At 43.7% G+C, this 57671-nt stretch carries 45 protein-coding genes (1 of these 45 running past the window's edge); 39 read left to right on the plus strand and 6 right to left on the minus strand.

Features of this window, described 5'->3' with window-relative positions; genetic code table 11:
* Positions 1–256: 256 nt before the first annotated feature.
* The 5 genes from B5G33_RS14385 (at position 257) to B5G33_RS14405 (ending at position 6836) form a co-directional block, all read left to right on the plus strand.
* Positions 257–1471: an IS256 family transposase gene (locus B5G33_RS14385; RefSeq protein WP_087418154.1), complete on the plus strand. Its 1215-nt coding sequence runs from the start codon at positions 257–259 to the stop codon at positions 1469–1471.
* A gap of 623 nt (positions 1472–2094) precedes the next feature.
* On the plus strand, positions 2095–2676 hold the full coding sequence (locus B5G33_RS14390; protein ID WP_087418155.1) for a hypothetical protein: 582 nt from the start codon (positions 2095–2097) through the stop codon (positions 2674–2676).
* A gap of 25 nt (positions 2677–2701) precedes the next feature.
* The gene (locus B5G33_RS14395) at positions 2702–3961 is read left to right on the plus strand and encodes an ISAs1 family transposase (protein ID WP_275532823.1); all 1260 of its coding nucleotides are present in this window, start codon (positions 2702–2704) and stop codon (positions 3959–3961) included.
* Positions 3962–4227: 266 nt separating this feature from the next.
* Positions 4228–5046 (plus strand): Rpn family recombination-promoting nuclease/putative transposase, encoded by an 819-nt coding sequence (locus B5G33_RS14400; RefSeq protein WP_087418157.1) that lies wholly within the window; start codon positions 4228–4230, stop codon positions 5044–5046.
* Between the two features lie 182 nt (positions 5047–5228).
* A complete protein-coding gene (locus tag B5G33_RS14405) occupies positions 5229–6836 on the plus strand; it encodes an MBL fold metallo-hydrolase RNA specificity domain-containing protein (RefSeq protein WP_087418158.1) in 1608 nt (535 codons plus the stop codon).
* A 34-nt stretch (positions 6837–6870) separates the two neighbouring features.
* Here the strand turns inward: B5G33_RS14405 and B5G33_RS14410 are convergent, their stop codons facing one another.
* Positions 6871–7758 carry an AraC family transcriptional regulator gene (locus tag B5G33_RS14410; protein WP_087418159.1) on the minus strand — a complete coding sequence of 296 codons (888 nt, stop codon included), beginning with the start codon at positions 7756–7758 and terminating at the stop codon, positions 6871–6873.
* A 237-nt stretch (positions 7759–7995) separates the two neighbouring features.
* On the opposite strand from B5G33_RS14410, the gene B5G33_RS14415 reads away from it, so the two are divergent.
* From B5G33_RS14415 to B5G33_RS14460, 10 genes are all read left to right on the plus strand, one after another.
* Entirely contained in the window at positions 7996–9342 is a 1347-nt protein-coding gene (locus B5G33_RS14415; protein WP_087418160.1) for an extracellular solute-binding protein, read from the plus strand.
* Positions 9343–9547: 205 nt separating this feature from the next.
* A complete protein-coding gene (locus B5G33_RS14420) occupies positions 9548–10450 on the plus strand; it encodes a carbohydrate ABC transporter permease (protein WP_087269541.1) in 903 nt (300 codons plus the stop codon).
* A gap of 6 nt (positions 10451–10456) precedes the next feature.
* On the plus strand, positions 10457–11305 hold the full coding sequence (locus B5G33_RS14425) for a carbohydrate ABC transporter permease (protein WP_087269544.1): 849 nt from the start codon (positions 10457–10459) through the stop codon (positions 11303–11305).
* Between the two features lie 133 nt (positions 11306–11438).
* Positions 11439–13232 (plus strand): sensor histidine kinase, encoded by a 1794-nt coding sequence (locus tag B5G33_RS14430; RefSeq protein ID WP_087418161.1) that lies wholly within the window; start codon positions 11439–11441, stop codon positions 13230–13232.
* The gene (locus tag B5G33_RS14435; protein ID WP_087418162.1) at positions 13225–14778 is read left to right on the plus strand and encodes a response regulator transcription factor; all 1554 of its coding nucleotides are present in this window, start codon (positions 13225–13227) and stop codon (positions 14776–14778) included. Before B5G33_RS14430 ends, B5G33_RS14435 begins: the two co-directional genes overlap by 8 nt.
* Positions 14779–14891: 113 nt before the next feature.
* Positions 14892–17015, plus strand: a complete 2124-nt coding sequence (locus B5G33_RS14440) for a glycoside hydrolase family 3 C-terminal domain-containing protein (protein WP_087418163.1) — start codon at positions 14892–14894, stop codon at positions 17013–17015.
* 169 nt (positions 17016–17184) lie between these two features.
* Positions 17185–18240, plus strand: coding sequence for a hypothetical protein (locus tag B5G33_RS14445; protein ID WP_087418164.1), 1056 nt, complete (start codon positions 17185–17187; stop codon positions 18238–18240).
* A gap of 270 nt (positions 18241–18510) precedes the next feature.
* Positions 18511–19788, plus strand: coding sequence for a helix-turn-helix domain-containing protein (locus B5G33_RS14450; protein ID WP_242974713.1), 1278 nt, complete (start codon positions 18511–18513; stop codon positions 19786–19788).
* A gap of 392 nt (positions 19789–20180) precedes the next feature.
* Positions 20181–20741 carry a manganese efflux pump MntP gene (locus B5G33_RS14455; RefSeq protein ID WP_087269559.1) on the plus strand — a complete coding sequence of 187 codons (561 nt, stop codon included), beginning with the start codon at positions 20181–20183 and terminating at the stop codon, positions 20739–20741.
* A gap of 110 nt (positions 20742–20851) precedes the next feature.
* The gene (locus B5G33_RS14460; RefSeq protein WP_087418166.1) at positions 20852–22021 is read left to right on the plus strand and encodes a polysaccharide deacetylase family protein; all 1170 of its coding nucleotides are present in this window, start codon (positions 20852–20854) and stop codon (positions 22019–22021) included.
* Between the two features lie 63 nt (positions 22022–22084).
* On the opposite strand, the gene B5G33_RS14465 is transcribed toward B5G33_RS14460, so the two are convergent.
* Positions 22085–23257, minus strand: a complete 1173-nt coding sequence (locus B5G33_RS14465) for an MFS transporter (protein ID WP_087418167.1) — start codon at positions 23255–23257, stop codon at positions 22085–22087.
* Positions 23258–23637: 380 nt separating this feature from the next.
* Here B5G33_RS14465 and B5G33_RS21395 point away from each other — a divergent pair, with 380 nt between their 5' ends.
* A complete protein-coding gene (locus tag B5G33_RS21395) occupies positions 23638–23775 on the plus strand; it encodes a hypothetical protein (RefSeq protein ID WP_158229626.1) in 138 nt (45 codons plus the stop codon).
* A 100-nt stretch (positions 23776–23875) separates the two neighbouring features.
* Here the strand turns inward: B5G33_RS21395 and adhE are convergent, their stop codons facing one another.
* Entirely contained in the window at positions 23876–26494 is a 2619-nt protein-coding gene (gene adhE / locus B5G33_RS14470) for a bifunctional acetaldehyde-CoA/alcohol dehydrogenase (RefSeq protein WP_087418168.1), read from the minus strand.
* A gap of 434 nt (positions 26495–26928) precedes the next feature.
* Positions 26929–28758 (minus strand): translational GTPase TypA, encoded by a 1830-nt coding sequence (gene typA, locus B5G33_RS14475; RefSeq protein ID WP_087269571.1) that lies wholly within the window; start codon positions 28756–28758, stop codon positions 26929–26931.
* A gap of 223 nt (positions 28759–28981) precedes the next feature.
* On the opposite strand from typA, the gene B5G33_RS14480 reads away from it, so the two are divergent.
* The 13 genes from B5G33_RS14480 (at position 28982) to B5G33_RS14540 (ending at position 42847) form a co-directional block, all read left to right on the plus strand.
* The gene (locus B5G33_RS14480) at positions 28982–29608 is read left to right on the plus strand and encodes a single-stranded DNA-binding protein (protein WP_087269574.1); all 627 of its coding nucleotides are present in this window, start codon (positions 28982–28984) and stop codon (positions 29606–29608) included.
* Between the two features lie 127 nt (positions 29609–29735).
* Positions 29736–30224 (plus strand): cob(I)yrinic acid a,c-diamide adenosyltransferase, encoded by a 489-nt coding sequence (locus B5G33_RS14485; RefSeq protein ID WP_191385887.1) that lies wholly within the window; start codon positions 29736–29738, stop codon positions 30222–30224.
* Between the two features lie 49 nt (positions 30225–30273).
* Positions 30274–31164: a 4-hydroxy-tetrahydrodipicolinate synthase gene (dapA, locus tag B5G33_RS14490; protein ID WP_087269577.1), complete on the plus strand. Its 891-nt coding sequence runs from the start codon at positions 30274–30276 to the stop codon at positions 31162–31164.
* A 38-nt stretch (positions 31165–31202) separates the two neighbouring features.
* Entirely contained in the window at positions 31203–31967 is a 765-nt protein-coding gene (gene dapB / locus B5G33_RS14495) for a 4-hydroxy-tetrahydrodipicolinate reductase (RefSeq protein WP_087269580.1), read from the plus strand.
* Between the two features lie 117 nt (positions 31968–32084).
* Positions 32085–32354, plus strand: a complete 270-nt coding sequence (locus tag B5G33_RS14500) for a hypothetical protein (protein WP_087269583.1) — start codon at positions 32085–32087, stop codon at positions 32352–32354.
* Between the two features lie 238 nt (positions 32355–32592).
* Positions 32593–33126, plus strand: a complete 534-nt coding sequence (gene hpf / locus B5G33_RS14505; protein WP_087418169.1) for a ribosome hibernation-promoting factor, HPF/YfiA family — start codon at positions 32593–32595, stop codon at positions 33124–33126.
* 190 nt (positions 33127–33316) lie between these two features.
* Positions 33317–35584 (plus strand): glycoside hydrolase family 2 protein, encoded by a 2268-nt coding sequence (locus tag B5G33_RS14510; protein WP_087418170.1) that lies wholly within the window; start codon positions 33317–33319, stop codon positions 35582–35584.
* A 205-nt stretch (positions 35585–35789) separates the two neighbouring features.
* Entirely contained in the window at positions 35790–38363 is a 2574-nt protein-coding gene (secA, locus tag B5G33_RS14515) for a preprotein translocase subunit SecA (protein ID WP_087269592.1), read from the plus strand.
* A gap of 128 nt (positions 38364–38491) precedes the next feature.
* Positions 38492–38731 carry a hypothetical protein gene (locus B5G33_RS14520; protein ID WP_087269595.1) on the plus strand — a complete coding sequence of 80 codons (240 nt, stop codon included), beginning with the start codon at positions 38492–38494 and terminating at the stop codon, positions 38729–38731.
* Positions 38732–38754: 23 nt separating this feature from the next.
* Positions 38755–39873: a peptide chain release factor 2 gene (prfB, locus tag B5G33_RS14525; protein WP_087269598.1), complete on the plus strand. Its 1119-nt coding sequence runs from the start codon at positions 38755–38757 to the stop codon at positions 39871–39873.
* Positions 39874–39951: 78 nt separating this feature from the next.
* Complete coding sequence (locus tag B5G33_RS14530; RefSeq protein ID WP_087269689.1) at positions 39952–40395, plus strand: ACT domain-containing protein; 444 nt, start codon at positions 39952–39954, stop codon at positions 40393–40395.
* 15 nt (positions 40396–40410) lie between these two features.
* A complete protein-coding gene (locus tag B5G33_RS14535; RefSeq protein WP_087269601.1) occupies positions 40411–41628 on the plus strand; it encodes a homoserine dehydrogenase in 1218 nt (405 codons plus the stop codon).
* Positions 41629–41641: 13 nt separating this feature from the next.
* A complete protein-coding gene (locus B5G33_RS14540; protein ID WP_087269604.1) occupies positions 41642–42847 on the plus strand; it encodes a cofactor-independent phosphoglycerate mutase in 1206 nt (401 codons plus the stop codon).
* A 70-nt stretch (positions 42848–42917) separates the two neighbouring features.
* Here B5G33_RS14540 and B5G33_RS14545 read toward each other — a convergent pair whose 3' ends face one another.
* On the minus strand, positions 42918–43673 hold the full coding sequence (locus B5G33_RS14545) for a DUF975 family protein (protein WP_158229627.1): 756 nt from the start codon (positions 43671–43673) through the stop codon (positions 42918–42920).
* Between the two features lie 93 nt (positions 43674–43766).
* Here B5G33_RS14545 and B5G33_RS14550 point away from each other — a divergent pair, with 93 nt between their 5' ends.
* Positions 43767–44192, plus strand: a complete 426-nt coding sequence (locus B5G33_RS14550) for a DUF2752 domain-containing protein (RefSeq protein WP_087418182.1) — start codon at positions 43767–43769, stop codon at positions 44190–44192.
* Here B5G33_RS14550 and B5G33_RS14555 read toward each other — a convergent pair.
* A complete protein-coding gene (locus B5G33_RS14555; protein ID WP_087269609.1) occupies positions 44189–44815 on the minus strand; it encodes a hypothetical protein in 627 nt (208 codons plus the stop codon). The genes B5G33_RS14550 and B5G33_RS14555 overlap by 4 nt on opposite strands.
* A 139-nt stretch (positions 44816–44954) precedes the next feature.
* Here B5G33_RS14555 and B5G33_RS14560 point away from each other — a divergent pair, with 139 nt between their 5' ends.
* From B5G33_RS14560 to B5G33_RS14600, 9 genes are all read left to right on the plus strand, one after another.
* On the plus strand, positions 44955–47099 hold the full coding sequence (locus B5G33_RS14560; protein WP_087269612.1) for a Tex family protein: 2145 nt from the start codon (positions 44955–44957) through the stop codon (positions 47097–47099).
* Between the two features lie 18 nt (positions 47100–47117).
* On the plus strand, positions 47118–48920 hold the full coding sequence (locus B5G33_RS14565; protein ID WP_087269615.1) for an aminopeptidase P family protein: 1803 nt from the start codon (positions 47118–47120) through the stop codon (positions 48918–48920).
* A gap of 224 nt (positions 48921–49144) precedes the next feature.
* Positions 49145–49648 (plus strand): MarR family winged helix-turn-helix transcriptional regulator, encoded by a 504-nt coding sequence (locus B5G33_RS14570; RefSeq protein ID WP_087269618.1) that lies wholly within the window; start codon positions 49145–49147, stop codon positions 49646–49648.
* A complete protein-coding gene (locus B5G33_RS14575) occupies positions 49641–51374 on the plus strand; it encodes an ABC transporter ATP-binding protein (RefSeq protein ID WP_087269621.1) in 1734 nt (577 codons plus the stop codon). The genes B5G33_RS14570 and B5G33_RS14575 overlap by 8 nt, the downstream gene beginning before the upstream one ends.
* On the plus strand, positions 51367–53259 hold the full coding sequence (locus B5G33_RS14580; protein WP_087269624.1) for an ABC transporter ATP-binding protein: 1893 nt from the start codon (positions 51367–51369) through the stop codon (positions 53257–53259). Before B5G33_RS14575 ends, B5G33_RS14580 begins: the two co-directional genes overlap by 8 nt.
* 215 nt (positions 53260–53474) lie before the next feature.
* A complete protein-coding gene (locus B5G33_RS22770; protein WP_087269627.1) occupies positions 53475–53741 on the plus strand; it encodes an AAA family ATPase in 267 nt (88 codons plus the stop codon).
* A 29-nt stretch (positions 53742–53770) separates the two neighbouring features.
* Positions 53771–55585: a sensor histidine kinase gene (locus tag B5G33_RS14590; protein ID WP_087269630.1), complete on the plus strand. Its 1815-nt coding sequence runs from the start codon at positions 53771–53773 to the stop codon at positions 55583–55585.
* Positions 55560–57149, plus strand: a complete 1590-nt coding sequence (locus B5G33_RS14595; RefSeq protein ID WP_087269633.1) for a response regulator transcription factor — start codon at positions 55560–55562, stop codon at positions 57147–57149. The genes B5G33_RS14590 and B5G33_RS14595 overlap by 26 nt, the downstream gene beginning before the upstream one ends.
* 139 nt (positions 57150–57288) lie before the next feature.
* Positions 57289–57671, plus strand: partial view of a sugar ABC transporter substrate-binding protein gene (locus tag B5G33_RS14600; RefSeq protein ID WP_087269636.1) — the start only. The gene runs 1288 nt beyond the window's last position; 383 of the gene's 1671 nt are visible here — the first part of the coding sequence; its start codon is at positions 57289–57291; its stop codon lies off the right edge, out of view.

Here is a 57671-nt window from a genome sequence, read left to right on the forward strand (position 1 = left end):
CACTACCTATGGACTTTCAATCTTTTGTTCTTACCCATGATTATACAGGATTTTCTGTGCAAAAACTATAGGAAACCAAGTAGCTCCAGATAAATGGGCATGACAACAAAACCTCAGGCCTTGAGGCTTCAAAAAACTATTGGTAAATGAAGCATTTAGCATGGTAGTGTAAAAAACTTTGTGGCTTTGGTAAAAAATGGCTCCTTTTTGGTAAGAATTACAGATATGACAATTCTTATCGAAAAGGAGTTTATTTATGGCAGTAGCAAAAGACCAAATCCGACAGATTATTACAGAAAACAACATTACCAGTGTGGCTGATGTTTACACCCTTCTTAAAGACAGCTTCAAATATATCCTGCAGGAGCTTCTGGAAGCCGAGATGGATGCAACTCTGGGCTATGAAAAAAATTGTAAAGGTGATCTGAAGAGCGATAATAAAAGGAATGGACATTCTTCCAAAACACTCAAAAGCCAGTATGGGGAATTCCAGATCGATGTTCCCCGTGACCGCAATGGTGAGTTTGAACCAAAGCTGATTCCTAAATATCAGCGGGATATTTCCGGGATTGAGGAAAAAGTGATCTCTCTTTATGCCCGTGGAATGAGTACAAGGGATATTCATGATCAGCTTCAGGAACTTTATGGCATTGAACTTTCCGCTGAAATGGTCAGCAAAATCACGGACAAGATCCTGCCGGAAGTGAAGGAATGGCAGTCACGTCCATTAAACCCTGTATATCCGTTCGTTTTCATGGACTGCATCCATTATAAAGTCCGTGAAGATGGCAGAATCCTCAGCCGTGCTGCTTATATTGTACTGGGAGTTACCGTGGAAGGCTATAAGGAGATCCTCAGTATTACTGTGGGAGCGAATGAAACCAGTAAATTCTGGCTTGGAATGCTCAACGACCTGAAAAATCGTGGTGTGCAGGATGTGCTGTTTTTCTGCGTAGACGGCCTCCCCGGATTTAAAGATGCAATCCAGGCCGTTTTCCCACAGGCACAGATCCAGCGCTGTGTAATCCATATGCTGCGCAATTCTTTTAAATATGTGAATTATAACGATCTGAAGAAGTTTTCTGCAGACTTCAAGGCTGTTTATAACGCACCCAATGAATCCGCAGCTCTTTCGGAATTGGAAACGATTAAGGAAAAATGGGGGAAGAAATATCCCTATGCGATCAGCAACTGGGAAAACAACTGGGAAGATGTAAGTTCTTTTTTTCAGTTTTCCGGAGATATCCGCAGAATTATGTATACAACAAATATCATAGAAGGACTGAACCGTCAATACAGGAAAGTTACAAAAACAAAGAGTGTGTTTCCAAGTGATACCGCTCTTGAAAAGATGCTGTTTCTTGCAAGTAGAAATGTAACAAAGAAGTGGACTCAGCGTTATCGGAACTGGGATCAGGTGTTGAACCAACTGATCATTTTATACGATGAAAGACTGACAGCATACCTGTAAACAGAAAACAGGAGTGGATGTAAACACATCCAGCTCCTGTCTTCACCTTATCCCTTCGGCATTTATAGTATTCCCAGAAAATCCCAGCTTATTCCCGAGGCCGGGTGTGGGCAGAGCCCACGAAAAGGGATTGCTGATGCCGTTATTTGTGCTGAAAAAATTATAAAATTCATGTATAACCTGAGTCGAATGGGCAATACTATTATCAGATAAATAATTCGACAGCAGAAAACCAGAAATTTGGACAATACAATTATACATATCTGGTTCTTATCAAAGAAGATTTTCCCTATAGACACAGAAAATTTTACGCCCTCATCTATTATATTGTTTGATCTACTATCATCCCTATTTGTAAATATTAATTAAAAACAAAACTGGAATCCTAATTTTCGGACTCCAGTTTTTCTTATACCCACCTCTCACATTCAATACAACAAATCCAGAACTTTTGTCGAATAACCAAGATAAACTCCCAGTCAGGGTTGTTTCATGAATGATTTTTAAAAGTATAAGAAGTTCAGATTTTATCGAGGGTTATGCGTGTTATACAAATACATGTATAACCCTCGACTTTTTGTTTCTGTATAGGTATACTCCACCTATACGGAAAGGAGGATATTATGCCAGTAACTGAAAAAAAGTATCCGGATTGGGTCCAAAAGTATCGGTCAAAGGGAACTACTGTGAAGAAAAAAGGGGATTCGTATTATCTCTATAAAAGGACATCCCGACGCATAAAAGGGAAAAAGTATCCGCAGCCAGTCGATACTTATATCGGCGTGATCACTCCGGAAGGAGTCATACAAAGCAATAAAAGAAAAGTATCTTTAACCAATGCGGAGGTGTGGGAATACGGATTTTCAAAAGCCGTCTGGGAGCTATGCCCGGATAACTGGAAAAAACCATTGGGGAATGATTGGCAGGATGTGCTTTCCATCATTCTTTTAAAACAGTCTCCAACTTCTTATATCCAGAAAACACGGACGGTGAAAAAGGAATCGGATTTCCGATATCAGTTTGCAGCTCAGTCATCATCCCTGTCCCGCAGGATCTATAAAAAATGGGGTGTTGGTATGGCAGAACTGCACAGACTGGAAACGATCTATTTAGTATGCCTGGATAAAAATGAAATCATTTCAAAAGTGAATAAAGAACAGCAGGAGCTTCTGAAGAAGATCCAGGTGTCCTTGGAAATGTGCTGAAAGAACATTTCTGACAGAAAAGCTGATCCATTATTTCAGGCAGATCCCGGATTATCGATGCGGCAGAGAAAAAAAACACGATCTTGCAGAAATGCTGGTATGTGTCACCCTTGGATTCCTTTGCGGCCGGACAACAATCCGCAGGAGCCTTAAATGGTGCAAAAACCATCTGGAAGAGCTGCAGAAACATATGGAATTAAAACACGGGATCGCTTCGCCTTCTACCATTACACGAATGCTGTGCGGCATTGATGAGGAATTAGCCTTGTATGCTTTTATGGAATGGATCGGCGAGATCGTGGACTCGAAGAATACGCATCTGGCTATTGATGGGAAAGGACTGCGCGGCGCAACGGAGAAGACGAAAGGTGCGGCAACCCCGATGCTGCTGAATGTGGTGGAAACGGTCCGGGGATTGATACTTGCACAGCTTCCGGTAGATGCAAAGACGAATGAGATTGCGGTGATTCCCGAATTATTAAAGCTTCTGGATATAAAGGGAAGCACCGTAACGATTGATGCGATTGGGACACAGACGGCGATCATGGAACAGATCCATGAACAGGGAGGGCATTTTGTGATGGCAGTAAAGAAAAACCAGCCAGAGGCTTATGAGGAGATCCATACGTTCATGGATAAACTGGAAGGGGAAAACATCAAAAAGAAAAAAGGTGGAACTTTAGATCCTGTAATGGGGGAATTCCTTAAAAAATATGAAGAGGTCATCCAGGTGGAAAGGAATCGGGACAGAGATGAATATAGGAGATGCCAAATATGTAAGGATGCCTCAAATCTGACCAAAAGCCAAAAAGAATGGCCGCACGTTCAAAGTATTGGTCGGATCAAGCAGGTGAGGATCCCCGTTGAAAGAGACAGCCAGGGGAATGATATTACTCCGTCAAAGGAAGCGTTTTTGAAAAGAGGCTCCAGAAGAGTCCCAGTTCCTTGTGCCGAAGAAGGAGCTGGGAAAGATGTGCAGTGTATGGCACTGATATCAGACCTTATCCTTAGTGCAGAGGAACTGGGAAACATAAAAAGAATGCACTGGTCAATAGAGAACCGGCTTCATCATGTACTGGACGACACATTCAGGGAAGATCGATCGCCAGCCAAAAAGTCCCGAAACAATCTATCTCTCATCAGAAAATATGCATACAATATCTTACGCCTGGCAATGTATGAAACAGGCCTGACAAATATAATGACAGAAATGATGGACTGCTTTTGTGACAATGCCGCCTTGCGGGAACAGTATGTGTTTCAGGGCATAGCCAGTCTGTATTGACTATATATAAAGAATACCTCTGGAAAAAAGCGTTGTAAAGGGATAGGGAGATAGTTTACGCTTTTTTACGTAACCAGCTTACCAGAAACGATATGAGAGATGTAATAACAAGATTGTAAAAGGTAGTACTGCTCATGGATAGTTCATGAAACAACCCTGACTCCCAGTCCCGTAATATTGTAATTCCGCTACCCCTTTTGTATAATGAATATAGAAATATCCATACAAAAGATAGCATAATAACAATAGTGCGGGAGATTATAAGTATGGAAACAAATGAACGGCAGGAAGATTGGGAAAGTCTCGGTTTATCTAATGATTTTTTATTTGGGAAAGTAATGAGTAACCCGAAATTATGTATACAGCTTTTGGAACGGATTTTTCCAGAATTGGAGATTGAGCGTATTGAATATCCGGAATTGCAGAAATCGATTAAGGAAGACGTAGATGCAAGAAGTGTCAGGCTGGATGTATATGTAAAGGATTCTGAAGAGAAAGTCTATGATATCGAAATGCAGACAACGAATAATGGTGAGCTACCCAAAAGGAGCAGATATTATCAGGGGATGATAGACCTTCAATTGATTAACAGAGGAGAATCTTACAGAGGACTGAACCAAAGCTATATAATTTTCATCTGTATGGAAGACATCTTTAAGGATAACAGACACATATATACATTTGAAAACATATGTATACAGAATAACGGAATCGTGCTGAGGGATGGAGCGGTAAAAATTTTTTTGAATACAAAGAGTGACCGAGAAGATGTAACTCCCCAGCTAAAAGCCTTTTTGGATTATGTAGATGGCAGAAAAACCCCAGACCCTTATGTAGAAGAGCTTGAGAAAGCAGTTGCTGAGGCAAAGAAAAATCGGAAGTGGAGGCATGAGTATATGACTTTATTGATGAGAGATCAGGAGAATATTGAAAAAGGAAGAATTCAGGGAAGAAAAGAAGGCATAAAAGAAGAGCGCCGTAAGATTATCATCAATATGCTTTCTAAAGGCTATACTAATGAGCAGATTATGATGCTCTGCGATACGTCTTACGAGGAAATCAATGAATGCAAGAAGAGTTTATAAAATAAATAAAATATTGTAGGAATTATTGGAAAGAATAATAAATTTTATATAATTTCCAGAAAATCTCTGTCCATTCTTTCCCCTCTGGGGTATAATGAAAATAGCAGATTCATTATACCGTAAAGCAATGAGCAAAGGGAGTTTTTTACTCTGGGGTTAGTACAACAAAAAGGGGGTTTTTTATGAGACTGACTTTTATAGGGGCTGCCCATGAAGTAACCGGAAGCTGTTATTTTCTGGAAGCAGCAGGGAAAAAGTTTCTTGTGGACTGTGGTATGGAGCAGGGGCCGGACCAGTATGAAAATCAGGAGATTCCCGTGCCTCTTTCTGAGATCGATTTTGCCCTGCTGACCCATGCCCACATTGATCATTCGGGAAATTTCCCATTGGCCTATGCCAAGGGGTTCAGGGGACCAATCTACGCTACTGCGGCTACTTGTGACCTCTGTGATATTATGCTTCGTGACAGTGCTCATATCCAGATGTTTGAGGCAGAGTGGCGGAACAGAAAGGCCAGGAGAAATGGACAGCCGGAATTCGTTCCTGCGTATACCATGGAAGATGCCCTGGGAGTGATCCGGCAGTTTGCAGCATGTGATTATCATAAAATCATTGAGCTGGCAGAAGGGATCAAAGTGCGTTTTGTAGATGCGGGACACCTTTTAGGTTCCGCCAGTATTGAACTGTGGATTACAGAAGATGGAGAAGAGCGGAAATTGGTATTCTCCGGAGATATTGGAAATACAGAGCAACCTCTTATCAAAGACCCGGAATACCTGGAAAGTGCGGACTATGTGATCATGGAATCTACCTATGGAGACAGAAGCCATGGGGAAAAACCGGAGTATATAGAAGCTCTCACCAGTATCATAAGAAAAACATTCCAGAGGGGTGGCAATGTGATCATTCCTTCTTTTGCCGTAGGAAGGACCCAGGAGATGCTGTATTTCCTGAGAAAGATCAAGGCGGATAATCTTCTTCCGGAATTTCCGGGATTCGAAGTGTATGTAGATAGTCCTCTGGCAGTACAGGCCACAACGATTTTTAAAGAGCATTACAGTGAATGCTATGATGAAGAGGCCATGGAACTGATCAATCAGGGAATCAATCCTATTACATTTCCAGGGTTAAAGCTGTCTATTACCAGTGACGAGTCGAGAGCGATCAATGTGAATGAGAAGCCAAAAGTTATTTTGTCTGCCAGCGGAATGTGTGATGCAGGACGTATTAAACATCATCTGAAACACAACCTCTGGAGACAGGAGTGTACGATACTTTTTGTGGGATATCAGGCAGTTGGAACACTGGGAAGAGCCCTGATCGAAGGAGCCACAGAAGTAAAACTTTTCGGAGAAGAAATACATGTAAACGCTGAAATCATCCGGATGCCGGGAATCAGCGGACATGCAGATAATGAAGGACTTATGCGGTGGGCAGGAGCCTTCAAGAAAAAGCCTGAAAAAGTCTTTGTAACTCATGGAGATGACCAGGTATGTGAGCTCTTTGCTAAAAGACTGGAGAGTGAGCTGGGATATTCTGCTGTAGCGCCTTACAGCGGAACCATTGTAGATCTGTTTTCCGGCCAGGTAGTAAAGGAAACTTTGGGAATTGCAGTAAAACATGCAAGAGAGAAGGCAAAGACCAGAAAAGCTGCTGGAGTATATGCAAGATTACTTGCGGCTGGACAGAGGCTTATGACAGTTATCCGTCATAATGAAGGCGGAGCAAACAAAGATCTGGCCAGATTTGCAGACCAGATCAACGCTATGTGCGATAAATGGGACAGATAATAAGCAGATTGTACGAGAATAAAATATCGGCAAATCAGGTTTTCAGCTTTGCATGACTCTGCCGGAAACCTGAGGGGGACATTTTTTCAGATTGATAAAAAACCCGGTTAAAAGTGCTGCTGCTGTTAAAACCGGCTTCCATTGCAATATCGGTTATGGATGCCTGGGTAGTCAACAGCAGCAGTTTTGCTTTGTGGAGCCGCTGCCCGGTAACATACTGAGAAAAAGACATTCCAACAAATTCCTTAAAAAGTCTGGAAAAATGAAATTTGGAAAAGCCTGCATAGGAGGCTGCCATTTCCAGAGTGATATTTGAGGAGAGATTTTGATTCAGATACTGGCATACAGCCAGAAATTTTTCCTGATATTGATGAGTTTCCTGGCGGCCAGTTATTCTGCCTGGATTTTTACCGGGAAGAATCTGCATTTGAAGAGCAGAAGACCGGAAAAGCAAGGTATAAAGCTGCAGGACCAGGGAATATAGACTGGCCTCCCAGAGGAGCTTTTTGCGTCTGGACTCCAGTATCACAGAGAGGAGGAGTTTCTCTGCTGCTATATAAGTAGGATTTTTTATGTTCCGCTTCAGAATAAAAAAAGAGGGGAAGGAAAACAGCAGAGACTGGAATTCTCTCAGGGAATACAGAATTTCCACGTCAAACTGAAAGATCAGCCGGGTGCCTTTGGAAGACCCGGTGAGTTCATGGATAGTCCCGGAGTGTAGAAATATAATATCGCCCTTATCCAGATGATACGTTTCTTCTTCAGTTTTTACCTGATAATCCCCGGAAAGGGGCAGGATAATCTCCACACAGGGATGCCAGTGAGGATCAATATGATAGCAGCCTTTCTGGAGGATTACCCGGAAATTGGAAGAATCCGGATAAGCTATATTTTCGCGGAAACCGGAGAAAATCTTTTTCATAGTTCAGACTCCAAGGAATAATGTAATAATAAAAAGAATAACAGTATCTCAGTGGAAAATCAACTATTAAAAATATGAGAGCTTTTTCTATAATTATGTGACATAGAGGATAGAAAAGAAAGAAAATTATAGAAGAAGGACACTTTATTTTATGGGCATTATATACATGGAATGCTATGATATAGCCATCAAAACTATTGAAGATGCCGAATGGCAAAAGGAAAAGGAGGAAAGAGTATGAAAAAAAGAATGAAAAGACTGGCAGCGTTTTCCATGGCAGTTCTGATGGCAGCTTCTATGGCAGCCTGCGGCGGTTCAGGCGGTGGAAGCAGTGATGGCGGATCCAGTTCAGGCGGTTCCAGTTCAGGAGATGACAAGGAGATTGTGTATTGGAACATTGGTACAGAGAGTCCTGATAAGGATATTGTTACAGCTGCGGTTGAAAAATTCAACTCTGAAACGGAATCTGGATATACTGTAACATCTGTTCCAACTCAGAATGACTCTTACAAAGAAAAATTGGTTGTGGCTATGAGTTCTGGTGAGTGCCCGGATATGTATTCCTGCTGGTCTGGAGGACCTATGTATGAATATATTGACTCTGGATTCGGTCAGCCTATTGATGATCTGTTTAATAATTCTGAGATTAAAGACAAACTGATGGAATCTGCCATCGGTCAGGCAACTTATAATGATCATATTTATGCAGTTCCTTATCAGAATGTATCTATGTCAGGTATTTTCTATAACAAAGAGATGTTCGAGAAATATGGTTTGGAAGAGCCTGCTACATTAGCTGATCTGGAAAATATTTGTGCAACTTTAAAAGAAAACGGTATTACACCATTCGCTCTGGCAAACAGCTCTAAATGGACAGGTTCTATGTACTTTATGAATCTGGCTGCAAGATACGGCGGACTGGAACCGTTCCAGAATGCAGTTGCAGGAACAGGAAGCTTTACTGATGAATGCTTTATCCAGGCTGGAGAAAAGATCCAGGAGTGGGTAAATGCAGGATACTTCCCAGATGGTGTAAACTCTCTGAGTGAAGATGATGGACAGGCAAAACAGTTAATGTATCAGGAAACAGCAGGTATGCTTCTTTGCGGCTCCTGGTATACAGGTACTTTCTCTACTGACAGCGAAGAGTTTTATCAGAAGATAGGCTGGTTCCCATTCCCGGCAATTGAAGGCTCTGAGGCTGACCCATCTATTATGATCGGTACAGTAGGTGACCAGTTTATTGTATTTAACTGTGAGGGTGAAAAACTGGAAGCTGCTTTTGAGTGTGCTGAAGCACATCTGTCTGACGAGGTAATTGACCTTGGAGTAGAAAGCGGAAAGATTCCTCCAGTTAACGGAATTGAAGAAAAACTGACAGATCCAATTACAATAGAGGTTGTAGAAGCTGCTAACAACGCATCTGAAATCCAGCTGTGGTACGATCAGTATCTGCCGCCAGCAGTTTCAAATGCACATCTGGATGGTCTTCAGGAGGTATTTGGTCTCACTATGACTCCTCAGGAAGCCCAGGAATCCATGCAGCAGGCAATGGAAGAGTATAATGCTCAGAAAGCAGAATAAGCAACATGACGGAATAATCGGAAAGGCTCTGGAAACAGAGCCTTTCTTTTTGGATAAAACCGCTAAAGAAATCTATAAAAAATGAACAGTATGGATAGAAATTTATAGATTCTGGGAAGATTGTTCTATGTAGTTTTGTTAAACTTTTTGGTAGTATTGATACTATCAAAAAGTTCTTAAAGTAATAAGAAGGAGGGAATTCATTATGAAAGAAAAGAGTACTTCTTTGCTTGTCATCAGGCAGAGAAATACGAGAAAAGTAGCGGCGCTTTTCCTGGCACCGGTAACTATTCTGATGGTAATCTACATTTTTTATCCTATTGTAGATACCTTTATCACCAGTACATATCAGTGGAATGGAATTTCTGCTGACAGAAAGTTTATTGGTATTCAGAACTGGATCACACTGCTCCAGGACAAAAGTTTCTGGATTGCTTTTAAAAACAATCTGATCATCATGGTGCTTTCTATTGTAATCCAGATTCCTCTGGGACTTGCCCTGGCCACCTTCCTGGACTTTGGAGGGAAAAAACTTACGGTATTTAAAGTTATCTGGTTTATTCCATTGCTGATGTCTTCTGTAGCTATTGGTTTCCTGTTCACCTATGCTCTGGCTACAAACGGCGGTATTGTAAGTACCATATCCGGTTGGTTTGGAGGCGGAAACATTGACCTTCTGGGAAATCCCAAAACTGCGCTGCTTACAGTAATCGCTGTTATATGCTGGCAGTTTACACCGTTCTATATGGTATACTTTATGGCTGCATTTACAAATATTCCCTATGATGTATTTGAAGCAGCCAGAATTGACGGAGCTACCAGAGGACAGTATTTCTGGAAAATAGCACTTCCTCTTCTGGTGCCATCCATGAAGAGTGCAGCCATTCTATCTATGGTAGGTTCTTTGAAGTATTTCGATTTGATCTACGTAATGACCGGAGGCGGTCCGGGAACTTCTACTGAATTAATGGCAACATATATGTATAAAGAGTCCTTCAGCAACTTCAACATGGGTTACGGTTCTGCTGTTGCAGGCGGAATGTTCATTCTGATTTCTATGATCGCTCTTATTACAATGAAATTGATAAATGGAAAGAAGGAGGCGTAAAAACATATGGATGCTTATAAGAAAAGTCGAGTAAAAAGTATAATATGCTGGGTAATCGCCTTTGCATTGGCAATTTTTTACCTGGTAGTCTCTTTCCTTCCCTTTATATTCATGGTATTAAACTCTTTTAAAGAGAAGTTTGAAATGCTTACAGTGGGTGTCTTTGAACTTCCCCAGAGCTTGAATTTTGCGAATTATCAGGAAGTGCTTACAGGCGGATTTGGAAAATATTTTATGAACAGTGTGATCGTGCTTGCAATTTCCCTGATTTTGCTTCTGTTTATTGCCTCCTGCGCTTCTTATCCTTTGGCAAGATTCCAGTTCAAGCTGGCGAATCCTATTTATGCAGGAATTGTTGCATGTATGTCTATTCCAGTACACATTACACTGATTCCTGTGTTTAAGATGTCCCAGGCCACAGGTCTTTATGACAGTATTTGGGCGCTGATCGGACCCTATGTAGCGTTTGCTGTTCCGATTTCTGTGTTTATTCTTACTAGCTTTATGAAAGAGATTCCAAGGGAGATTGAAGAGTCTGCGGAAATCGACGGATGCGGAAAGATTAAAATGTTTTTCTCCATGATTCTCCCGCTCTCCAAACCAGGACTGGCTACATTGGCAATCTATAACGGTGTAAATATGTGGAATGAGTTCTCCTTCGCATACACATTGACACAGTCCTCTGAAAACCGGACGCTGCCTCTGGCTATTTGGGAGTTCCAGGGACAGTATTCCATGAATACGCCTATGATCATGGCGGTTCTGACACTGACACTGCTTCCTATGATCATAATGTTTATTATCTTCCAGGATAAGCTGGTGAAAGGTATGACAGCAGGAGCTGTAAAAGGTTGAGTTCATTCAAAAAGGGCGTTTTATACGCCCTTTTTTTAATCTTAAGCGAAAGGAAACCTGTGGACATAGGTTAAAAATAAATATATACTAATATTCATAGAGACTTGAAAGTAAAGACATTAGGAGGGCAAAAATGAAAAAGTGGATAGAACAAATTAATCAATGGAAACTGGATAAGAAAATGCAGGTTCTGGTTACCACAGCCATTATTGTTATGACCTTGATTATTTTGGCTGTATCCACCATTTCCTCAGTAACCTCCATGAAGGAAAAATCCATAGAACTGCTGCAGACAAATAATGATACCATGTCTGAAAACTATGCATCTTCTCTGGAACAATATAAAGCCCTCGCCATAGCTATTGTAATGGATGATACGGTGCAGAGCTATCTTCACTGTACCAGCAAGAGAGATCCTTCCTATACCGGATATGCCAACAATGCGGTTAATACTATGACCAGCTGTCAGAATATGTATCCAGATATGAATTTTATCGGCATTGTAAGCTATCAGATGGACGATTATCTCTATAAAGGGATAGAGGCGCTAACTTCGAGCGATTTTCAGCAGGTCTATGCCCAGGATTACCAGCAGTGCGGGGAAGTGCGGGATGGTACTATACGCATAGGATTTTCCAACAAGTACTACAGGGGAGATCGATATACGCTTAGTGTATATTTTCCGATCTATGATCTGAATACCATTATGATGGAACGAGGACTTCTGTGCATGAACTTTACAAATCCGGTGCTGGAACAGATCCTGGAAGATAAATCAGGAACTGGAAGGCAGACAGCAGTAATACAGACAGACGGTACGATTATTGCGGATCATGATCTGGACAGCATTGGAGAAACTGTATCCTATAAAGAGAAAATGGTAGGAAGCGAAGGGGAATTTTCCTGGGAGGGCAGGCTCTATATCTATCAGAAAGTGTCAGACTGGAACTATTACATTGTCAGCAGTATTGAAAATATGGAGCTGTATGCTCCCAGCGTCCGAACTATTATCATTATGACGGCAATTCTTTTTTTCATGGTTATTCTGAGCTTTTTTGTCATAAAAGGTATCATAAGCCGGGTATACCGGCCTCTGGATCAGACTGTACAGAAAATGGACGAGGTAGCGGCAGGCTGCCTGGAGTCCCGATTAAATGTAGCGAGTATGGGAGAAGATTTCCAGAAACTGGCTACAGGCTTTAATTCCATGATGGAAGAAATTCTGGTACTTATGGAACAGGTAAAAATGGAGCAGCATCAGATAGAGCAGATTCGTTTTAACTCTCTGCAATCCCAGATCCAGCCCCATTTTCTTTATAATACCCTGGAATGTATTCACTGGCAGGCTATGGCAGATGGAAATAAAGAAATTTCCACATTGGTTATGGCTTTAGCAAAATACTATAGGATTTGTCTCAGCAAAGGGCATGATGTGATTTCTTTAGGATTAGAGATTGAACATATCAAGAATTATCTGATCATTCAGAATATGCGTTACGATAACATTATTGGAAGTGAGTTTCAGGTTGATGATACCTGTAAAGATGCAATGGTTCCTAAGCTGACTCTTCAGCCACTGGTGGAAAACTCTATTTATCATGGGATAAAAGTAAAAGAAGGAAGAAAAGGAAGTGTTTTTCTGAAGGCTGTAAGAAAAGAAAATACGGTGCTGATTACTTTGGAGGATACTGGAAGCGGAATGACTCAGTCTCAGATTGACGCTATGAACCAGCAGCTTTCAGAGTATGATGAATCTTTTGGCTATGGAGTAAGGAATGTCAATAAGAGGATCGAGCTGCTTTACGGGAAAGATTATGGTCTGTATTATCTTAGAAATGAGTTTGGAGGAGTGACTGTAGAAATACAGCTTCCCTATACTACAAAAGTGGACGAGGGAATTTTAAAAGGGGATATGATAAATGTATAAAGCTTTAATTGTTGATGATGAAAAGATGATCCGTATGGGAATGAAAAAAGTGATTCCCTGGGAACAGCTGGGGATTGGCGAAGTATATACCGCGGCTTCGGCAACCGAAGCCCTGGATGTTTTGGAAAATTACAAACCCCAGATTATGATCACAGATATCCAGATGAACGGAATGACAGGCCTGGAATTGATCGAGAAAGCCAGGGATATAATCCCGGAATTAAGAGTGATCGTTCTTACGGGATATGATAGCTTTGAGTATGCCAGACAGAGTCTCCGCCTTCAGGTTCAGGACTTCTTTCTGAAGCCAATTGAGGAAGAAAATCTTTCCAGAGTTCTTAAAGAACAGGTGGCGTATTTAAACGAAGCCGAAGAAGAAAAGCGGAATTTCCTTCTTCGCCAGAGAACCCAGGGGACGGCAGAACAGATGGAGCTGGAAAAGTGCATCAGAGGAATTATTAACCGGTCTAAGGAAAGCAGTGAGTTCATGGGTGTTCTGGAACAGTACTATGGATTTCAGATGGACCAGGGACTTCAGATTGTGCTGATCATGCCTGCCCAAAATTATTCCGGACAGGAATCAGAGCAGGATTTTCACGAGATGTCGGTGAAAAATATTTGCATGAGTGTTGTAGACGCTCAGGGAAAAGGAATCACTTTTTCCGATGATGGTATCATAGGAATTGTTTATTTTACAGAGGAAGAGAGCTCGGTCTTGGAACATATTGAGGAACTTTCAGGAATTCTCAAAGATGAGTTTGACACGAACCCTAAGATTGTGATGGGAAGTGCTGTATCGGGATTTTCGAATTTGCACATTTCTTATAATGATGCTAAATATCTGTTAGATACAGAGAAGGAAAGTATTCAGGATATTATCCAGACTTTCGGAGAGCAGAATAAAAATAATATTTTCCGTGATATTTTCAGTGAGCTAAAGGGAATCATGTGTTCCAACACGGGAAATACCGAGTATGTTATGAAAGCTTTCCGCACATTTGCAAAGGCTACCAAGTCTTATAATTTATCGCAGCAGACAGTGCGCAGGCTTTGCTTTGAGATGGCATCTGCCACCTATTTTGCCTATATGGGGGAGTCTAAGGAGACAGAGTCGGGACGCTTGGATGCATTATCAAAAAGTCTTCTGTCTGCCAATCGTGAAGAGGCATGTGAGGTAACAGAGATGTTTTTGAATCAAATGCTGGGGAAGGAAGAGGAAAGTGTTCATGAGATTGTAGATAAAGCAAAATATTATATTTCAGAACATCTAACAGAAGAACTTACAGTGTCAAATATTGCGGCGTCTCTGTATATTACGCCAAATTATTTTTCAAGATTGTTTAAAAGAGTAACTAAAGAAGGCTGTAATGAATATATTGTACGGAAGCGCATAGAAAAGGCAAAATCTCTTCTGGAAACCACCAGCCTGAAGACAGGAAAGATTGCTATGATGGTAGGATACCGTGACACCAATTATTTTTCTCTGGCTTTTAAGAAGCATACAGGGAAATCTCCTACAAAATACCGGGAAGAAATGCAGAAATAAGGGACAGGATCATAGAGCAATAAATGGGCAGTTTTTCGCATAAAGAAGATAGAGAAAGATTTGGGATCCAGTGTAAAATAAACACGTACATCAATGAGAACGGAGGATAGTGTATGAAAAATTTTAAAAAAGAACGGTCAGAGGCAAGAAAAAAGGCAAAAGAGCTGGTAAGTAAAATGACACTTATGGAAAAGGCAGCTCAGTTAAAATATGACGCATCGCCAGTAGAAAGACTAGGAGTACCTACATATAATTATTGGAATGAAGCGCTCCATGGAGTTGCAAGGGCAGGAGTTGCTACTATGTTTCCTCAGGCTATCGGAATGGCTGCGGCTTTTGACGAGGAAGAGATGAAAAAAGTAGGAGACATTATTGCCACAGAGGGCAGAGCAAAATACAATGAATACTCGAAACATGGAGACAGAGATATCTATAAGGGATTGACATTCTGGTCTCCTAATGTGAATATTTTCAGAGATCCACGCTGGGGAAGAGGACATGAGACCTATGGTGAAGACCCTTATCTGACATCACGTCTGGGTGTGAAATTTGTAGAGGGACTTCAGGGAGACGGACCGGTAATGAAAGCGGCTGCCTGTGCAAAACACTTTGCAGTACATAGCGGCCCTGAGTCGATCCGGCATGAATTTGATGCAAAAGCCACAATGAAGGATATGTGGGAGACCTACCTTCCTGCTTTTGAAGCGTTAGTGACAGAAGCGGATGTGGAATCTGTTATGGGAGCTTATAACAGAACAAATGGAGACCCCTGCTGTGGACACCAGTATTTAATGGAAGAGGTACTGAGAGGCAAGTGGAAATTTGACGGACATTTTGTATCTGACTGCTGGGCCATCAAAGACTTCCATGAAAACCATAAAATTACAAAAAATGCCAGAGAATCAGCTGCACTTGCTTTGAAGAGAGGATGTGATGTGAACTGCGGCAATACTTATCTGCACCTGCTGGGAGCTGTAGAAGACGGACTGATCACGGAAGAGGACATTACAAAATCGGCAGAGAGGGCTCTTACAGCAAGATATCTTCTGGGACTTTTTGAGGGAAGCGAGTATGATGAAATTCCATATGAAAAGGTAGAATGTAAAGAACATGTGGAAGAAGCCCTTAATATAGCCAGAAAAGGCTGTGTACTTCTGAAAAATGACGGTGTGCTGCCTTTGGATAAATCGAAGATCAAGACTATTGGAGTAGTAGGACCTAATGCAGACAGCCGTGCTGCTTTGATTGGAAATTACCATGGAACTTCATCCAGATATATTACCGTGCTGGAAGGAATCCAAGACGAAGTAGGAGAAGACGTGAGAGTCTTATATTCTCAGGGCTGTCATTTATATAAGGACAGAGTAGAAAACCTGGCGTGGGAACAGGATCGTATCTCGGAAGCTGTAATTACCGCAGAGCACAGCGATGTAGTGGTAATCTGCGTGGGGCTTGATGAGACATTGGAAGGTGAAGAAGGAGATACAGGAAACAGCGATGCTTCAGGAGATAAAAATGACCTCCATCTGCCAAAGGTTCAGGAAGAACTTATAGAAAAAGTGGCTGCAGTAGGGAAACCTACCATAGTTGTTCTGATGGCAGGCAGTGCGATTGACTTAAATTATGCCCAGGAGAACTGTAACGGAATCCTTCTGGCATGGTATCCGGGAGCCAGAGGAGGAAAGGCTGTAGCAGACCTGCTCTTCGGAAAGACTTCTCCTTCAGGAAAGCTTCCGGTGACTTTTTATAAAGATCTGGAAGGCATGCCGGAGTTTACGGATTACACTATGAAAGGACGGACTTACCGTTATATTGAAAATGAACCGCTGTATCCCTTTGGATATGGTCTGACCTATGGGGATGTTGAGGTTACATCTGCGAAAGTGCTCAATCAGGTGACTGCAGATTCTGATATCGAAGTGGAAGTTACTGTGGAGAATAAAGGGACAAGAGCTACGGAAGAAGTAGTGCAGCTTTATATTAAGGATCTGGAGTCTCCTCTGGCAGTGCGCAATCATAGCCTGTGCGGATTTAGAAGAGTGGCTTTGGAAGCGGGAGAGAAGAAGAACGTTACTCTTACTGTAGCAAACAGAGCTATGGCAGTTGTAGACCAGGCAGGAGAGCGTCATGTAGACAGCAGGAACTTCAAGATTTTTGCCGGAATTTCACAGCCTGATGAAAGAAGCCAGGAACTTACAGGGAAAAAATCAGCAGAAATAAATGTGACACTTGGATAAAGAAAGAAGACAGATTTCTCTATAGAAAAGGAAAACTACTTATGTTAACATAAGGGGCAGAATAGGCATACCCTATCCTGTCCCTTCTACATATTAGTGAATGTACATGATTTAGTAGAAGAACAGGAGGGGAATTTTGACCAGAGGAAAGAGAAAGGACTGAAGAGCTATGCAGAACTGGAAAAAGAAAATCGTAATCCTGGGATTGAGCGTTTCCCTTGGAATGTCAGGAGTATATGGATGCGGAAACACAGAGGAGACTAAAGCGGAAACGGAAAGTGCTTCAGGAGAAAGCCAGGAAACCGCAGAGAATGCGGAAGAGAGCAGTCAGGTCCAGGAAGAAAAGCCGGAGACCACTCAGGCGGAACATCCACAGTTTGTGGCAGATGGCATCAGAAAGGTGGTACTGGTAGAAGACGGTCAGGAGATTTTCAACCTTTCAAATGAACCGGCAGGGTACAAGATGGATTTTGACTATTGGGAAATCCTGAATCCCTATGATGAGACTGTGACGGTAAATACAGAGACAATGTATGATCTTTTTGATGTGCTTTGCGGCTTGGATTTTCAGGCGCCAGTAGCTGTAGATGCTGAAATGGATACAGGAATTGCTGATTCACAGACAAGTATCACACTTGACTTTGTGAATACGCTGGATGCCACCCAGGCAAAACAGACAGACTATGCAGATAAGACAGCCACTATTATTCTGGGAAATGAAGATGGGGCAGGAAATCGTTTTGCAGCAGTACAGGGATTTGAGGATCAGATATATAAGCTGTCAGCCAGCACCATAGATTCTATTTTCGGCTTAGACCCGTTTTCCTATATTCTGAAGATTCCGGTTTTGGTTAACATTGATACAGTAGAAAGTCTGGAAATTCAGGCAGGAAAGAAATCTTATGAAATGAATGTGGATTCCGTAAATGGGGAATACCAATTTGGAAATAAAGATGTAGAGAAAACAGATTTTACCACCCTTTATCAGGAAATCTGCAGTATAATGCTGGAAGCAGAGGCCGAGGAGGAGAAGATTACAAAGGAAGAAGAACCGGGACTGAAAATCACTTTCCACAGAAACAGTGAAGAGTATCCGGAAATCCAGGTGGCCTACTATTCTTACGACGATACCTATGATCTGCTGGAAGTAAACGGAAACAGCTATTTCCTGGTAAATGCAGAAGAAGTGGATAATCTTGTGAGCTCCATAAAGAAAGCCTTTTAACAGAATAAATATTAAGGGGAAATTATATAGCAATATTGCCCTGGCAGAATAAGATTCTTATCCTGCCGGGGCTTTTTCTATGAAAGTATATGAGAAACCGGAATACCCCAAAACCCCAGTAAATACAAGGACTTTCCTAACAGTCGAGTTCCAAATTCGCCTGGTATTCTTGACTTTTTCAACTCTGCTTCCTATCCTGTAGATAGTAAACAGCAAGGCCGGTAAAATTTTCTGCCTTTTGCTGTGACTGATCGAGAGGAGATGAAGTGTATGGAAAATAAGAAGACATTTGGAGCCTATATCCTCCAGAGACGCCGGGAATTGGGAATGACCCAGAAGGAACTGGCTGAGAAATTATATGTGACAGAATCGGCGGTCAGTAAATGGGAGAGAGGGCTCAGCTATCCGGACATTACGATCCTGCAGAACCTTTGCGCCATCCTGCAGGTAACAGAACACGAGCTTCTTACGGGAAGCGAGGACACCAGCCGGAGAGTTTCTGAGAAGCTGGCGCAAAAATACAGGAAGCTGACACGAAACTACCGGATCATTCAGTATGTGATCTATGGAATGATCTTGCTGGGATGCGGCATCGGAAATCTGGCGTCTTCCCATACTCTGGACTGGTTTTTTATTGCAGCCGCCGGAGTGCTGATGGCCGCCTCCCTGACTTTGGTGCCGGCTCTTGCGGCACTGGATCCCAGATTTGATAATTATAAGCTGCCTCTGGCTATGGCCAACAGAAAAACATCCGTTTATCTTCTGACTGTGACAGGACTGCCCATACTTTTGCTTCTGGCTTCCTGCCTGTCAGCGGGAGAAACCTGGTTTCCCGTAGCAGCTGTAAGTGTGATCTTTGGTCTGAGTCTCTTTATCATGCCGGTGCTCTTATACCAGCTTCCGCTGTCCCAGTGGATGGGAGAAAGGAAGATATCCATGTATTTGCTGATAGAAACCGGCTTACTGCTCTTTTTGCTGCTGGTCTGTGATCTTAACGATCAGGGAAGCTGGTTCTTTACTGCAGCGCTGGGCGTTCTTCTGGGTCTGGGACTGGTATTTCTGCCTGTTATATTGAGGCAGACCCTCCGGGATCTGCCTCTGTACCGGCATAAATCTCTCCTATATTTATCAGCAGAGACGGTATTTCTCCTGCTCCTTTTGTTTGTGGCAGCCCTTCAGGAGGGAAATCCCAGAAGCTTTTGGACTTTAAGCCTCCCCAATGCCCTGCTGTTCCTGGCCCTTCCCTGGGGCGTTATGGGGGCGCTGCGCTATCTTCCGGTAAACCGCTGGCTGAGAGCCTCGGCAGCTTTTGCCTGGATGGGACTGTGGATATGGCTGGCGCCTGCCGGTTTTGACCAGATCATGATTCCGGTATATGGCCAACCCGATAAACCCTACTCCCTGATCATTCCCTTTGACTTTACAAAATGGGAGCTTCCATATAATGCATGGAATGTCATTATGATCATTCTGCTGATGCTGGGAGCCGCAGCGGTATTCTGCGGATATATGGGTCTGAGATCCGAGAGAAAGAGAAGAAAACAGTGAATCCTATATTTCTTTCTGTTCTTTCTCATTATATAAAAAGGAGGAGAAGGGGTAATAGAAAAAAGGATTTTCTTAGTATAATTATTGACTTTTAAAAAAGAATGTGATATTTTAAACAAAATCATAATCCTGTGAGGGAGTAGGAAGCGTATTAGAAGATACGTGGCAAGTCAACATACTGGCATAATCTGCCTGGCTTGTCTTAAATTGCGAGACTCATGTACCTGTAATGCCATAGGTGGAGTCTCTGTATCATAAAATAGTAGAAGGCCCATGCTGTGCCTTCTATTTTTTTTGCCCAGTATGCCAGGTAAAGTGCAGTCGTTGACTGGACAAGTACAGATTCACAGGAGATGATATCAACGAAAAGGGAAAAAGAGAGGAGTTAGCAAATGGATATTATTACTTTATTTTCTCTGGCCGTGGGATTGGCTATGGATGCCTTTGCAGTTTCTATCTGCAAAGGCCTGGCCCAGGAAAAGCTGTCAGTAAAACATATGGTGACCGCCGGTCTCTGGTTCGGAGGATTTCAGGCTCTGATGCCTACCCTGGGCTATTTTCTGGGAAGTCAGTTCAGAGATAAGATTACAGCAGTGGATCATTGGATCGCATTTATTCTTCTGGGCTTTATCGGCGTGAACATGATAAGGGAGTCTCTGGATAAAGAGGAAGTCTGTCCAGAGGGGAACATGGGGCCAAAGGCCATGTTTCCCCTGGCTATAGCTACAAGTATTGATGCTCTGGCGGTAGGCGTTACATTTGCCTTTCTGAAGGTGAACATTGTTCTGGCAGCAGGGATGATAGGCGTGATCACCTTTATTACTTCTGCCATAGGCGTGAAAGTGGGAAATATTTTTGGCGCCAGATACAAATCCAGAGCAGAGCTGGCAGGAGGTATTATCCTGGTTATCCTGGGTGTGAGAATACTTTTGGAACACCTGGGAATCTTGTAAAATATTTTGTAAAAAAGTGTAGAAAAATAGAGAAATTCCCTATACAAAAGTATACCTATTGGTTATAATGGGAGAACAGAAGACTAGCAAGGGAGCCGTATAGGATATATATGAGTAAAGGGATAAAATCTTTGAAAAAGAAGGAATATAGAGAAGAAAAGCTTCCGGAAATTCATACAGATGAAGAATATGAGGCCAGGCTGCTTCGAATGCTAGAGCGGAGAAAGGCCGAGAAACAGCGGCAGTTGAAGCGAAGACAGATCATACGTCGCCTGCCCTTTGCGGCGATTATCCTTCTGGCCCTGGTCCTGGTAGGACTTGGCGTTTATATGCTGGCGGACAGAATACAGACCAACAGTTTCCAGAACTCTGTGGAAGAACTGACAAAAGAGGGAGAAATCCAGGCACAGAAGCAGCCGGTAATGTCTGGCGCTGATGTGGCGAAAATGGCATCGAGTACATCTCTTGTCGGCTGGCAGACTGACGAACAGGGAAAATGGTATCGGAATGAGGACGGGACCATTTATCAGAACGGCTGGAAGGAAATTGACGGAGAAAAGTATTATTTCGATGAAAATGGTTACATTATTACCGGCTGGAAACAGATCGACGGAAAAGACTGCTATTTTGACGAAAATGGAGTCTATGACAGTACAAAAGAGCCGCCTCTGGTAGCCCTGACCTTTGATGATGGGCCAGGACAATATACGGACAAACTTCTGGACTGCCTGGAAGAAAACGGAGCAAGGGCTACTTTTTATATGCTGGGACAGAATGTGGAAAAATATCCGGATACAGTGAAGCGGATGGAGGAGCTTGGAATGGAACTTTCCAACCATACATATGACCACAAGGATCTGACAAAACTTACCAGCTCACAGATTACAGAGGAAATTGAAAAGACAAACAGCCTGATCCAGAATGCGGCAGGAAGGGCTCCGGATACTTTGAGACCTCCTGGCGGTACATATAATGAGAGTGTTCAGGATCTTGCAGGAATGCCCATTATAAAATGGAGCATCGATACAAAGGACTGGAAGACGAAAAGTGAGGATCAGACATACCAGTGCGTTATAGATAACGTTCAGGATGGATCTATAGTTCTTATGCACGATATACATGAGTGGTCTGTAGATGCAGCTCTCAGGCTGATCCCGGATCTGATGGAAAAAGGGTACAAACTTGTGACAGTCCAGGAACTGGCCGAGGCAAAGGGAATCACCCTGGAGAATGGAAAAGTATATACGTTTTTAGGCGAAGGAACACAGGTAGTAGAATAAATTCTGCTACCTGTGTTTTTGTATATAAGCCAGAGACGGAGGGCTGCTTGCAGACCAAAGACACTATACTTCAGCCGGTTTTCTGAAGAAAAATATGTACCAGAGAAGAAACAGAAAGAATCCTCCTATGCAGAAGAAACCTCCAGCGCTGAAAGCGAGACCAAGATTCTTCTGAGCCAGAGAACCAAAGATTGGTTCTAATACAGCACTGGTGACTTCCAGAAACATAGCCTGAAAACTCAGAGCTGCAGCACGGCGAGGGGTGGAAATTCCCCGATTCTGAAGCTCTGTCTGGAGAGGCTGAAAAAGAGAGATGAAGCCTTGGATTCCCAGAATACAGATAGCAGAACACAGAGGACTGTGGGTAAAGGCCAGAATAAAACACAAAAGAGCCGGACACAAAAAACAGCAGGCTGAAAATAAAGGAATCCCCAGTTTTTTTGTGAGGGAGTAAGACCAGGGACCTGCCATGCCTGCAATCTGGGTCAGAATATACAGCAGAGCAATGGTTCCGGCAGACAGGCCACAGGCAATGTATTGAGGCTGATTTAAAAATACTGTAATATACTGCCGGGTTTCTGCCAGAAAGCCGGCACCGGAGAGAAAGAACAGGAAGGAGGGGATGACCGCGTGTAAGACATTTTGTGAAAGTTTCAGAGGCGATTTGCTGGCTTTTCCCGAAGGCTTTTCCGCTCTCTGAGTCTCCGGTTTTCCGAGAAACAGAGCAAGGACAAAGGCAAGTCCATAGGCAGCAGCAGTCAGGAAGGCTGCTCTGCGCCAGTGGTTTTCTAAAAAGATGGAAAAGCAGACAGCGGCAGTGAGAAGCCCACCGGTTCCCATGCTTTCGTAAATGCCAAAGACTTTTTGAGACTTTCCTTCAGGGGCATGGAAATACAGGAGGGTAATATCTACTCCAGATAACCCGGAGACTGCAATGCTCAGAAAAATGCGCTCCAAAAGAAAATCCTGGAAGTTCCAGGCTTTCCAGAAAATAATTTTGGAAACAAAGTAAATAAGACAGCACAGCCCCATAGTCAGCCGATAGCCAATCTTGTCTGCCAGGATCCCCCAGGGGATTTCCAGCCCAAAGCATAAAAAAAGGGATATGCTCTCTATAACAGAAATCTGAAAAAGGGTCAGCCCGGCTTCCTGACGGTAAAGAACCGCAACCGGACTGTAAAACACCATTCCCTGTAAGAAAGCAATCCCGTATAAAAGACAGAGATTTCTTTTCATGATATTCCATTATCCTTTCCATATTAAATTTGACGTCAATAAAACAAGAGCCTGTCAAAATCCGGGCAATTATCCGTAATTTGATAAGACTCTGAAAAACTGGCATCAAATGGGATTGGAAAAAATAAAAAGATACATCATAAAATCTCCTCGTGGCATTAGAATGAAGTAAGTATAGCGCCTTCCATGGGAAAAGTCAATATGCAAAGAGGTCTGGAAAGAAGAGGGAATGAGCTGCTTTACCGGTAAGATTTACACAGGATTTACAATTTCCTGCCTTAAATTTTATATAGATCTTATATAATAAAAATATAGCTTCATTTCTGCAGGCAGCGAGCCTAAGGGTCATGTTTGACTTGGTTGATAAGAGGGTGAACACTATGAAGAAAAAAGAAAAGAGTGAATATTCCCGGAAAAATCTGGAGATGTTCTGCCTGCTTGCCGGAGGGTCTTCAGTGGCGGGAACGGTGCTTATTTTTCTTGCCCGACTAATTATCCGCAGGTTGAAAAAACCTTAGCCGGGCTGTATGGAAAAAGAGCCTGGCTAAGGTTTTTTATATGCCGGGGCCATAGGCATTTGCTCACAGCCCCAGGCATTTATAGGGAAGAGAGGAAATATCAACCTTCATGATAAGCTTTTAAGTACATTTCTTTCATTTCGCTCATCAGCGGATATCTTGGGTTAGCGCCGGTACACTGGTCGTTGAAGGCGTTCTCAACCATCTCATCTAATGTTGCCATGAAATCTTCCTCAGTGATTCCATATTCTTTGATGGTTCTCTTGATGCCTACTTTTGCTTTCAGATCAGCGATGGCTTTGATGAAGTTTTCAAATACTTCATCGTCATCTTTACCCTGGATACCTACGAAACGTGCCATTTCACAGTATCTTTCCTTAGCGTGTGGATATGGATACTGGGAGAAGGTTCCCATCTTTGTAGGAGCCGGATCTGCGTTGTAGCGCATTACATGCTCGATCAGCAGGGCATTTGCGATACCGTGTGGCAGGTGATGATAAGCTCCCAGTTTGTGAGCCATGGAGTGGCAGATTCCCAGGAAAGCGTTGGAGAACGCCATACCGGCAAGGGTAGAAGCATTTGCCATTTTCTCTCTGGCGATAGGATCCGCTGCGCCTTTTTCGTATGCAGATGGCAGGTAGTCAAAGATCAATTTGGCAGCCTTTAATGCCATACCGTCTGTGAAGTCTGTAGCCATAATAGAAGCGTAGGCCTCTAACGCATGGGTCAGAGCATCAATACCGGAAGCGCTGGTCAGTCCTTTCGGCTGAGTCATCATAAAGTCTGTATCAACGATAGCCATGTTAGGCATTAATTCATAGTCTGCGATTGGCCATTTGGTTCCTGTAGTTGCGTCAGTGATAATGGCGAAAGGTGTTACCTCAGAACCTGTACCGGAAGATGTAGGAATGGCAACCATCATGGCTTTTATGCCCATTTTCGGGAATACATAGACTCTCTTGCGGATATCCATGAAATCCATAGCCAGATCTTCAAACTTGCATTCCGGATGTTCATACATCAGCCACATGATCTTGGCTGCGTCCATTGCGGAACCGCCGCCCAGAGCAATGATAGTATCTGGTCCGAAGTCTTTTAACTGTTCCAGACCTTTCTGTGCACACTGAAGAGTGGGGTCCGGAGCTACATCAAAGAAGCAGTCATACTGGATTCCCATTTCGTCCAGCTTGTCAGTGATTGGTTTTGTATAACCGCTCTGATATAAGAATGTATCGGTAACAATGAAAGCTTTTTTCTTGCCGTAAACAGTTCTCAGCTCGTCTAAAGCTACAGGCAGACAGCCCTTTTTGAAATAAACCTTCTCAGGTGTTCTGAACCACAGCATGTTTTCTCTCCTTTCGGCAACGGTCTTAGTGTTGAGCAGATGTTTTACTCCTACGTTTTCAGATACAGAGTTTCCGCCGTAGGAACCGCAGCCCAGAGTCAGTGACGGAGCCAGCTTGAAGTTGTAAAGATCACCAATGCCGCCGTGGGAAGAAGGTGTATTTACCAGGATACGGCAGGTCTTCATACGGTCTGCAAATTTGTCCAGTTTCTCTGTCTGTGAAGGATGTACATAGATAGAAGCTGTGTGTCCGTATCCGCCGTCCTTTACCAGCTGGTCTGCCATGTCAAGAGCAGTATCAAAGTCTTTCGCTTTGTAGAGAGCCAGAACCGGAGAAAGTTTCTCATGAGCAAATGGCTCAGAGATATCCACAGAAGTCACCTCGCCGATAAGAATCTTGGTATCTTTCGGAACAGAAATTCCGGCAAGTTCAGCGATCACGGAAGCTGGCTGTCCAACGATCCTGGCATTTACGGTGCCGGCTTCAGTAAGGATGATCTTGCGGACTTTGTCCAGTTCTTCACTATTTAAAACATGGCAGCCTCTCTTGACAAATTCAGCTTTCACCTTATCGTATATATCTGCAATGGCAGTTACGGACTGCTCAGAAGCACAGATCATGCCGTTGTCAAAGGTTTTGGAATGGATCACAGAGTATACAGCAGTCTGAATATCACAGGTGCTGTCCATGATAACCGGAACATTCCCGGGACCTACACCGATAGCCGGTTTTCCGGAAGAATAAGCAGCCTTTACCATTCCGGGACCGCCGGTAGCCAGGATCACATCTGCAGAACGCATCAGCTCATTGGAAAGTTCCAGAGTAGGTTCTTCCACCCAGCCGATGATTCCTTCCGGAGCCCCTGCCTTTACAGCAGCTTCCAGAACAACCTTTGCAGCCTCAATGGTACATTTCTTTGCACGGGGATGAGGGCTGATGATAATGGCGTTTCTTGTCTTTAAGCAGATCAGACATTTGAAAATAGCGGTAGAAGTAGGATTGGTAGTAGGGATAACTGCACCTACGATTCCCACGGGCTCCGCAATCTTTTTGATACCGTAAGATTTGTCTTCTTCCACAACACCGCAGGTTTTTACTCTCTTATAGGCATTGTATGTATACTCTGCTGCATAGTGGTTTTTGATAACCTTATCTTCCAGAACACCCATGCCGGTTTCTTCGCAGGCCATTCTGGCCAGGGGGATACGCTGTTTGTTTGCTGCCATAGCGGCTTCGAAAAAGATTTTGTCTACCTGCTCCTGAGAATAGGAAGCAAACTTTTTCTGGGCCTCACGCATAGAAGCGATCTTTGCCTGAAGGGCTTCTACGCTGTTGACGGTTTCCGGTACATTGCTTTCTGTTTTTTTAGCCATGGGAAATCCTCCTTAAAAAATGTAAAATGAAATAGTTTTATATAACAGAGAGATAAGATTCTCTGTTGATATTGATAAATATTTAACAAGTGTTGAGACTATTATAATGCTTTGTTAAAAAAATGTCAATATATTACAGGAAAAAATTTTTCATTTGTCTGGTGATTTATGTACATTTATTTTACTATATTTTTTGGGAAAAATAAAGAAAAAAGATTGTTAAATATATAATTATCTGAAAATAAAGAATATAAGAAAACTAAATACAATTTATTGTTTTTAGTGTCTAAGATAGGCGGTAAATTTGATAAAAAAATATCAATATGGTCATATGTAAAATAATGAATAAAAAAGAACGCCATAAAGAGCAGAAACGAAAGGGCTGTTCATCTTTGCTCTTTACAGCGAACTATTTCTATTACTAGATAAGATAATTATTTTTTCATATTCTGTCTTTTCCGCAGGCGGGAGTCCAGGATTTTTTTACGGATTCGCAGAGACTCAGGAGTGACTTCCAGCAGCTCATCTGTATCGATAAATTCCAGAGCCTGTTCCAGACTGAGGATTCTTGGCGGGGTCAGCTTCAAGGCTTCGTCTGCGGAGGAAGAACGGGTATTGGTAAGATGCTTGGTCTTACATACATTCAGTTCAATATCCTCGGTTTTTCCACTCTGCCCGATGACCATACCGCTGTATACTTTTTCGCCTGGGCCAATAAAGAGAGTACCTCTGTCCTGGGCAGAGAAAAGGCCGTAGGTTACTGCTTCCCCTGTTTCAAAAGCAATGAGTGAGCCCTGTTTGCGATACTGCATATCGCCTTTATAGGGGGCATAGCCGTCAAATGCAGTGTTCAGGATTCCGGTGCCTTTGGTGGAAGTGAGGAAATCCCCACGGAAACCGATAAGACCACGGGAAGGAATGTGAAATTCTAGACGAGTGGTTCCGTCACTGGCAGGACTCATGCCCTGGAGTTCTCCTTTTCTCTCACTGAGTTTCTGGATCACGGTCCCTGAAAATTCTTCAGGAACATCTACATAAGCAATTTCCATTGGCTCCAGCTTTCTTCCACGTTCGTCTTCCTTATAAATGACTTCTGCTTTGCTTACTGCAAATTCATAGCCCTCACGTCTCATGTTCTCGATAAGAACAGAGAGATGGAGCTCGCCTCTTCCGGAGACCTTGAAACAGTCAGTGCTGTCTGTATCCTCTACCCGGAGACTTACATCTGTATTCAGCTCCCGCATAAGACGCTCTCTCAGATGACGGGAGGTGACGAATTTTCCTTCCTGCCCGGCAAAGGGACTGTCATTTACCAGAAAATTCATAGAAATAGTAGGCTCAGAAATCTTCTGGAAAGGAATTGGATCTGGATTTTCCGGAGAACAAAGGGTGTCTCCGATGTGGATATCTGCAATACCGGAAATGGCTACAATAGAGCCGATACCTGCCTCTTTAACCTCTACTTTATTAAGTCCATCAAATTCATAGAGTTTGCTGATCTTTACTTTTTTCATCTTGTCCGGGTCGTGGTGGTTGCAGAGCATGACCTCCTGATTAACGCTGATAGTCCCGTTTTCCACTTTTCCGACGCCGATACGGCCCACATACTCGTTGTAGTCAATGGTACTGATCAGAACCTGTGTGGGAGCTTCAGGATCTCCTGTTGGAGCAGGGATATACTTCAATATGGTTTCAAAAAGGGGCTCCATGCTTTCTGGTGTATCAGCCAGGTCAAGGACAGCGTGGCCGGTCTTTGCTGAAGCGTACAGGAAAGGACAGTCAAGCTGCTCGTCAGATGCATCAAGGTCCATAAGAAGTTCCAGAACCTCGTCAATGACTTCGCTGGGCCGGGCTTCTGGCCGGTCAATTTTATTGATACATACAATTACATGAAGATCCAGATCCAGAGCTTTTTTCAGAACAAACTTTGTCTGAGGCATGGCGCCTTCGAAGGCGTCTACCAGAAGGATAACGCCGTCTACCATTTTGAGCACTCGCTCGACTTCGCCGCCGAAGTCTGCATGGCCTGGGGTATCGATAATGTTTATTTTGGTTCCTTTATAGTGTACGGCTGTGTTCTTGGAAAGGATAGTGATTCCTCTTTCACGTTCCAGATCATTGGAGTCCATGACTCTTTCCTGAACCTCCTGGTTTTCCCGGAAAACGCCGCTTTGCCGGAGAAGCTGGTCTACCAGAGTAGTTTTTCCGTGGTCAACATGGGCGATGATCGCTACGTTGCGAATATCTTCTCTTGTTGTTTTCATATATGACAATAACCTCTTTTCTTATTAAATAGGGTTTTTCCCTTAAAATCCGGAAATTATTCTATCATACTTAAATATAAGTATCAATAGAGGAATCGCCGGAAAATACAGTGTAAAGAAATAGAAGGAATGTGAAAAAATAAAAATAGTTGTTCTAAAAATCTGTTTCCCTGAATAAACATGATATAGACAAGATACCAGAAAGAGGAAGGGGAAATAAATCATGGCAGATAAAATAATTGAAAACAATCAGGTGTCCATTATGGGCAAAATCGCATCCAGTTTTACCTTTAGTCATCAAGTATTCGGCGAGGGGTTCTACCTGGTGGATATTCTGGTAAAAAGGCTCAGTGATTCAGAGGACAGGATTCCGCTTATGGTCTCTGAGCGCCTGGTGGATGTAACCCAGGATTATGAAGGAGAGTATATTATGGTACAGGGACAGTTTCGTTCCTACAACCGGCACGAGGAAAAGAAAAACCGGCTGGTGCTCTCAGTATTTGTAAGGGAACTTTCTTTTGTAGAGGAAGCAGATGATTCTATAAAGACGAATCAGATATTCCTGGATGGCTATATCTGTAAACCTCCTGTTTATCGAAAAACGCCTCTGGGAAGAGAAATTGCGGATCTGCTCCTGGCAGTAAACCGTCCCTATGGAAAATCAGATTACATACCCTGTATATGCTGGGGGAGAAACGCCCGCTATGCATCGGCCTTTGAAGTAGGAGGCCATGTGCTGCTGTGGGGAAGGATCCAAAGCAGGGAATATATTAAGAAGCTGGGAGAAAATGAGACAGAGAAGAGGACTGCCTACGAAGTATCTGTGAGCAAACTGGAGTATGCAGACTGACTGCATACCTGGCTGCAGGCAGTTTTTGCTGTTGTTTTATTGCAATATTTTTACAGGTGTAGTAATATATACACAACTCTTAATTTAATTGAAACCGAAAAAGGCAGTCTGTAAGAGGTGTATTATTATGGAACAAAGAGGATTGACACAGATTTACTGCGGCCCGGGAAAAGGAAAAACAAGTGTGGCAATAGGGCAGGCAGTCAGAGCTGTCGGGCATGGAAAGAGGGCTATAGTGATCCAGTTTTTAAAAGGAAAAGCAACCACTCAGCTGGATTATCTCTCTGTGCTGGAGCCGGATATCCGTCTGTTCAGATTCGAGAAAAAGGATAAGTATTATGAAGATCTGACAGAAGAAGAAAAGCAGGAGGAGAACGCGAATATCCGCAACGGATTAAATTTTGCCAGAAAAGTGCTGATTACCGAAGAATGCGAAATGCTGATATTGGATGAAATCCTCTGCGCCTTGGAACTGGGAATTGTTTCGGAAGAAGAGGTGAAAGGGCTGATCGAAGCAAAAGATGATGAGACAGAGCTGATTTTGACCGGTACTATGGTCACAGAAGCTTTGAAGGAGGCAGCAGACAGAGTGGTCTCCCTGGAAATTGTCAAATAGCTTTGAACACAGTTGAAAACATAAGAGAACAGCAGAAGGAGGAAGAGGTATGTCTATTTTTAAAGGCGCAGGTGTAGCAATTGTAACACCGATGAAGGAAAATGGGGATGTAAATTTCGAAAAACTCGGAGAAATCCTGGAAGAGCAGATAGCAGAGGGAACCGATGCAGTCATTATCTGCGGGACAACAGGAGAATCATCCACACTTTCCCATGAGGAACATATGGAGACGATCAAGTATACCATTGATAAAGTAAATAAAAGAATTCCCGTGGTGGCAGGTACAGGCTCCAATTGTACAGAAACAGCCATTATGATGTCTCAGGAAGCAGAAAAGATGGGGGCAGACGGCCTTCTGCTTGTCAGCCCATATTATAACAAAGCTACACAGAAAGGGCTTATTGCTCATTATACAGCCATAGCAGAGTCTGTAAAGCTTCCGATCATCCTGTATAATATTGCGGGACGTACCGGCATTAATATTGAACCTAAGACTTTGCTTTACCTGGCAGAAAATGTAGAGAATATTGTGGCAGTAAAAGAAGCCTCCGGAAATATTTCTCAGATTGCGGATATTGCTGCTATGACAAAGGGAAAACTGGATATCTATTCTGGAAATGACGACCAGATCACACCGATCATGGCTCTGGGAGGAGCCGGAGTTATTTCTGTTCTGTCAAATATTGCTCCCAGATATACCCATGACCTTGTTATGAATTATCTGGAAGGAAATGTTCAGAAGAGCTGTGAAATGCAGTTGAAAGCACTGCCTCTGGTCCGGGCGCTGTTTTCTGAGGTAAATCCTATACCTGTAAAGGCAGCCATGAATCTCATGGGAAAAGAGGTAGGACCTCTTCGTATGCCGCTTACAGAAATGGAAGAAGGCCATAAAGAAGCATTAAAGCAGGCTATGATTGATTTTGGACTGAAACTTGCTTAAGTATAAGCAGATGAGATACGGAAGAAAAGAGGAAAAAAATGGTCAGAATTATTATGAACGGCTGCAATGGACATATGGGCCAGGTAATCGCCGGATTGGTTGCCCAGGACCCGGAAACGGAGCTGGCAGCCGGAATTGATCTGGAAGATAAAGGATTATATGCATGTCCAGTATTCACAGATATTGAAAAATGTGATGTGCCGGCAGATGTTATGATTGATTTTTCATCAGCAAAGGCTACAGATGGAGTTTTGGAATACTGCAGAAGCAGAAAGCTGCCTCTGGTACTTTGTACTACAGGTCTGTCTCAGGAGCAGCTCCAGAAGACTCAAGAGGCAGCAAAAGAGACGGCAGTGCTCCGCTCTGCCAATATGTCTCTGGGAATCAATACGCTGCTGAAATTAATACAGGAAGCGGCAAAGGTCCTTGCTACGGCAGGATTTGATATGGAGATTGTAGAACGTCATCATAATCTGAAAGTGGATGCTCCAAGTGGAACAGCTCTTGCCCTGGCAGATAGTCTTAATGAGGCTATGGACAACCAGTACCATTATGTCTATGACAGAAGCCAGAAGAGAGAAAAAAGAGACGAAAAAGAGATTGGTATCTCTGCTGTGCGGGGAGGAACCATTGTGGGTGACCACGAGGTAATCTTTGCAGGTCCTGATGAAGTTATTGAATTTAAACATACTGCTTATTCAAAGACAGTGTTTGCAAAAGGCGCCGTAGAAGCGGCCAAGTTTTTGAAAGGCAGACCGGCGGGAATGTATAATATGAGCCATGTAATTGATGAAGAAAAATAAAAAAACAGAGCCGTGTCTTTTAGCATATTTTGCTAAAGGCATTGGCTCTCTTTTTGTATAAAAAGACAGATAGATGCACATATTAACAGCAGACCAAATAGAAAAGGAGAAATCAGTATGAAAGCCAAAGATATAAAGAAATTTGTCCTGTGTCTGCTGGCTGCGGTAATCCTCACAGGAGGCACTGCCTGCGGAAATGATAATAATGCAGATAACAAGGAAGGGACCGTTGCAGAGGATTCAATGAAAGATGACGGTGTGGCCGGGGACGCAGGAGAGGCTCTGAAAGACGGGGCTGAAAACCTGGGAGACGATATCGAAGACGGTGTGGAAAGGGCAGGAGATTCCATAAAAGATAACGCTGAGAACGCCACAGAGAACAGATAGAATTTTTGGTAACAGTTCAGCTTTGTGAATGGCGCAGGCTGAACTGTTACAATTTTTGAAATCAGAGAAAACGCTAAAATTTGTCTGTATTCTCCACACAATTTTAGAGCTGTGTTACTATACATAGAAATCCCTTAAAATTTTCTAAAAACAGTTGAACTGGAAATATGATATTGGTATAATAATGTTACATTACAAGAAAAACTCTTGTAAAATACACGTAAAGGGGTTGGACATAATGAAGTTTGTAATTAGCGGAAAGAATATTGATGTTACAGAGGGCCTGAGAAAAGCAGTAGAGGATAAACTTGGAAAGCTGGAAAGATACTTCACGTCTGACACAGAGGTTATTGTCACACTAAGTGTGGAGAAAGAGCGGCAGAAGATTGAGGTGACTATTCCTGTGAAAGGAAATATCATCCGTTCCGAGCAGGTCAGCAGCGACATGTATGTCTCCATTGACTTGGTGGAGGAGATTATTGAAAGACAGCTGAGAAAGTACAAAAATAAGATTATCGATAAAAAGCAGAGCGGTACAGGTTTTCAGCCTGAATTTGTGGAGCATGATTACGAAGATGATACTAACGAGATCAAGATCATCCGCACGAAAAAATTCGGGTTCAAACCAATGTATCCTGAGGATGCATGCGTACAGATGGAATTGCTGGGCCACAACTTCTTCGTATTTTTAAATGCAGAAACAGAAGAAGTAAATGTGGTTTACAAAAGAAAAGGAAATACTTATGGACTGATCGAGCCGGATTTCGGCTGATTACAGCAGTTGGATGAAAGTCATGAGGAGTCTCTCCGTAAAGCGGAATGCTTTGGGAGGGACTCCTTTTTGCGTGTGAAAGATAAGCAAAAAATTGTTCAAAAAGCCCTAAAAATACTTCTTTCTTTTCTGTAAAAGGAAAGGTAGAATAACAATTAGTAAAACACATCGTGCAAAAGGAGGAGAATTTATGCGAAATGTGATTAACCTGAACCAGGACTGGAAGTTTATTCAGCAGGATGCAGGGCTTCCTGAGAGCCTGCCGGCAGACTGGCAGACCGTACAGCTGCCCCATTCCTGGAATGCCATTGACGGACAGGACGGAAATGGTTCATACGACAGAGGAAGATATTGGTATGCGAAGACTTTCGAGACACCGAAACAGCCTCTGGCAGGAGGAAAGGTATATGTAGAAGTTCTGGCAGCAGGCCAGCAGGCTACTGTATACGTAAACGGTACTGAAGTGACCTACCATGAAGGGGGATATTCTATTTTCCGTGCAGATATCACTTCTCTCTGCAAAGAAGAAGGAGAAAACCTCCTGGTAATTGCCTGCAGCAATGAATACAAAGACAGCGTATATCCTCAGTCAGCAGACTTTACTTTCTACGGCGGACTTTACAGAGGCGTGAATCTGATCAGTGTGCCGGATGCTCATTTTGATCTGGAATATTATGGAGGTCCGGGTATCCAGGTAACACCAAAGCCATGTGACTGCGGCGGCGCAGCCTTTGAAATTACTTCATATGTGAAAAATATCGACGAAAACTTTACTGTACTGTATTCCATTACAGATGCTGAAGGCAAGGAAGTTGCCAGCGGCTGCCGTCTGGCTGACAGTACAGGAATCACTCTTTATGTACCTGATGCACAGAAATGGGAGATCGACAGCCCATATCTGTATACCGTAAAAGCAACTCTTCAGAGAAGAAACGAGGCATACGACGAGATTTCTGCAAAAGTCGGTGTTCGCAGCTTCTCCTGTGATCCAGATAAAGGATTTATCATTAACGGAAAAGAAACACCTCTTCGCGGTGTAAGCCGTCATCAGGACATGCTTTACAAAGGAAATGCCCTGACAAGAGAAGATCATTACAGAGATGCAGCGCTGATCAAAGAGCTGGGAGCTAATACAATCCGTCTGGCTCATTATCAGCATTCTCAGGATTTCTATGACGCCTGCGACGAAATGGGATTTGTAGTATGGGCTGAGATTCCTTTCATCAGTGTGTTCAATAAAGATCCGGAGGCTCATCAGAACTGCATCAGCCAGTTAAAAGAGCTGATCATCCAGAATTATAACCATCCTTCTATCTGCTTCTGGGGCATCTCCAATGAGATCCTTATCGGCGGTATTTCCGAGAAGCTGGTGGAAAATCATAAAGAACTGAACGCTCTGGCAAAAGAGCTGGATCCAACCCGCCTCACAACCATTGCACATGTAACCATGACTCCGGTAGAAAGCCCAATGCATGGCATCACCGATGTAGAGAGCTACAATCACTACTTTGGCTGGTACGGCGGAAAGATGGAAGACAACGGCCCATGGTTTGATAACTTCCATAAGGTTCACCCGGACATCTGTGTAGGTGTTTCTGAATACGGCTGTGAAGGCATTATCACCTACCACGGACCAAATCCTGCATGCAAGGATTACAGTGAAGAATATCAGGCACTGTACCATGAGCATATGGCAAAAGTTCTGGACGAGCGTCCATGGCTCTGGTCCAGCCATGTATGGAACATGTTCGATTTCGGCTGTGCTGCAAGAAACGAAGGCGGCGTGGCAGGACGTAACAACAAGGGTCTGATGACTATTGACAGAAAGACCAAGAAAGACAGCTACTATATTTATAAAGCATACTGGAACAAAGAGCCTATGGTTCATCTCTGCGGCAAACGTTACGCTCAGAGAGCCGGAGAAACTACTCAGATCCGGGTTTATTCTAATCTTCCTACAGTTACTCTGTATCTTAATGGAGAAAAAGTGGGAGAGCAGACCGCAGAGAAGGTATTCGTATTTGACGTAGCTCTGGCAGATGGATTTAACACCATCGTGGCGGAAGCCGGAGACCTGAAAGATACCATGACTCTTGAAAAAGTAGAGAAAGAGCCTTCTATCTATGTGCTTCCGGAAGTTAACGAGAGAGCAGAAGGTGTTGCCAACTGGTTTAAAGCGGTGGGAGATCTGGACTTAAAGGCGCCTATGGAATTCCCGGAGGGAATGTACAGCATCAAAGATACCATGGAAGAGCTGGCAAAAAATGAAGAAGCTGTCAAAATTGCTGCTACTGCCTTCAAACTGACCATGAACATGACTGTTAAGCCGGGAGAAGGTATGTGGGATATGATGAAATCTATGACTCTGGAAAAAGTAGGAGAGATGGCTGGTTCCCTTGCTCCAGAAGGATTTATGGAAAGCATTAATGCTCAGCTGAATAAGATTAAAAAAGATTAAATAGTGAAAATACCTTTGCAAATTGTTCTGACGGGCAGTTTTTAAAGGGCATTCCTCCAGGGATATCTCAGCAGGATTATATAAATGCGGGGATATCCCTGTTTTTTATGGCTGTGAAAGGCTCTTTGTTCTTGTGTTCATAAAGGGAAAGTGTTACAATAATCTTTGACAGTTTAAAAAATGGATAGTTATAGGAGTGCAATGCATGAATGTAATTGAGAAAATGTTTGGAACCCACAGTGAGAGAGAGCTGAAAAGAATCAAATCTACTGTGGATAAGATCGAGTCTCTCAGGCCCCAGATGCAGGCATTGAGCGATGAAGAGCTGAGAGGCAAGACCAGAGAATATAAAAACCGCCTTCAGGAAGGGGAAACTTTGGACGATCTGCTTCCTGAGGCTTTTGCCACTGTCCGGGAGGCTGCAAAGCGTGTTCTGGGAATGGAACATTACCGGGTGCAGCTTATCGGCGGTATTATCCTCCATCAGGGACGTATCGCAGAGATGAAGACCGGTGAAGGAAAGACCCTGGTATCTACTCTTCCTGCTTACTTAAACGCACTGGAAGGAAAGGGTGTACACATTGTAACCGTCAACGATTACCTGGCAAACCGTGACGCTGAGTGGATGGGAAAGGTTCATGAGTTTTTGGGACTTACTGTAGGCGTGGTGCTGAACTCTATGAAGAATGACGAGAGAAGAGCCCAGTATGCCTGCGATATCACTTATGTAACCAATAATGAGCTGGGATTCGATTACCTTCGTGACAATATGGTAATCTATAAAGAACAGCTGGTACAGAGAGATCTGAACTATGCCATCATCGATGAGGTAGACTCTGTACTTATCGACGAGGCCCGTACTCCTCTGATCATTTCCGGACAGAGTGGAAAATCCACCAAACTCTATGAAGTCTGCGATATTCTGGCAAGACAGTTAGAGCGTGGAGAGGCCAGCGGCGAGGTTACTAAGATGACCGCCATTATGGGTGAGGAGATCACAGAGACAGGTGATTTCATTGTTAATGAAAAGGACAAAATCGTAAACCTGACAGAGCAGGGCGTTCATAAGGTGGAAAATTTCTTCCACATTGAAAACCTGGCAGATCCGGAGAATCTGGAAATCCAGCACAATATTATCCTGGCTCTTCGGGCTCATAACCTGATGTTCCGGGATCAGGACTATGTGGTAAAGGACGACGAGGTTCTGATCGTAGATGAGTTTACCGGACGTATTATGCCGGGCCGCCGCTATTCTGACGGACTTCATCAGGCTATTGAGGCAAAAGAGCATGTAAAGGTGCGCAGAGAGAGCAAGACTCTGGCAACCATTACTTTCCAGAACTTCTTTAACAAGTATAAGAAAAAAGCAGGTATGACAGGTACGGCTCTTACTGAGGAGAAAGAGTTCCGGGATATTTATGGAATGGATGTTATCGAGATTCCTACAAATAAGCCTATTGCCCGTGTAGATCTGGAAGATGCCGTTTACATGACAAAAAAAGAAAAATTCCGGGCGGTAGTGGAAGCTGTAAAGGAAGCCCACGAAAAACAGCAGCCGGTTCTGGTAGGTACGATTACCATTGAGACTTCAGAACTTTTAAGCCGTATGCTGAAAAGAGAAGGTATTCAGCATCAGGTGTTGAACGCCAAATTCCATGAGATGGAGGCGGAAATCGTAGCCCATGCCGGTGAGGCGGGAAATGTGACCATTGCCACCAATATGGCAGGCCGTGGTACGGATATTAAGCTGGACGAGGTGTCCAGAGAAGCCGGAGGCTTAAAGATCATCGGTACAGAGAGACATGAATCCAGACGTATCGACAATCAGCTGCGAGGCCGTTCCGGACGTCAGGGAGACCCAGGTGAATCCAGATTCTATCTGTCTCTGGAGGATGACCTGATGCGCCTCTTCGGTTCTGAAAAGCTGATGAATGTGTTTAAGTCCCTTGGTGTGGCGGAAAATGAGCAGATTGAGCATAAAATGCTTTCCAGCGCCATTGAGAAAGCCCAGAAGAAGATCGAGGGCAACAACTATGGCATCCGTAAGAACCTGCTGGAGTATGACCAGGTAAATAATGAACAGAGAGAAATCATTTATAAAGAGCGCCGGAGAGTTCTGGACGGCGAAAATATGCGGGATGCTATCTACAAGATGATCACAGATACAGTGGAACATGCTGTAGATATGGTATTTTCTGATGACGTGGACCAGGAAGAATGGGATATGAATGAAATGAATTCTGTTCTCCGGCCTATTATTCCTTTACAGCCCATTACCCGTGAGGATATTAAGGGTATGAAGAAAAACCAGGTGAAACAGAAGCTGAAAGAAGAGGCTGTAAAGCTTTACGAAGAAAAAGAAGCAGAATTTCCCGAGGCAGAACAGCTGCGTGAGCTGGAGCGTGTGATCCTTCTGAAGGTTATTGACCAGAAATGGATGGATCATATCGACGATATGGACCAGCTCCGCCAGGGTATCGGCCTTCAGGCTTACGGTCAGAGAGATCCCAAGGTAGAGTATAAACTTCAGGCATATGAGATGTTCGACAGCATGATCGCTGCCATTCAGGAGACAACCCTGCGGCTTCTGTACCATGTACGTCTGGAGCAGAAGGTAGAAAGAGAGCAGGTAGCTCAGGTGACAGGAACCAACAAAGATGATTCCGGTCCTAAGAAGCCTGTGCAGAAAACAGAGAAAAAAGTATATCCCAACGACCCCTGTCCCTGTGGAAGCGGCAAAAAATACAAACAGTGCTGCGGCAGGAAGAAGATCGGGTGACATCAGGGAAATTAGGCTCAGATAGGTAGAGAAAAGTAAGTAAACTGCTGTAGGTATAGGAGACTGTAACTGCAGCAGTTTGTCAGTTAAAGTCAAATGCGTGGAAAGCTGTAAAAGGAGGAAAGGTTATGGGACAGATGGTGGATTTTACCATGGAGCGGGAAGGACTGGTGAAGCCGGGGGACCGGGTGGAGCTGAAAGAAGACCAGGCCATTACCATGTCAGGAGTCATGTATTACTATACCATAAAGCCAGCGGTGGCAATGTCCAGTAATCTGAAGAAGCCCCTGACAAAACTTACAGGTACAGTACGCAAGGTAGAACCTCAGGTAAGTATCTATATGGTGACAGTTGAGGTTGATCAGTAAAAAATAAGAAGGAGGAAACCAGAGTGGTTGAATTAGACGGCTTTAAGACCAGGGTCAACGGGTATGCCCAGCCTCTTGAAGAAGTGAGGGAGTCCCTGGATCTGGAAAATAAAGAGCAGAGAGTAGAGGAGCTGGAAAGAGAAATGGAGGCTCCCGGATTCTGGGACAATGCAGAACGTTCCCAGAAAATGATGAAGGAATTAAGCGCCTTAAAGAGTGATATGGAGATCTATCACAAGCTCCAGAATCAGAAAGAAGAGATTGAGCTGATGATCGATATGGGATATGAGGAGAATGACCCTTCTGTAATCCCTGACATTGAAGAAATGCTGAATGAATTTGAGGAAGAGTTTGAGAATATCCGGATCAAGACCCTGCTTTCAGGAGAATATGACAAATGCAGCGCTATTGTGACCCTTCATGCAGGGGCAGGCGGTACAGAATCCTGTGACTGGGCCAGCATGCTTTATAGAATGTATCTGCGGTGGGCAGACCGGCATGGATTTTCCACAGAAGTGCTGGACTATCTGGATGGTGAGGAGGCAGGCATCAAATCTGTTACTTTCCAGGTAAACGGAGAAAATGCCTATGGCTATCTGAAATCTGAGAAGGGGGTTCACCGTCTGGTACGTATCTCTCCTTTCAATGCAGCAGGAAAGCGACAGACATCCTTTGTCTCCTGCGATGTAATGCCGGATATTGAGGAAGACCTGGATGTGGAGATCAACCCGGATGATCTGAAAATTGATACCTACCGTTCCAGCGGCGCCGGCGGCCAGCATATTAATAAAACTTCATCGGCAGTGCGTATTACCCATATCCCTACGGGAATTGTGGTACAGTGCCAGAATGAACGTTCTCAATTCCAGAACAAAGACAAGGCTATGCAGATGCTGAAAGCCAAGCTGTATATGCTGAAGCAGCAGGAAAATGAGAAGAAGCTTTCCGGAATCCAGGGAGAGCTGACAGAGATCGGCTGGGGAAATCAGATCCGTTCTTATGTTATGCAGCCTTATACTATGGTTAAAGACCACAGGACCAACGAGGAAACTGGAAATGTAGACGCGGTAATGAACGGAAGCATCGACAATTTTATCAATGCTTATCTGAAATGGTCCGCTCTGGGAAAAAAGGAAAAATAGTTGCCTAAAAAGATAAAGTATGGTACTATCTTTTGTGGACGTACAAATGTATTTTTGGAAAGAACAAAGGGGAAACCTATGGCAGATCACAATAAGTATTACGTAGTAACGGAAAAGGCGGTGCCAGATGTCCTTCTGAAAGTAGTAGAAGCAAAAAAACTTTTGGATACCCAAAAGCTGGATACCGTACAGGAGGCAGTGGAAGCAGTGGGGATAAGCAGAAGCTCCTTCTATAAATATAAAGATGATATCTTTCCTTTTAAAGAGAAAACCAAGGGGGAGAATATTACTTTTATCCTTCAGATGGATGATGAACCAGGGCTGCTTTCTGCAGTGCTTGCGGCTATTGCCCAGTTTCACGGGAATATCCTGACTATACATCAGAGTATCCCTATGAACGGCGTAGCAGGCCTGACCTTAAGCGTGGCAATCCTTCCCACAGAAGGGGACGCTGCAGCAATGGTAGAAAATATAGAACATATTAAGGGTGTGCACTATCTGAAAATATTAGGAAGAGAATAGGCAGAGGAGAAGATTATGATTCAAATTGCAGTGTTAGGATACGGCACCGTTGGCTCCGGTGTTGTGGAAGTATTGGATACCAACAAGGAGAGTATTAAGAAGAGAGCCGGAGAGGAAATCTCCATTAAATACGTGCTGGATCTCAGGGACTTCCCGGGAAGTCCTATTGAAAATATTCTGGTACATGATTTTGAGACTATTATCAATGACCCGGAAGTTCAGATCGTGGTAGAGGTTATGGGAGGGGTTGAACCTGCCTATACTTTTTCAAAGAGAGCTCTGGAAGCCGGAAAATCTGTGTGTACCTCCAATAAAGAGCTGGTGGCCAGACATGGACTGGAGCTTATCGAGATTGCCAAGGCCCATAAAGTAAACTATATGTTTGAGGCAAGCTGCGGAGGCGGAATTCCCATTATCCGTCCCCTCAACTCTTCTCTTACGGCAGATGAAATTGACGAGGTCACCGGAATCCTTAATGGAACCACCAACTATATCCTGACAGAAATGGGAGATAAGTACGCGGACTTTGAGGGTGTATTAAAGGAAGCTCAGGAAAAAGGCTATGCAGAGCGGAATCCGGAAGCAGATGTAGAAGGATATGATGCCTGCAGAAAGATTGCCATACTCTCTTCTCTGGCTTATGGGGCTCATGTGAATTATGAGAATATTTATACCGAGGGAATCACCAGGATCACAGCAGAAGATATGAAGTATGCAAGTCTCCTGGGAATGAAGGTAAAACTGCTGGCTACCAGCAAGCGGAAAGGTGAAAAATTCTACGCTATGGTATGCCCGGAACTGGTGGGAAAGAATAGCCCTCTTTACAGTGTAAACGGTGTTTTTAACGCTATTTTTGTCCACGGCAATGTACTGGGAGATGCTATGTTCTATGGAAGCGGAGCAGGAAAGCTGCCTACAGCCAGCGCAGTTGTGGGAGATGTAGTAGACTGCGCCAAACATCCTGGAAAGACTGTAGTAACCTACTGGAGCAGCAAGGTTCTGGATCAGGTTGACATAAAGGATGTGGAGCATAGGTTCTTTGTAAGAGTGAAGGGTAATCTTCAGGAAGATAAAGAGAAGATAGAAGTGCTTTTTGGAAAAGCTGAATTTATAGGCGTTCCAGGTCTTGAAGGGGAATTCGGATTTGTTACAGAATTGATGAGTGAGAGAACATTTGACGAAAAAGCGGCTGCTCTGCCTGAAATCCTGGGCAGGATCCGCATCAGAGCGTAAGAGGTAAGAAAGAATGAAATATATTGTGGTTTTAGGAGACGGTATGGCAGATGAGCCCTTAAAAGAGCTGGAAGGGAAAACACCTTTGGCCTATGGGGCCACTCCTGTAATGGACAGTCTGGCACAACTGGGAGAAATGGGAATGGTAAAGAATGTGCCAAAAGGAATGGCGCCGGGAAGTGATACGGCAAACCTGTCTGTGCTGGGATATGATCCAGAGCTCTATTATTCCGGAAGATCCCCTCTGGAGGCCCTGAATATCGGCGTGGATATGAAGGAAGGAGACGTAGCCATACGGGCAAACCTTGTAACTTTATCCCAGGAAGAGGAGAACTATGAGGAAAAGAGGATCCTGGACCACAGTGCAGATGAGATTACCACTGAAGAAGCGGAAATACTGCTGGAGGCGGTGAAAAAAGAGCTGGAGAATGAAATCTTTCAGTTTTATCCGGGAACCAGTTATCGCCACTGCCTGATCTGGAAACAGGGAATGACGGTGCCCCTTACTCCACCTCATGATATACGGGGAAAGAAGATACAGGAGTATCTTCCAGAAGAACCTCTGCTTCTTAAAATGCAGAAAAAGAGTTATGAGATTTTGAAAGATCATCCTGTGAATCTGGCCAGAATGGAAAAAGGACTGAACCCCGGCAACAGTCTGTGGTTCTGGGGAGCAGGAACAAAACCTTCTCTGGATTCCTTTGAGGAGAAGTTTCATAAAAAAGGAGCTATGATCTCAGCAGTAGATCTTTTAAAAGGAATTGCTGTGGGAACCAGAATGAAAAATATTTCTGTGGAAGGAGCCAACGGAGGACTGGACACTAACTATGAAGGAAAAGCAGATGCAGCTCTGAAAGCCCTGCTGGAGGATGACTGTGATTTTGTGTATGTTCATGTGGAGGCTCCTGACGAGATGGGCCATCAGGGAAGCATAGAGAAGAAGATCAAGGCTATTGAGTATCTGGACGGAAGAGTTGTGGGAAGAATCAAAGAGGGAATGGATGCCTCAGGAGAAGACTACCGGATGCTGGTGCTGCCGGATCATCCTACGCCCATATCTGTGAAGACCCATACTGCCAACCCTGTACCCTATGTGCTTTATGACAGCAGAAATCAGGAGAAAAAGGAAGGCCTTTCTTACAGCGAGGCAGAAGCCCAAAAAACAGGAAAAATGGTGGAAAAAGGACATGAACTGATCTGGCACCTGCTGGAAAAATAAATAGGTTTTCGGTTTAATTTAAGGAGCTGTAGCGTTAGACATATGTCTAACGCTACAGCTCCTTTTCGATTTACATGTAGTTAAAAGGCTGTTCCTGCATGGGCGGTTCTTCTTTTGGTCTGGGATTGTCTATTTCTCCGGTTACATCCATATAAAAATGAGCCATAGTGTTGGCAATATAAGGCTCCAGCCAGAGGAGGCCGATATAACAGGTGAAGACGCAGGCAATAGTCAGAGGAATAAAGCTCAGAGTAATATAGAAGTATCTGCCTTTGTTTCCCCTCATCAGACGGAAACTTATCTTCAGGGACTCTATGGCACCCATCTCCGGATTGTCCAGAAGAAGATAATTGGACAGGCCAAAGAAGAGAGAAAGTATAAGGCCTATCAAAGACTGTACCAGAGAAGCTGCCAGGGAGAAAAACAGAGATTCCATGGTTTCTGTCCGATAGCTGAGTACAGTCAGAGGAAGAGACGGAAGGACTTCTGCCAGAAGCAGGATCAGGTTTACAGTTAAAAACCTGTCCGGCTGCATGGTAAAGGGAAGAATCAAATCCTTCAGCTCAAAGGCCTCTTTTCGGTTGATATTCAGATGCATCTTCATATTACCTGCCTGAAGAAGGGAAACAAAAAGATTTACAATATAAATCATAATCTGACAGGTGACGATGCTCAGCACGCTGTAAGGTGACAAAAGTGCCGTGATTACCAGAGTAAGGATAATGGAACAGATAAAAATAAGCAGGTAGGCGGCAACGGGAAGTCCCCATTGTCCGTTTAAGGCCTCTCTGGACAAGGCCTTTAAATCTGATGATGAACGTCTCATAAAGATATCTCCAATCTGAAAAATGTTTACGTGGATATGGAATCTGTAGTATAATTTTCTATTATCATTTCTGACAGGAAAGGCGGGGAAAACATGAAGCAGAACAGAAACCCACAGCAGGAAAAGGGCATTTATATCTGCGGCCTGATATTGCTGGGGCTGCTGGCCTTCTGGCTGGGAGCAGAGCATTTTCTGGGATTGAAGTTTTCCCTTCCGCCCTGCCTGTTCCACAGCCTTACAGGACTGTACTGCCCGGGCTGCGGAGGCACAAGAGCCTTCCGGCTTCTGCTTTCAGGGCATATCCTTCAGTCTTTTCTGTACCATCCAGCGGTAGTCCTTACAGCCGTTCTCTATGTATGGTTTATGGTTTCCCACACAGCAGAAATCTTGTCAAAAGGGCGGCTGAAAATTGGTCTTCCCTATACAGATAAATTTCTATACCTGGAGGTCGTTGTGATCATCCTCCAGTGTATCATAAAAAACTTTGCAAAAATCTTCTGGGGGACAGGAATCCTTTAAATATAATTGTCCCCTGTTCCGGAGTCTGGTTCCTGGTACTCAGGGAAGTAGTCTCCATCGGGGTAAGAATATCCTGGATAACTGTCACCGCCGTTAAAATAATCGTAATAGTCTTCAAAAAAATCATCATAGGCATCATCGCCGTTGTCATAATAAGGCGTATCCGGCTGCGAGTAGGAATCCGAACCGTAATCAGAAATTCCGCCGGTGTATTTCTCAATAAAATCATAGAGTTCCTGCTCTGTTATTGTATCAGAAGTAAGCAGATCCATGTAATCCTGGAAAAAGCTTCTGCCCATAGGTGAAGAGAATACCATAACAGAGACCAGGATTCCCAGAGTCAGCAGAATGGCCAGCAGGGCTGTGGAAATAGCCATGCCCGCCTTGGCAGGGCCGGGACGGGAAAACTTCCCTTTGGACAGACAGGAAAATAAGATTCCAAGTCCGGCAAAAGGAATGGATATAAAGGGAAAACAGCACAAAGAGACAAGAGCCAGGATTCCCATAACCAGAGAAAGGGTAGCAAAGTTCTGGCTCCCGTCATAATACCGGGGAGGCGGAGCAGGTGCCGGATCCTCCGGACGATAAGGCTGATAGTAGTTGCCTTCTGTTGGATTGTCCATAAGTTAGAACCTCGTTTCTGTAGTGTTTTTCCCTATTTTAGCATGTATGGGTAAAGGGGGCAAGACCTCCTTGATTTTTAGGAAAATACGTGTTAGAGTTTTATGGGTTAAAGAATCAAAAGAAAGGGACAGTTATTATATGGATATTATTCAGAAAATCACCCAGGAATTAAAAGTAGAAAAATGGCAGGTAGAAGCTGCTGTTAAGTTGATAGATGAAGGAAATACGATCCCCTTTATTTCCAGATACCGGAAAGAAGTCACCGGGGCTTTAAACGATGAACAGCTCCGTAACCTTTCCGAGCGACTGAACTATCTGAGAAATCTGGAGGATAAGAAAAACCAGGTACTTTCCAGTATTGAAGAACAGGGAAAACTGACAGAAGAATTAAAAAAACAGATTCTGGAAGCAGAGACCCTGGTGGTAGTGGAAGACCTTTACCGGCCTTACCGTCCAAAGAGAAGGACAAGAGCTACCATTGCAAAAGAAAAAGGACTGGAGCCTTTGGCAAATATCCTACTCCTGCAGATGACACAGAAGACCATGGAAGAAGAGGCAGCAGCCTTTGTCTCTGAAGAAAAGGAAGTAAAAACGCCTCAGGAAGCTCTGGCAGGAGCTATGGATATTGTGGCAGAAAGTATCTCTGATGAGGCAGACTACCGTATCCGTATCCGGAAGATGACCATGAAATCCGGCCTTCTGGTATCTGCTGCGAAAAAGCCAGAGGAATCTACAGTATACGATATGTACTATGAATATGAGGAACCGGTTTCCAAAGTGGCAGGCCACAGAGTGCTGGCCATTAACCGTGGAGAAAAGGAGAAGATCCTTACTGTGAAGATCCAGGCTCCGGAGGAAGATATTCTCCGCTATCTGGAAAAACAGGTGATCACCAAAGATAATCCCAATACCTCAGAAATCTTAAAAGCAGCAGTGGAAGACAGCTACCGCCGTCTGATCGCTCCTGCTATTGAAAGAGAAATCCGCAGTGACATGACAGAAAAAGCCGAGGACGGAGCTATCAAGGTGTTTAAGAAAAACCTGGAACAGCTTCTGATGCAGCCGCCTATCGAGGGGCAGGTAGTTCTGGGCTGGGACCCTGCTTTCCGTACAGGGTGTAAGCTGGCAGTAGTAGACCCTACAGGTAAAGTTCTGGATACTACAGTTATCTATCCTACAGCGCCGACTACTCCGGCAAAGATCGCTGCAGCTAAAGAGACGCTGAAAAAGCTTATTAAAAAATACAACATTACCCTGTTTTCTGTGGGAAATGGAACTGCCAGCAGGGAATCTGAACAGGTTATCGTGGAGCTTTTAAAGGAGATTCCTGAGAAAGTCCAGTATGTGATCACCAATGAAGCAGGGGCTTCTGTATACTCTGCCAGCAAGCTGGCTACGGAGGAGTTTCCGAATTTTGACGTGGGACAGAGAAGCGCGGCGTCTATTGCCAGAAGACTTCAGGATCCCCTGGCAGAATTGGTAAAGATTGACCCGAAATCTATCGGTGTGGGACAGTATCAGCATGATATGAACCAGAAGAAACTGGGAGAAGCACTTTCCGGAGTGGTAGAAGACTGTGTAAACCGGGTGGGCGTAGACCTGAATACAGCTTCTGTCTCTCTTCTGGAATATGTGTCCGGCGTTTCCAAGGCAATTGCCAAAAACATTGTGGCTTACAGAGAAGAGAACGGAAGGTTTGAAGACAGAAAAGAACTTCTGAAGGTAGCAAAGCTGGGACCGAAGGCTTTTGAACAGTGTGCCGGATTCCTTCGCATCCGGGGAGGAAAGAACCCTCTGGATGGTACCAGCGTACATCCGGAATCTTATGAAGCAGCAGAAAAATTCCTGGCACAGATGGGAATGAAACCGGAAGACATTTTTAACGGCCCGGCAGTATATTATGTGAAAGATTATGGTCAGATGGCCAAGAAGCTGGAAATTGGAGAAATGACCCTCCGGGATATGGTGAAGGAGCTGACAAAACCGGGAAGAGATCCCAGAGAAGAAATGCCCAGACCAATCCTCCGTACCGATGTACTGGAGATGAAAGACCTGAAAGAAGGAATGATCCTGAAAGGAACCGTACGGAATGTTATTGACTTCGGTGCCTTTGTAGATATCGGCGTGCACCAGGACGGCCTGGTACATATTTCTCAGATGACAGACCGGTATATCAAGCATCCTCTGGAAGCTGTCAGCGTAGGAGATATTGTAGAAGTAAAGGTTCTGGGCGTAGACATGAAGAAAAAGAGAATTTCTCTCACCATGAAGGGAATTCATTAAGAGAAAGGAAGGGTTAAAATGAATGTAAATCAAGAAAGGATTGCAAAACTGCAGCAGGAAATGCAGTTGGCGGGAATCGATGTGTACCTGGTGCCTACTGCAGATTTTCATCAGTCAGAGTATGTAGGAGATTATTTTAAGGCAAGAGCCTGGCTTTCTGGATTTACCGGTTCCGCAGGAACCCTTATTGTCACAAAAAATGAGGCCCGCCTTTGGACAGACGGCAGATACTTTATCCAGGCTGGAAAGCAGCTTGCCGGCACAGGGGTGACCCTTATGAAGATGGGAGAAGAAGGGGTGCCTACAGTAGAAGAATTCATTGAAGAGGTCCTGCCTCAGAAGGGATGCCTGGGCTGTGACGGACGGACCATCAGTGTTGCCGAGGGCAGAAAGTATGAAGAATTGCTGGAAAAGAAAGAAGGAACCTTTAAGTGCCAGGATGATCTGGCAGGAAAAATCTGGTCAGACCGTCCTCAGATGTCAAAAGAGCCGGTTTATATCCTGGATGTGAAATATGCAGGAGAAACAAGAGAAGAGAAGATTGCCAGAGTCCGCAGAGAGATGGAAGAGGCAGGTGCTCAGATCCATGTAATCTCCAGTCTGGATGACATTGTATGGCTGCTGAATATCCGAGGAAATGATATTGAATATAATCCGGTAGTCCTTTCCTATGTGATACTGACTATGGACCAGGTACATTTTTATGTACAGGAAGAGGCTGTGTCCTCAAAGGTCAGAGAAGAGCTGGAAAAGGCAGGCGTGGTGCTGCACCCCTACTTCCAGGTTTATGAAGATGTGAAAAAACTGGAGGATTCTCAGAAGGTAATGCTGGAGGATCTGTGTACAAACTATTCTCTGTATAAAAATATTCCACAGAAAAGGGAGATTATTTTCCGTCCAAATCCGGCAGCAATTTTTAAAGGAAATAAAAATCCGGTAGAAATGGAAAATCTGAAAGTGGCTCATATTAAAGATGCCAGGGCTATGTGCCGGTTTATTTACTGGCTGAAAAAGAACGTGCCGGGAGGAGATGTGACGGAGTACAGCGCCTCTTTAGAGAGCAAAAAATTCCGTATGGAAGATCCAGACTGTCTGGACCTGAGCTTTGAGACTATCTGTGCTTATGGTCCAAACGCGGCAATGTGCCACTATGCTCCTACGGAGACAGACTATGCTAAAGTGGAGCCCAAGGGATTCTTCCTGATTGATTCTGGCGGACAGTACTGGCAGGGAACCACAGACATTACCAGGACTATTGCAGTGGGAGAACTGACCAGAGAGCAGAAAGAACATTTTACTCTGGTGCTTCAGGGGCATATCCGCCTTGCTATGGCAAAATTCCAGGAAGGATGCAGTGGAGCAAATCTGGATGTGCTGGTAAGAGGTCCTCTTTGGGCTCGCGGACTGGACTTTAACCATGGAACAGGACACGGGGTAGGATATCTTCTGAATGTACATGAAGGCCCTCAGAATATTAACTGGAAGATAAGGGCAAATGGAAGAAGAGGGAATGCAACACCCTTGGAAGAGGGAATGCTTACTTCTGACGAGCCAGGCCTGTACCTGGAGGGGAGATACGGAATCCGTACAGAGAATCTCCTCCTCTGTAAAAAAGCGGAGAAGAACGGATACGGACAGTTTATGGAATTTGAGACGGTTACTCTGGTGCCTTATGAAAGAGAAGCGATTCTTCCGGAAATGCTGACACGGGAGGAACTGGAGTGGCTGAACGATTATCACAGGAGAGTATATGATACTATAGGCCCTATGCTGATTGAAGAAGAAAGAGAATGGCTGAAAGAGGCCACAGCTGAAATCTGATGAAGAGAGCAAGTTAAAAAAGAACAGGACCGCCAGAGAAGAATTGAAGATAAGTACAGAAAAACAGGACTTAGGCGGTTCTGTTTTTTTGACTAAAACTCCTGAAAATAAACATACTTTTTTTCTATTTTTATGCATTGACATATACAGAACAAGGGCCGTATAATGATATTGGTTCGGAAACGAACTATTTGGAACCCGAACTAATTCAGTGAGGTGAGAGAATGGAAAAAAAGAAGTTGATTCAGGAAAATCCCAAGAGGGAAGAGGATGCGGGAAGAATCATCAATATCGTATCCCATCAACTGAAACGGACGATTTTTTTCTACACCTGGAAAGACTGCGGACTGACTACCATGCAGAACCGTGTGCTGCATTATATTCTTGTCAGATCCCTGGAGAATCCTGTATACCAGAAGGATCTTGAGAAAGAATTCAAAGTCAGCAAGTCTACCGTTACGGAAATACTTCAGCTCATGGAGAGGAAGGGCTTTATCGAAAGGAAGTCCTCTAAACGGGATGGAAGGATGAAAAGGATCCTTCCCACGGAAAAGGCCATTACCATACAGAGGGAAGTAATGGAAAATATCCGGACTGTGGAAGAAAAGCTGCGGGCGGGAGTGACCGAGGAGGACTACAAGACCTGTCTTAAGGTGCTGAAGAAAATGTCCGAAAATTTAGCCAAAGAAGAAGATTATATGAAAGGAAGGGAAGAAATGTATGAATAGGAAACTGCTTCAATCTGTACGAGAATATAAAAAGGAATCTATTTTGACGCCGATTCTCGTAATCTTTGAAGTTTTGATAGAAGTGCTGATTCCACTTCTTATGGCCAGGATCATCGATGTAGGTATCGCCAACGGAGATATGGGATACATACTGAGTATCGGTGTAGTGCTGGTTATCATGGCTATGGTGTCGCTGTTTTTCGGCGCAATGGCAGGTAAGATGGGAGCCATCGCTTCCTCTGGATATGCCAAGAATCTGAGGCATGATATTTTCTATAAAATACAGGAATTTTCATTTAAGAACATTGACAATTTTTCAACCTCAAGTCTGGTAACCAGACTGACAACAGACATCACCAACATCCAGATGGCGTATATGATGACCATCCGTATGCTGGTAAGAGCGCCGATCATGATCGTGCTGTCTCTTATCATGACGCTGACCATTAATGCGGATATTGCCCTGATGCTGCTGATCACCGTGCCGATTCTGGGCGGTATTCTTATTTTTATCGCCAAAAAGGCCCATCCTCATTTTATCCGTGTATTTGATGAGTATGACGTACTGAATAATACGGTCCAGGAAAATGTAAATGCAGCCAGAGTAGTAAAGGCTTATGTAAGAGCAGAACATGAGGACGAGAAGTTCCATAAGATTTCCGGTATTGTTTATAAACTGTTCACAAAAGCAGAGAAGATCGTTGCATGGAATAATCCGGTAATGATGTTTACCATATATCTGGTAGTGCTCTGTATGGTTTATATCGGAGGAAAGAGTATTGTCTTTGGAACCATGGAGACTGGTGAGCTTACCAGTGTTATCGTCTATGCTATCCAGATCCTCATTTCTCTGATGATGGTTTCTTTTGTTTTCGTTCTGATCATGATCGCCCAGGCTTCTACAGACCGTATTACAGAGGTCATGGATGAAGTTCCTGAGATGTCTGATAAAGAAAATGCAAGGACAGAGGTAGCCAACGGAGATATTGATTTTGAGAATGTAGACTTCAGTTATTCGGGAGAAGGAGGAAATCTTTCTCTGAAGAATGTTAATCTCCATATTAAGTCAGGACAGATGATCGGTATCGTGGGAGGGACCGGAAGCGCCAAATCTACTTTGGTGCAGATGATCCCAAGGCTTTATGACGTAACAAAAGGATGCGTAAAAGTAGGAGACGTAGATGTACGGGAGTACAAACTGGAATCTCTTCGTGATCAGGTATCTATGGTACTGCAGAAAAACGTGCTGTTTACAGGTACCATCTACGACAACATCCGCTGGGGTGATGAGGAGGCTACAGATGAAGAGGTGCAGAGAGTCTGTAAGCTGGCTCAGGCCGACAGTTTTATCCAGGAATTCCCGGATAAGTACGATACTATGATCGTACAGGGCGGAAATAATGTTTCCGGCGGTCAGAAGCAGAGACTCTGTATTGCAAGAGCTTTGCTTAAGAAACCGAAGATCCTGATCCTTGACGATTCTACCAGTGCGGTAGATACCAAGACAGATGCTCTGATCCGAAAAGCATTCAGAGAGGAAATACCGGATACTACCAAGATCATTATCGCTCAGAGGATCTCTTCTGTGGAAGATGCGGATATGATCATTGTTATGGAAAATGGTGAGATCAACGGTATAGGAACATCTGAAGAGCTGCTGAAGACCAATGCCATCTACCGTGAGATTTATGAATCGCAGATTAAGGGAGGTGAAGAGAATGAGTAAACCAAATGATAAGCCAAAGGTAAACGCAGGTACCCTTAAGACAGCAGGAAGACTTTTGAAATATGTGACAGGGCCTTATAAGGTACAGTTTATCATTGTATTGATCTGTATACTTATGACCTCTATCTCTTCTATTGCTGTGTCACTTTCTCTCAGATTCCTGCTGGATGACTTTATTCTTCCCCTGGTGGGACAGCAGAATCCGAATTTCACAGAGCTGTATCAGGCAATGGCAGTTCTGGCATGTATTTTTATACTGGGCGTTATCGCCAGCTTTGTGTACAACCGCCTGATGGTTATTATCGGCCAGGGCGTGCTGAAGAAAGTAAGAGACGAGATGTTTGAGCATATGCAGACTCTTCCGATCCGTTATTTCGACCAGAATACAAACGGTTCTATCATGAGTCTGTATACTAATGATACGGATACCCTGAGACAGATGATCAACCAGTCTATCCCACAGGTGCTCATGTCCAGCTTTACTATTGTAGTAACCTTTATTTCCATGCTGCTTTTAAGCCCCATCCTGACAGCCCTGGCAGTGCTGGTCATCCTGCTGATGATCCTTGTAGCCAGATACGTGGGAGGAAACAGCGGAAAATATTTCATCAGACAGCAGATCGACCTGGCTGATGTTACCGGATATGTAGAAGAGCAGATGAATGGACAGAGGGTTATCAAAGTTTTCAACCATGAGAGAAGGACAGAGGAAGATTTTGACAGATTAAACGAAAGACTTTTCGAAAGTGCATCTTCTGCACATACCTTTGCAAGTATGATGGGGCCTATTATCGGAAACATGGGAAATCTGCAGTTCGTTCTTACAGCTATTTTCGGCGGTGTCCTTTCTGTAGCAGGAATCGGAGGAATTACTCTGGGTGTTATGGCTTCTTATCTTCAGTTTACCAGAAGCTTTACGCAGCCTTTTATGCAGATTGCTCAGCAGTTTAACTCCATTATCATGGCGCTGGCAGGTGCAGAGCGTATCTTCAATATGATCGATGAGGAGCCGGAAGTAGACGACGGATATGTTACTCTTGTAAATGCAAAGAGAAATCCAGACGGAAGTCTTACAGAGTGCCAGGAGCGTACAGGCCTCTGGGCATGGAAACACCCTCATCAGGCAGACGGAAGCGTTACCTATACAGAGCTGAAAGGCGATGTAAGATTCTTCGATATGTCCTTTGGATATACGGATGACCATATGGTACTCCACGACCTGACCCTCTATGCAAAGCCAGGCCAGAAAGTTGCTTTCGTAGGTTCTACCGGAGCAGGAAAGACAACCATCACCAACCTGATCAATCGATTTTACGATGTACAGGACGGTAAGATCCGTTATGACGGAATTAATATCAACAAGATCAAGAAGGCAGATCTCCGTCATTCCCTGGGAATCGTTCTTCAGGATACTCATCTGTTCACAGGAACCATTATGGAGAATATCCGCTACGGAAAACTGGACGCTACAGACGAGGAAGTTTACGCGGCAGCAAGACTGGCTCATGCAGACCAGTTTATCAATATGCTTCCAAAAGGATATGACACGGTACTTACCGGAGACGGCGAGGAACTGTCACAGGGCCAGAGGCAGCTGCTGGCTATTGCCAGAGCCGCCATCGCAGATCCGCCGGTATTGATCCTGGACGAGGCAACCTCCAGCATCGATACCCGTACAGAGCGTATTGTCCAGCAGGGTATGGATAACCTGATGAAAGGGCGTACCGTATTTGTTATTGCCCACAGACTGTCCACTATCCGTAACAGTGATGCCATCATGGTTCTGGAACACGGACGGATCATCGAGAGAGGTACCCATAAAGAGCTGCTGGCTCTGAAGGGAACCTACTATCAGTTGTATACTGGAAAACTGGAACTGTCATAGTTATTTATAGACGGGATGGAAGCCCCCTGTGTTTTCTTGCTCAGTCTGCGCTGGTTTGATTCTGAGGTCTCAAACCATGCTCGACAAATTCGCAGAAAACACAGGGGGCTTTCTGCGTGTATAGAAAATGTGAGGTGGAGTCTGGGCTGGCTTGAGGAAATTCTGCTGGAATTGGGAGGGGTGATGGTATATACTTAGGGGAAAGAGGTGAGTGCATGAGGTTTAAACCATTGCCTATTGGCGTAGATGATTTTGAAAAGATCAGAGAACAGGGATATTATTATGCAGATAAGACGCTGTTGATCAAGGAGCTTCTGGAAAATGCTTATACTGCTGGGGAGGCCCCGAAGGTCGTAAATACAGAGGAACAGCTTTGCAGTTTTAAATGGAAACGGGTCTTCGAGATGGAAAGGAAACGGCAGTATAAAAGCAGAGTTGGAAAAATGCCTTGGAATGTGATCTGCCTGAAAAGAGAAGGATGAAACGGAAAAGACAGATGAGGAGAACTACCATGACGGGAAGATTTCGAAACTGGCTGGATGATCGCCTTAACAATCTAAAGATCAAAAAAAAATTGTTTTTGCTGTATTTTTACTGTATGATACTTCCATTGGTATTGACGGATGCAGTGATCATCGGGTTGATCGTCAAAAGAGAATATGATACGAAACAGGAAACAAGCAGAGGCATCGTCAGCGCTGTGAAATATAGTTTAAACAGCGCTACAGAGGAGACGGTCATGCTTTCCAAGAATATTTACTTTAACAAGTATATCAATGAGTTTCTGAATACAGAATTTCAATCGACGCTGGATTATTATAATCAGTATCAGGAACTGCTGAAAGACTCTCTTTTTGACAGCTCGCTGGGAACCAGCAATTCCATTATCCGGATGTATGCAGATAACGGCACCATCGTCAACGGCGGACGCTTCTGGCGTATGGAATCTGTGGAAGAGGAAAAATGGTATCGGGATTTTATGGATTCCGGACAGAACATGCAGATGTATTTTTACTATGAGGATGCAGGGCCGACCAACCCAAGCCCGGTGAAAAAGCTGTCTTTTGTACGGAAACTGGACCGATATAAGCGGGATAAGTACAATAAGCTCCTGAGAATAGATCTGGATTATAATGCCATCAACCAGGGAATGACAATGGCGAATTATGGAGGTGATGTGTACGTCTGCTCCGAAACGGGACAGATTCTGCTATCCAATACCGGATTGGGCAACAGCAGTCAGAATTATTCTTATATCAGCAGCGTGGGGTATAGAAGCGGGGAATATACGGAAAGAATGGCGTTTTACGGACAGGAACTGACTATCTATGTGATACCTTACAGCAGCGGTGTGGGAGAGGTTATGATTAAAAGCTTTCCGATTCTGGTACTGATGCTTCTGATAAATGTGTTGTTTCCATGGATTTTTATGAATGCGCTTCGGAGAAATTTTGTGGAACGCATCGGCTTTCTGAGCCGGATTTTCAACTACAGCGTGGAAGGACGTCTGGAAGAAATTAAAAGTATCCATGGAACGGATGAAATTGCCTCTCTTATGCGTAATTACAATATTATGGCCCAAAAGACCAATTCCCTGATCGAAACAGTTTATAAAAGCAGGCTGAAACAGCAGGAGATGAATATTGCAAGACAGAAAGCGGAACTGCTGGCCCTCCATGGGCAGATAAATCCTCATTTCCTTTTTAATGTACTGGAGAATATCCGGATGCGCAGCGTATTGAAACAAGAGTATGAGACTGCAGATATGATCGAGCAGCTTGCTGTTATGGAACGACAGTATGTAGAGTGGGGAACGGATATGGTAACTATAGGAGAAGAAAAGAAATTTGTAGAAGCTTATCTGAGATTGCAGAAATATCGTTTTGGAGACCGCCTTTCCTATTCCATAGAAATCCAGGAGGAATGTGCAGGCTATAAAATTCCGAAACTTTCTCTTGTGACTTTCGCAGAAAATTCCTGTGTACACGGGATTGAAGATAAGGCGGCGAAATGCTGGATTTTTGTGAAAGCATATCGGCAGGAAGAAAAGCTTTACTTGGAAGTGGAAGATACAGGAAGCGGTATGCCGGAGTCCTATCTCTATTATCTGCGTGAGAGAATGGAAAACGCAAATATTGAGATGCTTCGGGAAAAAGGAAGAGTAGGTGTGATCAACGCATGCCTGAGGCTGAAGATGCAGACAGAGGGGAATATTCATTTTTCACTGGAAAGCGAGAAAATGGTGGGAACCATTGTGACAATATCAGCGCCTGTGAAATATTTTAGGGAGGGGGATAAAGATGCTGAAGGTACTGTTAGTAGATGATGAGCCTTTTATCGCACAGGGGCTTTCTGTGCTGATAGACTGGGAAAAGTGGGGATATGAAATTGCAGGAATGGTTTATAATGGAAAAGAAGCTCTGGATTTTCTGAAAACCAATGAAGTAGATCTGATCCTGGCAGATGTTAAGATGCCGGTGATGGATGGTATCACGCTTTTGAAAAAAATCAGAGAAGAGAGTGTGTCGGAGGCATTTTTTGTGATCGTCAGCGGCTATGGAGAGTTTTCCTATGCTCAGCAGGCGATTAAATATAAATGTACAGATTATATTTTAAAGCCGGTGCAGAAAGAACAGCTTTCGGAACTTCTGGAGAGGGTGAACCAGCTGTATAACAAAAGAGAGAATGAGAGATCTCAGGAAGAAAAAATGAAACAGGCATATTTTGCACGGTATATGCAGTCCATTTTATTGGGAAGGGGAGACAGGGAAGCCGTAGAGTACATATCCCAGAAAGTAGAAGCGCCTGAAGGGCTTCGCTATGTCTGCCTGGCATTGGAAAGCGGAGAAAAGATTATGGAACCGCAGACCATCAGGTGTGCGCAGAAAGGTGTTTATGCCAGATGCAGACAATACCTGGGAGATGCAGACGGCTATTTTGTTTTTATGGATCTGGCAGGAAGAGAAGAATGGTATGATGTTGGTATGCTTTATGATGTGCATCAGGCCGGGAAAGCAAATATGACAGAAGAAACATTTTTGCGGGCTCTTTTGAATCATGTACAGGACGGGATTGAGATACCTGTCACCGCTTATGTAGGCGATAAAGTAGAGAAAGTTGAAGATATCTACCGCTCTTTTCATACGGCGATAATGGCTCTCAGTTTTCAAAACTTTGATGCAGCTGAGCGCATCCGGTATTATTCAGAGAGAACAACGGAGAAAAGCGGTAAGATCATAAGCGAAGAGATTATAGAAGAACTGCTGAAAGCAGTTGAGGAAAACCATAGGGATAGGATAAAGGGAATTGTAGAAACGGTTTTCCATGAAATAAATGGAGCGGATATGGAACCGGGAATGATACGGATCAATATGAATTATCTTCTTGTGCGGCTGACTCATTTGGGACTGGCCCAGGATGACAGCGTGGATCAAAACGAGATTATTTCTTATATCAGGGAAAATTCCTTTGATACCAAAATGGTACGTGGAAGCCGGGAAAATTTTGAAACGTTTATGCTGGAGTATGCAGACTATCTCAGCGAATTGCGAAGAAATACGCAGGGAAGCGTGCTGGCAAAGGTGGAGAAAGAGATCAGGGAGAATTACTATGAGAATATTACCTTGAAGGAATTGAGTAAAAAATATTATGTAAACAGCGCTTATCTGGGACAGATGTTCCGAAAGCAGTATGGGATCCCCTTTAAAGAATATCTGAACAATTATCGGATTGAAAAAGCAGCGGAGTATCTCCTGCGGACAGAAGATAAGATCTATGCGGTGGCGGAACAGGTAGGATACCGGGATCTGGACTATTTTATCAACCGCTTTATTTCTGTGAAGGGGTGTACTCCCACAAGCTATCGAAAAAAGTTCCGGAATCATACATAATCGCGGAAAATCTAAAGACAGGATATGGTTTAGTGAAAAAAAACTAAACTTTGTCCTGTCTTTTTTCTATTTTTGTCAGGTTGTAACAAAAAGAAGAAATAGATAGAATAATAATATCAAAATTGAAGGAGGAAGCGAGATGAAGAAAAAGCAGATGCTGGCAGCTCTTATGGGAGTTGCAATGCTCTCCACGCTTTTAGCTGGCTGTGGCGGCGGGGACAAAGAGGGCAGTTCTGAGGAGGGAGGAGTAAAAGAATTTACAGCCTTTTTTGCTGTGCCCGGAACGGAGATAAATGATGACAATGAGATTCAACAGAAAATTGCAGAAATTACTGGTGCAAAGTGCAAGGAAACCTGGCTGACCGGACAGACGGCAGAAGAGGCTGTGGGAACTATGATCGCCGGGGGAGAATATCCGGATTTTATTGACGGTGGAGACGGTATGGCACAGCTATATGATGCAGGCGCATTGGTAGCTTTAGATGATTATATTGACGATTATCCGAATATCAAGGAATACTT

The organism is Blautia sp. An81 (assembly GCF_002161285.1).
GTDB lineage: Bacteria > Bacillota > Clostridia > Lachnospirales > Lachnospiraceae > Blautia > Blautia ornithocaccae.

Coding starts and splice junctions, on each gene's coding strand:
- B5G33_RS14385 (WP_087418154.1), top strand. CDS start 257: ATGGCAGTAGCAAAAGACCAAATCCGACAGATTATTACAGAAAACAAC.
- B5G33_RS14390 (WP_087418155.1), top strand. CDS start 2,095: ATGCCAGTAACTGAAAAAAAGTATCCGGATTGGGTCCAAAAGTATCGG.
- B5G33_RS14400 (WP_087418157.1), top strand. CDS start 4,228: ATGGAAACAAATGAACGGCAGGAAGATTGGGAAAGTCTCGGTTTATCT.
- B5G33_RS14405 (WP_087418158.1), top strand. CDS start 5,229: ATGAGACTGACTTTTATAGGGGCTGCCCATGAAGTAACCGGAAGCTGT.
- B5G33_RS14410 (WP_087418159.1), bottom strand. CDS start 7,758: ATGAAAAAGATTTTCTCCGGTTTCCGCGAAAATATAGCTTATCCGGAT.
- B5G33_RS14415 (WP_087418160.1), top strand. CDS start 7,996: ATGAAAAAAAGAATGAAAAGACTGGCAGCGTTTTCCATGGCAGTTCTG.
- B5G33_RS14420 (WP_087269541.1), top strand. CDS start 9,548: ATGAAAGAAAAGAGTACTTCTTTGCTTGTCATCAGGCAGAGAAATACG.
- B5G33_RS14425 (WP_087269544.1), top strand. CDS start 10,457: ATGGATGCTTATAAGAAAAGTCGAGTAAAAAGTATAATATGCTGGGTA.
- B5G33_RS14430 (WP_087418161.1), top strand. CDS start 11,439: ATGAAAAAGTGGATAGAACAAATTAATCAATGGAAACTGGATAAGAAA.
- B5G33_RS14435 (WP_087418162.1), top strand. CDS start 13,225: ATGTATAAAGCTTTAATTGTTGATGATGAAAAGATGATCCGTATGGGA.
- B5G33_RS14440 (WP_087418163.1), top strand. CDS start 14,892: ATGAAAAATTTTAAAAAAGAACGGTCAGAGGCAAGAAAAAAGGCAAAA.
- B5G33_RS14445 (WP_087418164.1), top strand. CDS start 17,185: ATGCAGAACTGGAAAAAGAAAATCGTAATCCTGGGATTGAGCGTTTCC.
- B5G33_RS14450 (WP_242974713.1), top strand. CDS start 18,511: ATGGAAAATAAGAAGACATTTGGAGCCTATATCCTCCAGAGACGCCGG.
- B5G33_RS14455 (WP_087269559.1), top strand. CDS start 20,181: ATGGATATTATTACTTTATTTTCTCTGGCCGTGGGATTGGCTATGGAT.
- B5G33_RS14460 (WP_087418166.1), top strand. CDS start 20,852: ATGAGTAAAGGGATAAAATCTTTGAAAAAGAAGGAATATAGAGAAGAA.
- B5G33_RS14465 (WP_087418167.1), bottom strand. CDS start 23,257: ATGAAAAGAAATCTCTGTCTTTTATACGGGATTGCTTTCTTACAGGGA.
- B5G33_RS21395 (WP_158229626.1), top strand. CDS start 23,638: ATGAAGAAAAAAGAAAAGAGTGAATATTCCCGGAAAAATCTGGAGATG.
- adhE (WP_087418168.1), bottom strand. CDS start 26,494: ATGGCTAAAAAAACAGAAAGCAATGTACCGGAAACCGTCAACAGCGTA.
- typA (WP_087269571.1), bottom strand. CDS start 28,758: ATGAAAACAACAAGAGAAGATATTCGCAACGTAGCGATCATCGCCCAT.
- B5G33_RS14480 (WP_087269574.1), top strand. CDS start 28,982: ATGGCAGATAAAATAATTGAAAACAATCAGGTGTCCATTATGGGCAAA.
- B5G33_RS14485 (WP_191385887.1), top strand. CDS start 29,736: ATGGAACAAAGAGGATTGACACAGATTTACTGCGGCCCGGGAAAAGGA.
- dapA (WP_087269577.1), top strand. CDS start 30,274: ATGTCTATTTTTAAAGGCGCAGGTGTAGCAATTGTAACACCGATGAAG.
- dapB (WP_087269580.1), top strand. CDS start 31,203: ATGGTCAGAATTATTATGAACGGCTGCAATGGACATATGGGCCAGGTA.
- B5G33_RS14500 (WP_087269583.1), top strand. CDS start 32,085: ATGAAAGCCAAAGATATAAAGAAATTTGTCCTGTGTCTGCTGGCTGCG.
- hpf (WP_087418169.1), top strand. CDS start 32,593: ATGAAGTTTGTAATTAGCGGAAAGAATATTGATGTTACAGAGGGCCTG.
- B5G33_RS14510 (WP_087418170.1), top strand. CDS start 33,317: ATGCGAAATGTGATTAACCTGAACCAGGACTGGAAGTTTATTCAGCAG.
- secA (WP_087269592.1), top strand. CDS start 35,790: ATGAATGTAATTGAGAAAATGTTTGGAACCCACAGTGAGAGAGAGCTG.
- B5G33_RS14520 (WP_087269595.1), top strand. CDS start 38,492: ATGGGACAGATGGTGGATTTTACCATGGAGCGGGAAGGACTGGTGAAG.
- B5G33_RS14530 (WP_087269689.1), top strand. CDS start 39,952: ATGGCAGATCACAATAAGTATTACGTAGTAACGGAAAAGGCGGTGCCA.
- B5G33_RS14535 (WP_087269601.1), top strand. CDS start 40,411: ATGATTCAAATTGCAGTGTTAGGATACGGCACCGTTGGCTCCGGTGTT.
- B5G33_RS14540 (WP_087269604.1), top strand. CDS start 41,642: ATGAAATATATTGTGGTTTTAGGAGACGGTATGGCAGATGAGCCCTTA.
- B5G33_RS14545 (WP_158229627.1), bottom strand. CDS start 43,673: ATGAGACGTTCATCATCAGATTTAAAGGCCTTGTCCAGAGAGGCCTTA.
- B5G33_RS14550 (WP_087418182.1), top strand. CDS start 43,767: ATGAAGCAGAACAGAAACCCACAGCAGGAAAAGGGCATTTATATCTGC.
- B5G33_RS14555 (WP_087269609.1), bottom strand. CDS start 44,815: ATGGACAATCCAACAGAAGGCAACTACTATCAGCCTTATCGTCCGGAG.
- B5G33_RS14560 (WP_087269612.1), top strand. CDS start 44,955: ATGGATATTATTCAGAAAATCACCCAGGAATTAAAAGTAGAAAAATGG.
- B5G33_RS14565 (WP_087269615.1), top strand. CDS start 47,118: ATGAATGTAAATCAAGAAAGGATTGCAAAACTGCAGCAGGAAATGCAG.
- B5G33_RS14570 (WP_087269618.1), top strand. CDS start 49,145: ATGGAAAAAAAGAAGTTGATTCAGGAAAATCCCAAGAGGGAAGAGGAT.
- B5G33_RS14575 (WP_087269621.1), top strand. CDS start 49,641: ATGAATAGGAAACTGCTTCAATCTGTACGAGAATATAAAAAGGAATCT.
- B5G33_RS14580 (WP_087269624.1), top strand. CDS start 51,367: ATGAGTAAACCAAATGATAAGCCAAAGGTAAACGCAGGTACCCTTAAG.
- B5G33_RS22770 (WP_087269627.1), top strand. CDS start 53,475: ATGAGGTTTAAACCATTGCCTATTGGCGTAGATGATTTTGAAAAGATC.
- B5G33_RS14590 (WP_087269630.1), top strand. CDS start 53,771: ATGACGGGAAGATTTCGAAACTGGCTGGATGATCGCCTTAACAATCTA.
- B5G33_RS14595 (WP_087269633.1), top strand. CDS start 55,560: ATGCTGAAGGTACTGTTAGTAGATGATGAGCCTTTTATCGCACAGGGG.